Origin of the sequence: Streptomyces sp. NBC_00078 (genome assembly GCF_026343335.1) — a bacterium.
In the GTDB taxonomy this organism is placed as follows: Bacteria; Actinomycetota; Actinomycetes; order Streptomycetales; family Streptomycetaceae; genus Streptomyces.
On sequence record NZ_JAPELX010000001.1, the window covers coordinates 1,542,947 to 1,599,823 of the forward strand.

Sequence of the window (56,877 nt, forward strand, 5' to 3'; positions counted from 1 at the left end):
CTGGATGTTGCAGCCGCCGGTGTCGACACCGACCTCACGGATCACGGCGATGCCGATGTCCCGCAGGATCTGGTACTCGCGGTCGGTCAGCGTCATCGAGGGCGCGACGGTGATCGAGTCGCCGGTGTGCACGCCCATGGGGTCGAAGTTCTCGATGGAGCAGACGACCACGACGTTGTCGTGCTTGTCGCGCATCAGCTCCAGCTCGTACTCCTTCCAGCCGAGGATGGACTCCTCCAGGAGCACCTCGGTGGTCGGCGACAGCGTGAGGCCCTGGCCGGCGATGCGGCGCAGCTCCTCCTCGTCGTGCGCGAAGCCGGAGCCGGCGCCGCCCATGGTGAAGGACGGCCGGACGACGACCGGGTAGCCGCCGAGCGTCTCGACGCCCCCGAGAACGTCCTCCATGGAGTGGCAGATGACCGAGCGGGCGGACTCGCCGTGGCCGATCTTCTGGCGGACGGCCTCGACGACGCCCTTGAAGAGGTCGCGGTCCTCGCCCTTGTTGATGGCCTCGACGTTGGCGCCGATCAACTCGACGCCGTACTTGTCGAGCGTGCCCGCCTCGTGCAGCGAGATGGCCGTGTTGAGGGCCGTCTGGCCGCCCAGGGTGGGCAGCAGGGCGTCCGGGCGCTCCTTGGCGATGATCTTCTCGACGAACTCCGGGGTGATCGGCTCGACGTACGTGGCGTCGGCGATCTCCGGGTCGGTCATGATCGTCGCCGGGTTGGAGTTCACGAGGATGACCCTGAGGCCCTCGGCGCGAAGGATGCGGCACGCCTGGGTGCCGGAGTAGTCGAACTCGGCGGCCTGGCCGATGACGATCGGGCCGGAGCCGATGACCAGGACGGACTGGATATCGGTGCGCTTAGGCACGCTGGCCCTCCATCGGGACTGTGCTCATCAAAGACGTGAAGCGGTCGAACAGGTAGGCGGCGTCGTGCGGGCCCGCTGCCGCTTCGGGGTGGTACTGGACGGAGAAGGCCGGCTGGTCGAGCAGCCGGAGCCCCTCCACGACGTTGTCGTTCAGGCACACGTGCGAGACCTCGACGCGCCCGAACCTCGTCTCGCTGACCTTGTCGAGCGGCGCGTCCACGGCGAAGCCGTGGTTGTGCGCGGTGACCTCGACCTTGCCGGTCGTACGGTCCTGGACGGGCTGGTTGATGCCCCGGTGGCCGTACTTCAGCTTGTAGGTGCCGAAGCCGAGCGCCCGCCCGAGGATCTGGTTGCCGAAGCAGATGCCGAACAGCGGCGTCTTCCGCTCCAGGACCGCGGTCATCAGCGCGACCGGGCCGTCGGCGGTCGCCGGGTCGCCGGGCCCGTTGGAGAAGAAGACCCCGTCGGGGGCGACGGCGTAGACGTCCTCTTCTGTGGCCGTGGCCGGCAGCACATGCACCTCGATGCCGCGCTCGGCCATGCGGTGCGGGGTCATGCCCTTGATGCCGAGGTCGATCGCGGCGACGGTGAACTTCGCGGTGCCGATCGGAACGGCTTCGCCGTCGGGGCCGACCGCGGGGACGACGTACGTCTCCTTGGTGGCGACCTCCTCGTAGAGGCTGGCGCCCTTCATGTGCGGCTGGGCCTGCACGCGCGCGAGAAGCTCGGACTCGGGGGCGATCGCCTCGCCGGAGAAGATCCCGGAGCGCATGGAGCCGCGCTCGCGCAGGTGGCGGGTGAGCGCGCGGGTGTCGATGCCGCTGATGCCGACGATGTCCTGCGCGACCAGCTCGTCGTCCAGGGAACGCTTGGCGCGCCAGTTGGACGGCACGCGCGCGGGGTCGCGCACGACATAGCCGGAGACCCAGATGCGGCTCGACTCGTCGTCCTCGTCGTTCCAGCCGGTGTTGCCGATCTGCGGGGCGGTCGCGACGACGATCTGGCGGTCGTACGACGGGTCGGTCAGAGTCTCCTGGTAGCCGGTCATGCCGGTGGAGAACACGGCCTCGCCGAAGGTCTCCCCCACGGCCCCGTAGGCACGGCCGCGGAAGATCCGGCCGTCCTCCAGGACGAGTACCGCGGGAACCCTGGAGGCTCCCCTTGTGGAGGTCGTCATCGTGCGCCTTCCGTTTCCGTCTTGTTGATCATGGAGTTGATGGTGTCGACCCACTCGGTGTGCTCGGCCGCCCGGTCGGAGCGGAACCCGGAGTCGATCAGTCGGTCGCCGTGTGTCCAGGTCACCACCAGCAGCCCGCCCTCGGTCAGGACCTTGCCGGCGATGCCCTTGTCGAGCCGGGCCTCGCGCAGAGCCGCGAGGGGGACGAAGAAATCCGTCGCCCCGGGACGTACGACGTCCAGTCCCGCGTCGGTCAGCGTGAGCTCGGCCCGGCTGCGGGTGCCGAGGCCGTGCGCCACGATGCGGTCCAGCCACTGACCGGCGGTCGTGGAGCCGTGGTAGCGGCCGCTCATCGTCAGTCTCACCTCGCCGGCCTCGTCCGGCATTCCGGACTGCGGCGGCTTGCCGCCTCCGTCGAGGGTGGTGGAGGTCGACGGGCGTGCGGGCAGCTCGGGGATGTCGCCCTGGAGCGTGCCGCGCCACTTCCAGCCCTCGCGCATCAGCCAGTAGACGAGCGCGACGAAGAGGGCGAGGCCGACGAGCCAGCCCGCGCGGGCGGCCCAGTCGGTGACCTCGGCCGACTTCTTTTCGGCGGCGAGTCCGGCGGCGAGCAGAGTTGCAGGTGTCACGTGAGCTTCCCGTCGACGAGCGTGGCCTTGCCCCGGAGCCACGTGTGCGTGACACGGCCCGGCAGCTCACGCCCCTCGTACGGGGTGTTCCGGCTGCGCGAGGCGAAGCCCGCGGGGTCCACCGACCCACGGTATTCCGTGTCGACGAGCGTGAGGTTGGCGGGCTCACCAGCCGAGACGGGACGGCCGTGCCCCTGGGCCCGCCCGATGCCGGCGGGCTTGACGGACATGCGCTCGGCAACCCCGGCCCAGGTGAGAAGCCCGGTGTCCACCATGGTCTCCTGCACCACTGACAACGCCGTCTCCAGGCCCACCATGCCCATGGCGGCCGCGGCCCACTCGCAGTCCTTGTCCTCGTGCGGGTGCGGGGCGTGGTCGGTGGCGACGATGTCGATCGTGCCGTCGGCGAGCGCCTCGCGCAGGGCGAGCACGTCGCGCTCGGTGCGCAGCGGCGGGTTGACCTTGTAGACCGGGTCGTACGTCCGCACCAGCTCGTCCGTGAGGAGCAGGTGGTGCGGGGTGACCTCGGCGGTGACGTCGATGCCGCGGGACTTGGCCCAGCGGACGATCTCGACGGACCCGGCGGTCGACAGGTGGCAGATGTGGACGCGGGAGCCGACGTGCTCGGCGAGCAGGACATCCCGGGCGATGATCGATTCTTCGGCCACCGCGGGCCAGCCCCCGAGCCCCAGCTGGGCGGAGACGATGCCCTCGTTCATCTGGGCGCCCTCGGTCAGCCGCGGCTCCTGCGCGTGCTGGGCGACGACCCCGCCGAAGGCCTTCACGTACTCCAGGGCGCGCCGCATGATCACGGCGTCGTCCACGCACTTGCCGTCGTCGGAGAAGACGGTGACGCCCGCCGCCGACTCGTGCATGGCGCCCAGCTCGGCGAGCTTCTTGCCCTCCAGGCCGACGGTGACGGCGCCGATGGGCTGCACATCGCAGTAGCCGTGCTCACGGCCCAGCCGCCAGACCTGCTCGACGACGCCGGCGGTGTCGGCGACCGGGAAGGTGTTGGCCATGGCGAAGACGGCCGTGTAGCCGCCGCTCGCCGCCGCGCGCGTGCCGGTCAGCACGGTCTCGGAGTCCTCGCGGCCCGGCTCACGCAGGTGGGTGTGCAGATCGACGAGTCCCGGCAGGAGTACCTTGCCGCCGGCTTCGACGACCTCGGCGCCCTCGTCGGAGAGCCCCGTCCCGACGGCCTCGATGACCTCACCGTCGATCAGCACGTCCTGCGGCTCGCCGCCGAGCACCTTCGCACCACGGATCAGGATCTTGCTCATGGTTCCTACTTCTCCTCGATGGTGCGGGCGTGGGTGACGGCGGGTTCGTTGCCACCGAGCAGCAGATACAGGACGGCCATCCGGATGGACACTCCGTTTGCGACCTGCTCGACGACGGTGCAGCGGTCGGAGTCGGCGACCTCGGCGGTGATCTCCATGCCGCGGACCATCGGGCCGGGGTGCATCACGATGGCGTGCTCGGGCATCCGCGCCATGCGCTCGCCGTCGAGGCCGTAGCGCCGCGAGTACTCGCGCTCGGTCGGGAAGAAGGCGGCGTTCATGCGCTCGCGCTGGACGCGGAGCATCATCACGGCGTCGGACTTGGGGAGTACGACGTCGAGGTCGTACGACACCTCGCAGGGCCAGCGCTCGACGCCGACCGGCACCAGGGTGGGCGGGGCGACGAGGGTGACCTCGGCGCCGAGGGTGTGCAGCAGGTCGACGTTGGAGCGGGCGACCCTGCTGTGCAGGACGTCCCCGACGATCGTGATCCGCTTGCCGGACAGGTCCTGTCCGAGGCCGGCGTCCCGGCCCACCAGACGGCGGCGCATGGTGAACGCGTCGAGCAGGGCCTGCGTGGGGTGCTGGTGGGTGCCGTCACCGGCGTTGATGACGGCGGCGTCGATCCAGCCCGAGGTGGCGAGGCGGTACGGCGCTCCGGAGGCGCCGTGCCGGATGACCACGGCGTCGACGCCCATGGCCTCCAGCGTCTGGGCGGTGTCCTTCAGGGACTCGCCCTTGGAGACGCTCGAACCCTTGGCGGTGAAGTTGATGACGTCCGCGGACAGGCGCTTCTCGGCGGCCTCGAAGGAGATACGCGTGCGCGTGGAGTCCTCGAAGAAGAGGTTGACGACGGTGCGGCCGCGCAGGGTCGGCAGTTTCTTGATCGGCCGGTCGGCGACCCTGGCCATCTCCTCGGCGGTGTCGAGGATCAGGACGGCGTCGTCGCGGGTGAGGTCGGCGGCCGAGATGAGATGACGCTGCATCTGTCAGGCTCCGTAGGGCAGTTCAGGTTGGGGAGATTCCGGGCAGGCGGGCTCGTGCAGGGGCGCACTGAGCAGGCGTACGGGGGTGACGTACGCGTGCGTGCTACTGCTGCTCGCCCGGGGCGGCCGGCTTGGCACCGAGCAGCACGGTGTCGCGACCGTCCTCCTCGGCGAGCTGGACCTTGACCGTCTCCCGCAACGACGTGGGGAGGTTCTTGCCGACATAGTCGGCGCGGATGGGCAGTTCGCGGTGGCCGCGGTCGACGAGGACCGCGAGCTGCACCGCGCGCGGGCGCCCGATGTCGTTCAGGCCGTCGAGGGCGGCGCGGATGGTGCGGCCGGAGAAGAGCACGTCGTCGACGAGGACGACCAGGCGGCCGTCGATGCCGTCACCGGGAATCTCGGTGCGGGCCAGCGCACGCGGCGGATGCATGCGCAGGTCGTCGCGGTACATGGTGATGTCGAGCGAACCGACCGGGATCTTCCGGTCGGTGATCTCCTCGAGCTTGGCGGCGAGCCGCTGCGCGAGGAAGACGCCCCGGGTCGGAATGCCGAGGAGCACCACGTCGTCGGCGCCCTTGGCACGCTCGACGATCTCGTGGGCGATGCGGGTCAACACCCGCGCAATGTCGGGGCCTTCGAGAACGGGCCGGGCATCGGAGCCTTGCGTGTCCTGCTTGTCCTGCTTGTCCATAAGAAACGGACCTCCTTCTCCGCCTCACGGGACGGACCTTAAAGGACGTCGGATTTGCGCCATCCACGGTAGCAGGCCCTGAGACACCCCTGATCACCCGCCTGGCGTAACCAGCCACCGCGGCCACGGAAGAGTCGGTGTGGACCATTCGGCTTGACGCGCGAGAGTCACGCTGCGTAACCTCACAGTGAGTTACCAGACGCGCGGCTCGGACCCTCTGCAGCCGCGTCGACACAGTGTCCGGGGAGCTATATGTCCAGCGAATACGCCAAACAGCTCGGGGCCAAGCTCCGGGCCATCCGCACCCAGCAGGGCCTTTCCCTCCACGGTGTCGAGGAGAAGAGCCAGGGACGCTGGAAGGCGGTCGTGGTCGGTTCGTACGAGCGCGGTGACCGTGCCGTGACCGTACAGCGCCTCGCCGAGCTGGCGGATTTCTACGGGGTCCCGGTGCAGGAGCTCCTGCCGGGCACCACCCCGGGCGGCGCCGCCGAGCCGCCGCCGAAGCTGGTCCTGGACCTGGAGCGGCTGGCGACCGTGCCGGCCGAGAAGGCGGGCCCGCTGCAGAGGTATGCGGCGACGATCCAGTCGCAGCGCGGCGATTACAACGGCAAGGTGCTGTCGATCCGCCAGGACGACCTGCGCACACTCGCCGTCATCTACGACCAGTCCCCCTCGGTCCTCACCGAGCAGCTGATCAGCTGGGGCGTGCTGGACGCGGACGCGCGCCGAGCCGTCGCCCACGAAGAGGTCTGACAGCATCCAGCAGAAACGTGCCGCCCGGGGGTGGCCGGAACTTCACTGTTCCGGCCACCCCGGCGGCGTTCTGCGGCCCTCGACGGCCTCGCAGGCACGGGAACGCCAGGGGGCCCGCAGCAATCACACTGCGGGCCCCCTGGCGTTCCCGTGCCTTACGCCTCGTCCCGGCGCAGCGAGGGCTTCAGCTCCTTGAGCCGGCCCAGCAGGCCGTTGACGAAGGCGGGCGACTCATCCGTGGAGAACTCCTTCGCGAGCTGCACCATCTCGTCCAGCACGACGGCGTCCGGGGTCTCGTCGGCCCAGATCAGCTCGTAGGCCCCGAGGCGCAGAACGTTGCGGTCCACGACCGGCATGCGGTCGAGGGTCCAGCCGACCGAGTACTGCGCGATCAGCTCGTCGATGCGCCGCGCGTGCTTCGCGTAACCCTCGACAAGCTGCATCGTGTACTCGCTGACCGGCGGCTGCCGGGTGTCGTCCCGGGAGAGCCGGATCCAGTCCGCGAGGACCGTGTGGACGTCGACGTCACGCTGGTCGCCCTCGAAGAGGATCTGGAAGGCGCGCTTGCGGGCCGTGTTGCGGGCAGCCACGGTTAGCCGTTCACCCGGCCGAGGTAGTCGCTCGTACGGGTGTCGACCTTGATCTTCTCACCGGTGGTGATGAAGAGCGGGACGTTGATCTGGTGACCGGTCTCCAGGGTGGCGGGCTTGGTGCCGCCGGTGGAGCGGTCGCCCTGCAGGCCCGGCTCGGTCTCCTGGACGACGAGTTCGACGGCAGCCGGCAACTCGACGAAGAGCACTTCGCCCTCGTGCTGCGCGACGGTGGCCGTGAAGCCCTCGATGAGGAAGTTGGCGGCGTCGCCGACGGCCTTGCGGTCGACCATGAGCTGGTCGTACGTCTCCATGTCCATGAAGACGAAGTACTCGCCGTCCATGTACGAGAACTGCATGTCGCGCTTGTCGACAGTGGCCGTCTCGACCTTGACGCCGGCGTTGAAGGTCTTGTCGACGACCTTGCCGGAGAGCACGTTCTTGAGCTTGGTGCGCACGAAGGCCGGGCCCTTGCCGGGCTTGACGTGCTGGAACTCGACGACGGACCAGAGCTGGCCGCCTTCGAGCTTGAGCACAAGGCCGTTCTTGAGGTCGTTCGTGGAAGCCACGGTTGCGGAATCTCCTGGACTGACGTGGACGACCCCGGCGCACGCGCGTAGCCGACAAGCTAGAGCGCGAGCAGCTCCTTGGTCGTGATGGTGAGTAGCTCGGGTCCGCCGTCCGCCTCAGGGCGAACGACGAGCGTGTCATCGATCCGGACACCGCCCCGGCCCGGGAGGTGGACCCCCGGTTCGACGGTGACCGGCACGCAGGCGTCCAGTTTACCCATGGCCGCAGGGGCCAGCTGCGGGTCCTCGTCGATTTCGAGCCCCACACCGTGCCCCGTCAGCGCCGTCAGCCCTTCCGCGTAGCCCGCGGAGTCCAGCACCTGACGTGCGGCGCGGTCCACATCGCGGCAGGCCGCACCCGGCGCCAGCGACTCCCGTCCGGCACGCTGAGCGGCGAAGACCAGGTCGTACAGCTCGATCTGCCAGTCCGCGGGGGACGTGCCGATGACGAAGGTACGGCCGATCTCGCAGCGGTAGCCGCGGTATGCGGCGCCCAGACAGACGGAGAGGAAGTCGCCCTCTTCGACGCGGCGGTCGGTGGGCCGGTGCGCGCGTCTGCCGGCGTTGGGGCCGGTGCCCACGGAGGTCGGGAAGGCGGGGCCGTCGGCGCCGTGGTCGACGAGGCGGCGCTCCAGTTCGAGGGCGAGATGGCGTTCGGTGCGGCCGACCAGGATGGACTCCAGGAGTTCACCGAGAGCCTGGTCGGCGATTTCGGCGCCGATGCGGAGGCAGGAGATCTCCTCCTCGTCCTTGACCACTCTGAGCTGTTCGACCGCGCCACCGAGGTCGGCCAGGCGCAGCCGCGGGACCACCGAGCGGATCTCCCGGTGCCGGGCCACGGTGAGGTGGTGTTCCTCCACGGCGAGGGTGTCGGCGCGTTGGGCCTCGGCGAGATCGGCGGCGGCGACGGCGGGATCGCCCGCACTGCCGGGCAGGGCCTGCACGCGCAGCGAATCGTCCGGTCGTCCCTGCGGGGGTCTCTCGTCCGGTGGGCCGGCGCACAGGAGAAGGTCCTCGGTCTTGCCCAGGAGCAGGACGGCGCCCTGTGGGGCGGCGCCCGCGAGGTAGCGGACGTTGGCGGGGCGGGAGATCAGCGCGGCCTGGCTGCCGCCGGCCTTGCAGCGTTCCCTCAGCCTTGCTCGGCGGACTGCGTACACCTCTGACATGACACGAGCGTAGGAGCGGTGGGTGATTTGTGCCGGTTGGGGTGCCGATTGGGGGATGGGGGTGCCGATTCCTGTCGTGTGCGAGGTGCGGGCCGACGGGGCTGATCGCGGTGGGGGTTCGAGCGCGCCCCGGCGGCGCTGCCGCATGCCTGGGCGGCCTCGCGCCCCGCAAAGCCGGTCAGCCTCCCGGTGGCTACCAGTTCGGCGGACTGGCGATGGACCGTGCCAGTACGTCGTCCAGGACCCTCGCCGTCTGGGGGACGTCCAGCTGGGAGTTGTCGATGATCGGCAGGCCCGAGCCGTACCAGCCCGCCATACGGCCGTGTATGCGGGCCACCTCCTCGTCGGTGAGGCGGCGGTTGCCGGAGCGTTCCGCGTTGCGTTCCAGGACGATCTCCAGGCCGGGGAGGAGGACGACCGGGAGCAGGCCGGGGCCCACGTGGCGCTTCCAGCCGCCGAGGCCGACAACCGGACGGTCCGGGAACACGGCGTCGTCGAGGATGCAGGAGATGTTGTTGGCCAGGAAGTTGCGGGCGGCGAAGCCGCAGGTGCGGCGGGCCAGGCGGTACTGCGCCTCCGAGCCGTCGTTCCACCCCGACTGCGGATCGGCGAAGCCCGAGCGGACCCATTCGCGTACGTCGTCGAGGCTGATGTGGGCGGTGGGGACCCGGCGGTGGTCCGCCCAGCACTTGGCGACGCTCGTCTTGCCGGCACCCGCGGGGCCGATCAGCAGCACCGCGAGGGTCGTGCTGGTCGCGTCCGGCACCGTGGTGGCGGGCGGTGCGCTGGGCATGGCGACCGGGCCGCCGGGCGGCAGCGGGACATGGCCGGTGGTGTCCGGGGCGGGCGGGGCCGGCGCCGGAGGCACCTGGGGGTAGCCCGGCGCAGGGGGCACGGGGGCGGCGCCATGGTGCGGAGCCGCCTGCTGCTGGCCCGGCTGGTGTGCGGCCGGCGACCAGCCTGCGGCCGGTCCGTGCCCCGGCTGATGGGGCGGCGGCAGCGGAGAACCCACTGCATGCTGCATCCGGTGCCACTCCGTCTCGTACAGGCAATTGGCGCTGGCAGCGGGCGCGAGGCCCGCTCCCTACCGAACGGTACCGTCCCCGGCCGCCGTTTGGTGAACGGCCGGGGACGGCCCGAAGTGCCCATGCCTGCAAGGCAAATCGGACGGATCGCGCTCCGCCGGACTTACTCGCCCACTTCGCCGTACGCGGCCAGCAGGACGGCCGGGTCGGGGCCTTCCAGGACGGTCGGCTTGGCCAGGCCGTCGAGGACGATGAAGCGCAGCAGGTCGCCGCGGGACTTCTTGTCGACCTTCATGGTCTCCAGCAGCTTGGGCCACTGGTCGTAGCGGTAGTGCAGCGGCAGGCCGACCGCTTCGAGGACGGTGCGGTGGCGGTCGGCCGTCGCGTCGTCCAACCGGCCCGCCAGGCGGCCGAGTTCGGCGGCGAAGTGCATGCCGACGGCGACCGCGGCGCCGTGCCGCCACTTGTAGCGCTCGTTCTTCTCGATGGCGTGGCCGAGCGTGTGGCCGTAGTTGAGGATCTCCCTGAGGCCCGACTCCTTCAGGTCGGAGGAGACGACCTCGGCCTTGACCCGGATGGAGCGCTCGATGAGCTCGGCGGTGTGCGGGCCCTCCGGGGTACGGGCGGCCTGCGGATCGGCCTCGATGAGCTCCAGGATCTGCGGGTCGGCGATGAAACCGGCCTTGATGATCTCGGCGAGCCCGGAGACGTAGTCGTTGACCGGGAGGGAGTCCAGCGCGGCCAGGTCGCACAGCACGCCGGCGGGCGGGTGGAAGGCGCCGACGAGGTTCTTGCCCTCGGCGGTGTTGATGCCGGTCTTGCCACCGACGGCCGCGTCCACCATCGCGAGGACCGTGGTCGGGATCGCGATCCAGCGCACCCCGCGCAGCCAGGTGGCGGCCACGAAACCGGCGAGGTCGGTGGTGGATCCGCCACCGACGCCGACAATGACGTCGGAGCGGGTGAACCCGGACTGGCCCAGCGCCTTCCAGCAGTAGGCGGCGACCTCGGCGGTCTTGGCCTCCTCCGCGTTCGGCACCTGAATGGCGACGGCTTCGAAGCCCTGCCCTGCCAGATCGGCCCGCAGCGCCTCGCCCGTCTCGGCGAGCGCCTCGGGGTGGACCACCGCGACCCGCTTGGCCTTCTCCCCGATCAACCCGCCGAGCTCTCCCAGGAGTTGACGACCGACCAGGACCTCGTACGGCTCGGTCCCGGCCGTGCCCCCGACCTGGATCCGGGTGACTGCCTCGCTCATGCTTCCTTCAACTCCAGTGCGTCCAGGGCGACTTGGGTGACCTCTTCGGGCGTACGGCCGTCGGTCGCCACGACCGCCGTGGCGACCTCCTCGTACAGCGAGCGCCGGGCCTCCATCAGCTCGCGCCACTGCTTGCGCGGGTTGACCGCGAGCAGTGGCCGAGCCGCGTTCAGGCCGGTGCGTTTGACCGCCTCCTCCACGTCCATCGAGAGGTAGACCACGCGCTGCCCGCCCAGCAGCGCGCGCGTGTCCGCGTCCAGGATCGAGCCGCCGCCGAGGGCGAGGACACCCTCGTGCTCGGCCAGCGCCCGGTGCACGGCGGCCTTCTCGATCGCCCGGAAGGCAGCTTCGCCCTCGTCGACGAAGATCTCCGCGATGGTGCGGCCCTGCTCGGCCACGATGTCGTCGTCGGTGTCCCGGTAGCCGACACCGAGCCGCTCGGCCAGCAGCTGTCCGACGGTGGATTTGCCCACACCCATCGGACCGACCAGCACCACGACAGGCACTGCGCTCACCGGACGGCCAGGTGGTCGAGGTACGACCGCACGTTGCGCCGGGTCTCGGCCACCGAGTCACCGCCGAACTTCTCCGCCACCGCGTCCGCGAGGACGAGCGCGACCATCGCCTCGGCCACGATGCCGGCCGCCGGCACCGCGGACACGTCGGAGCGCTGGTGGTGCGCCTGAGTGGCCTCGCCGGTGCTCACGTCGACGGTCTGCAGGGCGCGCGGCACGGTCGCGATCGGCTTCATCGCCGCCCGCACCCGCAGCAGCTCGCCGGTGGTCAGCCCGCCCTCGGTGCCGCCGGAGCGGCCGGAGGTACGCCGGAGGCCCTCGTCGGTCTTCACGATCTCGTCGTGCGCCTTCGAACCGGGCACCCGCGCCAGCTCGAACCCGTCACCGATCTCGACGCCCTTGATCGCCTGGATGCCCATGAGAGCACCGGCCAGCCGGGCATCCAGCTTGCGGTCCCAGTGCACGTGCGAGCCCAGCCCGACGGGCACGCCGTACGCGAGGATCTCGACCACCCCACCCAGGGTGTCACCGTCCTTGTGGGCCTGGTCGATCTCCGCGACCATCGCCTTCGACGCGTCCGCGTCCAGGCAGCGCACCGGGTCGGCGTCCAGCTTCTCGACATCGGCCGGCGTGGGGTAGACGCCCTGCGGGGCCTTCGCGGAGGCCAGCTCGACGACGTGGCTGACGATCTCGATCCCGGCCGTCTCCTTGATGTACGACCGTGCCACGGCGCCGAGCGCGACACGCGCCGCCGTCTCCCGGGCGGACGCGCGCTCCAGGATCGGCCGGGCCTCGTCGAAGCCGTACTTCTGCATGCCCGCGAGGTCGGCGTGACCGGGACGCGGCCGGGTCAGCGGGGCGTTGCGGGCCAGGCCCGCCAGGATCTCCGGATCGATGGGATCGGCCGCCATGACCTGCTCCCACTTCGGCCACTCGGTGTTGCCCACCATGATCGCGACCGGCGAACCGAGGGTGAGGCCGTGCCTGACACCACCGAGGAAGGTGACCTCGTCACGCTCGAACTTCATCCGCGCACCGCGTCCATAGCCGAGTCGGCGCCGGGCCAGGTGGTCCGCCACCATCTCCGTGGTGATCGGCACGCCGGCGGGAAGGCCCTCCAGCGTCGCCACGAGTGCGGGACCGTGGGACTCCCCCGCGGTCAGCCAGCGCAACCTGCTCAACGGTGCTCCTCAGTGCTCGCGCCCCGGTACTGCCCTGCGTACGCACGTCCTCGCGTACGTCGACGGCTCGACCAGGTGCGCGGCCCTGGCCCGCCACCCTCGATCCTCCCACGTCCGGCAGGCGGCATCGGTCCGAGTCCGGCAGACGGACGTGGGAGGAGCGGACCGATCAGTCCCGCAGGGCGGCGGCCTCGCGCATCGCGGCCAGCGGGGAACGCGCGTCGCCTGTGAACTGGCGGAACTGGAAGACCGCCTGGTGCACCAACAGGTCGAGGCCGCCGAGGACGTGCCCTCCCTGCGCTTCCCAGGCCGCGGCGAGGGGAGTGGGCCACGGGTCGTAGAGAACGTCGAAGAGGGTGCCGATGTGCGCAGGCAGCTCCGCGGCCAGCGCGTCGGTGCCCCCGGCGGGCGTCGTGGAGATCACCAGGGGTGCCTCGAAGGCCCGGGCCGCATCGGTCCAGTCGGCCGGGCGTACCTGGACTCCGAGCCGCTCGCCCCACTGCCGCATCTCGTCGGCGCGCCGCTTGCTGCGCACGTAGACGGTGACCTCGCCCGTGCAGATCCGGGCGAGCGCCGCGAGGGCGGAGGAGGCGGTGGCGCCGGCACCCAGGATCGCCGCCGACTCGGTCTTCTCCACTCCGCGCTCGTGCAGCGCGGCGACCAGTCCGGGGATGTCGGTGTTGTCGCCGGTCTTGCTCCCGTCGGGCCGGAGGACCACCGTGTTCACGGCCTCCACGGAGGCCGCCGTGTCGGTGATCTCGTCGAGCAGCGGGATCACGGCACGCTTCAGCGGCATCGTCAGGGACAGCCCGGCCCACTCGGGACCGAGCTGTGCGAGGAACCCGGGCAGCGCGTCCTCGTCGATCTCGAACCTGTCGTACGACCAGCCCTCCAGGCCGAGTGCCCGGTATCCCGCGGTGTGCAACCGCGGGGACAGCGAGTGGGCGATGGGCGAGCCGAGCACGGCCGCCCTGCGGGTCGTCGTCATCAGCCCTTTTTCCTCGACGCGTTGAACTCGTCGACCAGCTTGTTGTGCTCGGCGAGCGTCTTCGTGAACTTGCTGGTCTTGCCGTCCAGCGAGATGAAGTAGTACCAGCCGTCGTGCGTCGGTGCGAGCGCGCCCTTGAGCGCGTCCGCACCGGGATTGTCGATGGGCCCGGGGGGCAGGCCCTTGATGTAGTACGTGTTGTAGGGGTTGTTGTACTTCCGCAGCTCGGCGATGCTCAGGTCGATCTTGCTCTGGTTCTTCACGTAGTTGTACGTGGAGTCGAACTCGAGCGAGCCGTAGGTCTCGGGGTTCCCGGGCTTGAGGCGGTTGAAGACGACCTCGGCCATCTTGCGGAAGTCGTCGTGGCTCGTGCCCTCGGCCTGCACCAGGCTCGCCACGGTGAGCAGCTGCCAGGGGCTGTCGAGTCCCAGGCTCTTCGCCTTCTTGACGAGGCCGAGCTCCTCGTATGTGTCGTTGGCCCGGGAGACCATCTCCTTCAGGACCGTCTCGGGCTTCTGCCCCTTCGTGGCCGCGTAGCTGGAGGGGTAGAGGAACCCTTCCAGCGGGTCCTTCAGGTTCGGGTGTTCCAGCGCCCAGCCGGGCAGGCCGAGTTTCTTGTAGTCCTTCTTCGCGATCTTCGCGGTGGTGCCCTCGGCGACTCCGAGCCGCGTGTCGATCAGCTTGTAGACAGCCGTGTTGCGATAGCCCTCGGCGATGATCAGGTTGCTGCGGCTCTTGTTGCTGAGCATCAGTTCGACCGCGCTCGCGGCCGACATTTGCTTCTGCAGGGTGTAGACGCCGTCCTGGATCTTCTTGCCGTCGGGATTCGACTGCTGCGCGGAGACAAACGCGTCGACGCTCTCGACGACGCCCGCTTCCTTGAGCTTCTGGCCGATCACATAACCGCCGGCACCCTTGGGGATGACGACGGTGACCTGTGCGCCGTCGCCGTCGCCCGCATAGTCGGGTGCCGCGCCGAAACGGTCCTTGTAGAACTGGTAGCCGAAATAGCCGACCCCGCCGACGCCTCCGGCGAAGACCACCACCAGTACCAGGCAGGCACATCCGCTGCGACGTTTCTTCGGTTTCTTGCCGCCGCGGTTCTTGCGGTCGGCCCGGGGGTCGTCACCCTCGTCCTCGTCTTCGTTCCCGCCCGCGAAGAAGGCATGCTCGCCCTGGTCGGGGCCGGGGTCCCAGTCGGTCCGCGGCTCGGGTTCGGCCTGCCTGCGGCTGGGCGGCTCAGGGGGCGGGTAGGCGTCGGGCGCGTTGTAGTAGTCGGGCTGGTCCGCGGCGTACGCGGCGGCCTGCTGGCCGTACGGGTCCGAGGGGTCCGTGTATGGGACATGCGTGTGCGTGCCAGTGCCCCAGCTGCCCTGGTCGTACGACTGCTGGGTCTGGTCGTAGCCCTGCTGCCCCTGGTCGTAGCCCTGCTGCCCCTGGTCGTAACCCTGCTGACCCTGACCGGCGTAGTACTGCTGGTCGTAGCCCTGATACTGCTGCGCCTGCCCGTAGGAGGACTGCCCGCCGTCGCCCCAGTCACCGTAGTGCTGCTGCTGCGGCTGCTCCGGATAGTGCTGTGGCTGGCCGCCGTAGGGGGACTGCCGGCCCACCTGGGCCTGCTGTCCGCCCCACCCGTCGTCCCCGTGCAACGGGTCCTCCGGGTGCCACGGTTCGGGGCCTTGGCCCCGGCCATACTCAGTCATCGATCCCCTAGAGCCGCGAGGCGGCAGTTACGCGGCTTCTGGCCAGGTTTCCGTCCCGCCTCTTGCTGTGCAGCCGCTGTTCGAACAGCGGCGCAGTCGCGCGGAACGTTACCGTATCGCGATCAGATGACCACTTCGACGCCCTCGCCGGGTGCTTTACCTGACACCCGTTCGGATTCGAGGGCCTGCTGGAGGATGATCACAGCGGCGGCCTGGTCGATGACGGAGCGGCCCTTCTTCGCCTTCACGCCCGAGGCGCGCAGTCCCTGACTGGCCGTCACCGTGGTCATCCGCTCGTCGACGAGCCGGACGGGGATGGGGGCGATGCCCTTGGCGAGCTCCTGGGCGAAGCCACGAACCTTCACCGCGGCGGGGCCCTCGCCCCCCTTGAGAGAGCGAGGGAGGCCGACGACCACCTCGATCGGCTCGTACTCCTCGACGATGCGCTTGAGCCGACGGTGAGCTGCGGGAACGTCCCGGCCGGGGACGGTTTCGACCGGGGTGGCGAGGATCCCGTCGGGGTCGCACGAGGCGACCCCGATCCGGGCGTCCCCGACGTCGATCGCGAGTCGACGGCCTCTGCGCATCTCTTCGGCCCTACTTCGCCGTCTCGGTCACAAGACGCTCCACCGCGTCCACCGCGTCACCGATCGCGGCCGGGTTCTGGCCGCCGCCCTGAGCGACGTCCGGCTTGCCGCCACCGCCGCCGCCGAGGGCCTTGGCTGCCGTACGGACCAGGTCGCCGGCCTTGAGACCGCGCTCACGGGCGGGGTCGTTGGTGGCGATGACGGTGAGGGGCTTGCCGTTGTTGACCGTGAACAGGGCCACCACCGCGGGCCGTCCACCTTGAATGCGGCCGCGCACGTCGAGGACCAGCCTGCGCAGGTCGTCGGGGGTCGTACCGTCCGGGACCTGGCCGGTGACGACGGCGACGCCGCGAACGTCCTTGGCGGACTCGGCCAGACCGGCGGCGGCCTGGAGCACCTTCTCGGCGCGGAACTTCTCGATCTCCTTCTCGGCGTCCTTCAGCTTGCCGAGCATCGCGGAGACCTTCTCGGGCAGCTCGGCCGGACGGCCCTTGAGCAGCTCGGTCAGCTGGTTGACCACCGTGTGCTCGCGGGCGAGGAAGTTGTAGGCGTCGACACCGACGAGCGCTTCGATACGGCGGACACCCGAGCCGATCGACGATTCGCCGAGCAGCTTCACCAGGCCCAGCTGGGCGGTGTTGTGCACGTGCGTGCCGCCGCACAGCTCCTTGGAGAAGTCGCCGATGGTCACGACGCGGACGCGCTCGCCGTACTTCTCGCCGAACTCGGCGATGGCGCCCTGCTTCTTGGCCTCGTCGATGCCCATGACGTCGGCGCGGACGTCGAGGTCGCGGGCGAGCACCTCGTTGATCTTCTGCTCGACGTCGCTCATCACGGCCGTGGGAACGGCGGACGGGGAGCCGAAGTCGAAGCGGAAGCGGCCGGGCTGGTTCTCGGAACCGGCCTGCGCGGCCGTCGGGCCGAGGGCGTCACGCAGGGCCTGGTGGGTGAGGTGCGTGGCGGAGTGGGCGCGGGCGATGGCCTTGCGGCGGCGCTGGTCGATGGAGGCCTGGGCCTTCGCGCCGACCGTGACCTCGCCGACCTGGACGACTCCCTTGTGGACGTAGACGCCGGGGACCGGCTTCTGGCAGTCGCGGATCTCGATGACGGCACCGGTGTCGACCTTGATGCGGCCTGTGTCGCCGATCTGGCCGCCGCCCTCGGCGTAGAACGGGGTGCGGTCGAGGACGATCTCGACCTCGTCGCCCTCGGTGGCGGCCGGGGAGGAGGCGCCGTGGACCAGGATGCCGACGATCGTCGACTCGGTCTCGGTGTCGGTGTAGCCGAGGAAGTCCGTCTCGCCGGCCTTGTCGGCGATCTCGCGGTAGGCGCCGGTGCCGGCGTGGCCGGTCTTCTTTGCCTGGGCGTCGGCCTTGGCGCGCTCCCGCTGCTCCTTCATCAGCCGCCGGAAGCCGTCCTCGTCCACCGAGAGGCCCTGCTCAGCGGCCATCTCCAGGGTGAGGTCGATCGGGAAGCCCCAGGTGTCGTGGAGCAGGAACGCCTTGTCGCCGGGCAGGACCTCGGAGCCGGAGGCCTTGGTCTCGGTGACGGCGGTGTCGAGGATGTTGGTGCCGGCCTTCAGCGTCTTGAGGAAGGCGTTCTCCTCGGCGACGGCGACCTTCTCGATGCGCTCGCGGTCGGTGACCAGCTCGGGGTACTGCCGGCCCATCATGCCGATCACGGTGTCGATGAGGTCCAGGACGACCGGGCCGGTGGCGCCGAGCAGGCGCATGTTGCGGATGGCACGGCGCATGATGCGGCGCAGCACGTAGCCGCGGCCCTCGTTGCCCGGTGTCACTCCGTCGCCGATGAGCATCACCGACGTGCGCATGTGGTCGGTGACCACACGCAGGGAGACGTCCGAGGCGTGCGCGTCGCCGTACTCGACACCGGTCAGCTCGGTGGCCTTCTTGATGACGGCCATCGAGGTGTCGATCTCGTACATGTTCTGCACGCCCTGCAGAATCATGGCGAGCCGCTCCAGGCCGAGGCCCGTGTCGATGTTCTTGCTCGGGAGCTCGCCGAGGATCTCGAAGTTGTCCTTGCCGATGCCCTCGCCGCGCTCGTACTGCATGAAGACGAGGTTCCAGATCTCCACGTACCGCTCGTCGTTGACGGCGGGGCCGCCCTCGACGCCGAACTCGGGGCCGCGGTCGTAGTTGATCTCGGAACAGGGGCCGCAGGGGCCGGGGACGCCCATGGACCAGTAGTTGTCCTTCATGCCGAGGCGCTGGATGCGCTCCTTCGGCACGCCGACAACGTCGTGCCAGATGCGCTCGGCCTCGTCGTCGTCCTTGTAGACGGTGATCCAGAGCTTCTCCGGCTCCAGGCCGTAACCACCCTTGTCCTGGGGGCTGGTGAGCAGCTCCCAGGCGTACTTGATGGCGCCTTCCTTGAAGTAGTCGCCGAAGGAGAAGTTGCCGCACATCTGGAAGAAGGTGCCGTGCCGGGTGGTCTTGCCGACCTCTTCGATGTCGGGCGTGCGCACGCACTTCTGCACGCTGGTGGCGCGCGGGAAGGGCGGCTTGACCTCACCCAGGAAGTAGGGCTTGAAGGGCACCATGCCGGCGGGAACCAGGAGCAGAGTCGGGTCGTCCGCGATGAGCGACGCCGAAGGGACGACGGTGTGCCCGCGCTCCTCGAAGAAGCTCAGCCAGCGGCGGCGAATCTCGGCCGACTCCATCAGTGGTCCTCATTCCGGTTGTACGAGTACGTCTGGTACGTCGAGCCCTCGACGTACTTCGGGTTGTTGCGGTTCTCGATGGCGGCGTACCGCCGGGGTGCGGGGAGTTCGGGGTCGACGGAGGCGTTCAGCCCGAGCGCGTCGCCCAGTTCCTCCTCCCGCTGAGCCATGTTGTCGCGGACGTCGAGGGCGAAACCGACCGCGCGGTCCTTGATGCGGTGACCGGCCTCTAGCGCCTTGTTGGCCGCCGCGGCGGCGAGGTTCTCGGGGGTCAGCTGCTTCAGCTTGCGGTTGACCTTGGTTGTCGCCCACACGCCGGCGGCGACGCCCGTGGTGAACCAGAACGTACGGCGGAACATCGGTTGACTCAGTCCCTCTTTCCGCGGTTCTCGCGATCCTTGCGCTTCTCCCGCCGCGCGGCCGGGACCGTCCGGCCCACGATCACGGTACGCCGGGACTCCTTGGCGGGCACGTCGTCCCGGCGGGCTCCGAGGGCGCTGCGGACGCCGTAGCCGAAGGCGGCAACCTTGACCAGGGGGCCTCCGAAGGTGGAGGCGACGGTGGTCGAGAGCGCCGACGCGTTCGACGTGACCTCCTGGACGTCGGTCGCGATCGCGTCGACCCGGTCGATCTGGGTCTGCGCGGAGCGCACCGCCGAGGAGGCGTCGGCCAGCAGCGGAACGGCCTGGTCGGTCACGTCCGCGACCAGCTTGGTGGTCGCCTTGAGCGTCTGGGCCACCCTCGCCAGTGCCACGGCGAGGAAGGAGACCAGGATCGCCCAGAAGACGGCCACCAGGATCCCGGCCACCTCTCCACCGGACACCGCGTGCACCCGCTCCCTGAAACGTGCCTGAACATCGAGAAAAGTAGTGGGCCGAGCCTATCGCGCCGGGGATGGGGCTCCGCACCGGATTACCCCTCTGCGCGGCGCCACGTCGCGGGAAGCGGCGGTACGAACCGAATACGGCTCAGCACGCTCCGTGTTCCCTGCGGGATCGTCAGCGCGGCGCCGGCCGGGCGGACGGCGATCTGCCTCTGGAGCTCGACTCGTTCGTGGGGCGTTCGGCCGAACTGGCCGCACTGGCGCGGGCACTCGGGGCGGCGCGCCAGGTGAAGGTGACGGGCGCCGTCGGCGTCGGAGTCGGCAAGTCACGGCTCGCGACGCGGACGGCCGTGCGCTGCGCACCGCGCGACGGGGTGTGGCGGATGGAGCCGGCGCCGGTGCGCGATCCGGAGTTCGTCGACCACACCGTCGTGGAGGCGCTGGGGCTGACCGACCACACGACGCGGCATTCGCGCGAGACGCTGCTCGCACATCTCGCCGAGCGTCAACTCCTGCTGGTTCTTGACGGGTTCGAGCATCCGGCTGAGGCGTGTGCCTCTCTGGTGGGCGAGTTGCTGGGCCGATTGCCCGGGCTCAGGGTGCTCGGGGTGGGGCGCAGACCACTGGCCGTGGCGGTGCAGGGCGATGCGGCGGAGGCGGCGGTGTGCAGGGCGCGGCGGCGCGGATGTCCGGTCGGTGGGTCTGCCCCTGTTCGGCTCGGCGTACTGCAACGCCCCGCACGAGCTGTGCGAGGACATGGCGCGGGAGCGGCTGAGCGACCCGCGGTACGCGAGTTGCGTGGCGGAGGGGGCGCGGCTGGTGCGGGAGGCGGCGGTGCCGAAGGCGCTGGAACGGCCGCAGGCCGCCGTCCCGTCGCCGCGGGGGCCGGTGCGGTATGCGACGGCGAGCGTGAACATGCACGAACCCGCCGCCTCCCGACCCGGAAGGGCGGGGAGACGGCGGGCTGAGTGGTGCTACCGCCTGCTGGTGATCAGCGGGCGTAGTACTCGACGACGAGCTGCTCGTCGCAGATCACCGGGATCTCCTTGCGGTTCGGCTCGCGGTCCAGGCGGAAGGCCAGGGCGCGGAGGTTCACCTGGAGGTAGCGCGGGGTCTCACCGTCGGGGGCGAAGCCGCCCTCACGGGAGATGGAGAAAAGGGTCTTCTCACGGCTGCGCTCGCGGACCATCACGACGTCGTCGGGACGGACGCGGAAGGAGGGCTTGTCGACCTTCTGGCCGTTGACCTCGATGTGGCCGTGCACGACCATCTGACGGGCCTGGTAGATGGTGCGGGCGATGCCCGAACGCAGGACCAGGGCGTCGAGACGGCGCTCGAGCTCGATGATCAGGGCCTCACCGGTCTTGCCCTGGACCTTGGAGGCACGCTCGTAGGCGCGGACGAGCTGACGCTCGGACACGTCGTACTGCGCGCGCAGACGCTGCTTCTCGAGCAGACGGACCTTGTAGTCCGAGTTCTGCTTGCGGCCACGGCCGTGCTCACCCGGCGGGTAGGGGCGGGCCTCGAAGTACTTGACGGCCTTCGGGGTCAGCGCGATGCCGAGGGCACGCGACTTCTTGACCTTGGGGCGGGACTGGTTCGCCACTGTGTCTGTCTCTTTTCTCAGGTTTCCGGCTTGCCAGGGTGATGGGAGGTCGCATCCGCAGCCGGGGAAACCCATCTCGTCCTGGCGGACGGGGTGGGCAGCCGCTCCCCTGGTCTGGGCACATACGTGCAGCACGCGAGTGGCCCACCGACCGGTCCCGGAACTCCGAGTGGTGGTGGGCTGCCCGCGACACCGATCGACGGTGCGCGACGCTCCTGGAGTCGGTCCGCGAGGGACCGGTCTCCGGCTGACTGTCCCGCTCTGACAGCACAGGACTCAGCACTTCGGCGAAGTCTACAGGGTGCTCAGGACCGCTTACGACCGAGGTGTTTCCTGGTCCACTCGACCGCGTCCGCGTATCTCGCCTCGGCTCCGTGCCGGGTCGGTGTGTAGTACTCGCGGTCCTTGATGGCGTCCGGGGCGTACTGCTGCTCGGCGATGCCCTCGGCCAGGTCGTGCGGATACACGTACCCCTGCGCGTGCCCGAGCTTGGCGGCGCCCTTGTAGTGGCCGTCGCGCAGATGCGGCGGCACGGATCCGGCCAGTCCCTTGCGTATGTCGTCCATGGCGGCGCCGATCGCCGTCGTCGCGGCGTTGGACTTCGGAGCCAGGGCGAGGGCGATGGTGGCGTGGCTGAGGGTGAGGGCGGCCTCGGGGAAGCCGATCATGGCGACGGCCTGGGCGGCGGCGACGGCGATCGGCAGGGCATTGGGGTCGGCCAGGCCGATGTCCTCGCTCGCCGAGATCATCAGGCGGCGGGCGATGAAGCGGGGGTCCTCGCCGGCCTCGATCATGCGGGCCAGATAGTGCAGGGCGGCGTCGACGTCCGAGCCCCTGATGGACTTGATCAGGGCGCTGGCGACGTCGTAGTGCTGGTCGCCGTCGCGGTCGTACTTCACCGCCGCCCGGTCGACCGTCTCCTCCAGGGTGGTCAGCGAGATCTCCGTCTCGCCCTTGTCGAGGGCGGCACCGGCCGCGGCCTCCAGCGCGGTCAGGGCGCGGCGGGCATCGCCGCCGGCGATGCGCACGAAGTGGTCCTCGGTGTCCTCGGGGAGGGTGACCGCGCCCTTGAGGCCGCGCTCGTCGCTCAGCGCCCGCTTGAGCAGCCCCCGGACGTCGTCGTCGGTGAGGGGTTCGAGGGTGAGGAGGAGGGAGCGGGACAGGAGCGGGGAGATCACCGAGAAGTACGGGTTCTCCGTCGTCGCCGCGATCAGGGTCACCCAGCGGTTCTCGACCGCCGGGAGCAGGGAGTCCTGCTGGGCCTTGCTGAAGCGGTGGATCTCGTCGAGGAAGAGGACGGTCTCCTTGCCGTACCCGCCGGTGGCGCGGCGGGCGCCGTCGATGACCGCGCGGACCTCCTTGACGCCCGCGGTGATCGCGGAGAGCTCGACGAAGCGCTTGTCGGTGGCCTTGGAGACGACGTACGCCAGTGTCGTCTTGCCGGTGCCGGGCGGGCCCCAGAGGAGCACCGAGGACGGTCCGGCCGGGCCGCCCGCGCCCTCGCCGACCAGTCGGCGCAGGGGCGAGCCCGGTTTGAGCAGGTGCTGCTGGCCCACCACCTCGTCGAGGGTGCGCGGGCGCATCCGCACCGCCAGGGGGCTTCCTGCCGGATCCTTCTCCTGGCGTTCTTCTGCGGCGGCGGTGAACAGGTCGGGCTCCACGCTGAAACCCTAGTTCAACGCACTGACAATCCCTCCGGGCCCCTGGGGGCCAGGGGTCAGCTGGTCCAGAAGTCCCACCAGCGGGTCAGGACGAGCATGCCGATGATGCCGACGTGCAGCACGGGCACGACCCAGGTGAACTCGCCGAAGAAGCTCTTCAGCCAGCGCGGGGCGGACAGCAGGTCGTTGCGGATGTTGAACGAGGTCACGTACCAGAACATCGTGATCGTCGCGACCCAGGCCAGGGAGCACCACAGGCACAGCGCGTTGATGCGGTAGAGCGACTGGAACTGCAGCCAGGTGCAGAAGGCCACGCCGAAGAGCGTGCCGAGGTTGAAGGTGAGCCAGTACCAGCGCGGGAAGCGGGCGCGGGCGAGCAGGCTCATGCCGACGCAGATCACGATGCCGTAGCAGACCAGGCCGAGCATCGGGTTGGGGAAGCCGAAGGCGGCGGCCTGCTTCGACTCCATGACGCTGCCGCAGGAGACGACCGGGTTGAGGCTGCATCCCGGGGTGAACGTCTTGCCCTCGACCTTGGCCTCAAGCAGCTTGAACTTGTCGATCGTGATGACCCAGGCGGCGAGCAGACCGGCTGCGCCGGTGATCACCAGCAGGAGCGCGAACGCACGGCTGCCGCCCACTGTGGGCGGTCCGGCGGGGTCATGGTCCGGAGCGGGCTCGGGCTCGGTGGAGACGTCCTTGACAGTGGTCTTGCTCATCACGCCGATTCCGTCTGCTTGAGAGTTGGACCTTCTTCTGGCAGGGGCCATTGTGCCGCACCGTGGCCACTGTCCACCGTTCGGTGGACATAAGGAAGTACGCACGGTCGTCCCTGAGCGTTCGGTTCCGGACAATGGTGGACGGCATGACAGCGCACGCGAACGAACTCGCGGTGGACGTACGGGGGCTGCGCGAGCGGTACGGGGACGTGACCGCCGTGGACGGCATCGATCTCAGGATCCGCAGGGGCGAGGTGTTCGGCCTGCTGGGGCCCACTGGCGCGGGCAGGAGCACCACGGTGGAGATCCTCCAGGGCGACCGCTCCAGGGACGCGGGCGAGGTGTCGGTGCTCGGGTCGGACCCGGCGACCGGCACGCGCGCGTGGAGGTCGCGTGTCGGAATCGTCTGGCAGGACGAATCGGGACTCACCGGGTTGACGGTGCGCGAGACCGTACGCCGTTTCGCCCTTGCTCATGGACCTGCGGATGCCGGGCGGCGGGGGCGTTGACTCCATCGTGCGGATGGGAGAGGGAGAGGCGGGGCTGTCGTGCTGGGTGAAGCTCCTGGCGACGCACGAGACGGACCGGGACATCCTGCGGGGGAAGGCGAGGCTGGCGCGGCCGGTTGCCGGCTCAAGGACATGCCACGGGGTAAGTCGGCGGAGGCGGTGCGGGCGGCCGCGCGTGGCGAGGCCGTGCTCGCGCCGTCGGTGGCGGTGCGACTGGTGGACCGGCTGCGTACAAGACCGGAGCGGCCGCGGCTCTCGGAGCGGGAGACGGCGGTTCTGCGGCTGGTGGCGAAGGGCTGCACGAACGCGGAGACGGGCCGGCGTCTGTTCATCGGCGAGTCGACAGTGAAGACCCACCTCGTGCGCGCCTTCGGCGAGTTGGAGGTCGACGACCGGACGGCGGCGGTGACGAGTGCGACGCGCTTCGGGCTGCTCGACCATGACGAGGGCGCCGGATACCCCTGCGGGCATCCGGCGCCCTCGACGACGCGGCGGACGGTCGTGACGGACGGACTAGCCGAGCCGGGACTCCAGTTCCGCCACGATCTCGTTCACCCCGACCGCCGTCTGCTCGCCGGACTCCATGTCCTTGAGCTGGACGACGCCCTCGGCGAGGTCGCGTTCACCGGCGACGATCGTGTAGCGGGCGCCGCTGCGGTTGGCGTTCTTCATGGCGCCCTTGAGGCCCTTGGCGCCGTAGGAGAAGTCGGTGGCGATGCCGAGCTTGCGCAGCTCCGTGACCTTCGCGAACAGCACACGCCGCGCCTCCTCCCCCAGCGGCACCGCGAACACGCTGGTCGTGGAGGGGAGTTCGAGTTCGACGCCCTCCGCCTCCAGCGCCAGGACGGTGCGGTCGACGCCGAGGGCCCAGCCGACGGACGGCAGCTCGGGGCCGCCGATCATCTCCGACAGCCCGTCGTAACGGCCGCCGCCGCCCACCGCTGACTGCGAACCCAGACCGTCGTGGACGAACTCGAAGGTCGTACGGGTGTAGTAGTCCAGACCGCGCACCAGCTTGGGGTCGTCCTCGAAGGCGACGCCCGCCGCCGTGATCAGCTCGCGGACCTCTTCGTGGTAGGCCTTGCAGGCGTCGCAGAGGTAGTCGCGCAGCAGCGGGGCGTCCCCGAGCTGCTTCTGGACCGACTCACGCTTGTCGTCCAGGACGCGGAGCGGGTTGATCTCGGCGCGGCGCAGGGTGTCCTCGTCCAGGTCCAGGCCGCGCAGGAAGTCCTGCAGGGCCGCCCGGTACACCGGACGGCACTCCTTGTCGCCCAGGCTGTTCAGCAGGATGCGGAAGTTCCTGAGGCCCAGCGAGCGGTACGCCTGGTCGGCCAGGATGATCAGCTCGGCGTCCAGCGCCGGGTCCTCCGCGCCGATCGCCTCGGCGCCGACCTGCGAGAAGTGCCGGTAGCGGCCCTTCTGGGGGCGCTCGTAGCGGTAGTAGGAGCCCGAGTACCAGAGCTTGACCGGGAGGTTGCCCAGCTTGTGCAGGTTGGCCTCCAGCGCAGCGCGCAGCACGGAGGCGGTGCCCTCGGGGCGCAGGGCGAGCCTGTCGCCGCCCTTGGTCTCGAAGGCGTACATCTCCTTGGTCACGATGTCCGTGGACTCGCCGACACCGCGCGCGAAGAGCTCCACGCTCTCGAAGCCGGGCGTCTCGATGTAGCCGTAGCCGGCGTTGCGCAGCGGTGCGGCGATCGCCTCACGGACCGCCAGGAACTTGGCGCTGTCCGGCGGGATCAGGTCGTACGTGCCCTTGGGGGCCTTGAAGGTGCTCACGGAAGGTCTCGTCACATTCCTCGTCGGGGAGCGTCGGCGCCGGCTCCCGGGCCGGCGGCCACCTGCCGCAGATACGGGTTGGCGGCGCGCTCCTTGCCGATGGTCGTCTGGGGGCCGTGGCCGGACAGCACCACGGTCGAGTCCTCGAGCGGCAGGCACACTCGGGCCAGCGAGTCGAGCATCTCGGCCATGTCGCCGCCGGGCAGGTCGGTGCGTCCGATGGAGCCGGCGAACAGCAGATCCCCGGAGAAGAACACGGAAGGAATCTCCGTGGTCTCGGGCATCCGGAACGTCACCGACCCCTTGGTATGTCCGGGCGCGTGCGCGACGGACAGCTCCAGACCTGCGAGCGCGAGCCGCGCGCCATCGGTCAGCTCCTTGACGTCGTCCGGCTCCCCCACCGTCAGCTCGCCCATCAGCGGCATACCGATGGAACGGCCGAGCGCCTTCTCCGGGTCAGCCAGCATGTAGCGGTCCTCGGGGTGGATCCATGCCGGCACGTCGTGCGCGCCGCATACCGGGACGACCGAGGCCACATGGTCGATGTGACCGTGGGTGAGGACGACGGCGACGGGCTTGAGCCGATGCTTCTTCAGCGCTTCCTCGACACCTTGGGCGGCCTGATGGCCCGGGTCGATGATCACGCACTCCTCTCCGGCGGCGGGGGCGACGAGATAACAGTTCGTCCCCCAGGCCCCGGCGGGGAACCCGGCAATGAGCACGATCGTCCTTCGTTGTGTCGATACGGGCAGCCGCTGCAGCTGTGAACGAATGGCTGCAGCCTCTGCCAGAGCCTACCGGCGCTGCCGAATCCTCAGCGAACCCATATACGGTACGGGGCACACGCAGGCGGTCGACTCACAAGACGCACGCGTCCCAGTCGACATACGAGACGCACGAGGAGAGAACCCGGTGGTCACCCAGGAACAGCGGAAGCGTCAGCTCGCCCGGGAGAAGTTCTTGCGCCAGCAGCAGCGGCGTACGGCCGCGCGCCGCAAGGCGAACATGCGCAACTCGGTGATCGCGTCGGTGCTCGGCGTGGTCGTGATCGGCAGTGTGGCGCTCTACACGACCGGTGCGCTCAAGGACGACGGCAAGGCCAAGGCGAGCGCGGAGACGACGCCCAGCGCCCCCCCAACCAGCAAGGCGCCGGACCCGTGCGCGAAGCCGGCCAAGGGCTCGGTGAAGAAGCTGAGCTGGAAGAAGGAGCCGGCGCTGACCATCGACAAGTCGGCGAAGTACACGATGGATCTCGCCACGACATGCGGTGACATAGACATCGCGCTGAAGGCGTCGGCGGCGCCGCGAACCGTCAACTCGTTCAACTTCCTTGTCGGCAAGGGCTACTTGGACCACACCAAGTGCCACCGGCTGGTCACCCAGGGCATCTACGTCCTGCAGTGCGGCGACCCCACGGGCACCGGCACCGGCGGTCCCGGCTACTTGATCCCCGACGAGAACCTGAAGGACAAGAGCCTCAAGGGGAACATGTATCCGGCGGGTACGGTCGCTATGGCCAACCACTACGATCCGCAGAAAAAGCAGGGTCGCAATACCGGCGGCAGCCAGTTCTTCCTCGTCTACCAGGACAGTCCGCTGCCGCCCGACTACACCCCGTTCGGCACGATCTCCGCGTCGGGCATGAAGGTCCTGAATAAGATCGCCGCCGCTGGCGCGCAGGCCGTCGACCCCACGAGCGGCAACTCGGCGCCCAACGCAACGGTCGTGATCAACAAGGCGACGGTCACCAAATCCTGAGCGTCAAGTGCGGAATTTCGGTCGCGCGGGATGCGGACAGGCAACCCGCCGGTCGCCTATGTTGGCCGTGACGAAACTGTGGACGATGCCCGGGGGCAGTGAGGCCCTTCGCAGGCATCATGTGGAGGAGGCGCTGTGAGCAGCGACCCGTGGGGCCGCGTCGACGAGACGGGGACCGTGTACGTGCGTACGGCCGAGGGCGAGCAGGTCGTCGGTTCCTGGCAGGCCGGCTCCCCTGAGGAGGCGTTGGCCTACTTCGAGCGCAAGTACGAGGGCCTGGTTGTCGAGATCGGCCTCCTCGAGAAGCGCGTGAAGACCACCGACCTGTCCGCGAAGGACGCGCAGACCGCCATCGACCACATCCGCGAGCAGGTCGACGCGCACCACGCGGTCGGCGATCTGGCCGCCCTGCGGACTCGTCTGGACAAGCTGGTCCAGACCGTCGATGCGCGTCGTGAGGAGCGCAAGCAGCAGCGGGCGAAGCAGTCGGACGAGGCTCGGCACGCCAAGGAGGATCTGGTCACCGAGGCGGAGCAGCTGGCGCAGTCCGACCAGTGGCGGTCGGCCGGTGAGCGGCTGCGGGCGCTGGTGGACACCTGGAAGGGTCTGCCGCGCCTGGACCGCAAGTCGGACGACGAGCTGTGGCATCGCTTCTCGCATGCCCGGTCGGCGTTCTCCAAGCGTCGCAAGGCCCACTTCGCTTCGCTGGACGCGCAGCGCGAGGAGGCCCGCAGGACGAAGGAGCGGCTGGTCGCCGAGGCCGAGGCGCTGTCCGGCTCGACGGACTGGGGTCCGACGGCGGCGCGCTACCGCGACCTGATGACGGAGTGGAAGGCCGCGGGCCGCGCCCAGCGCGAGCACGAGGACGACCTGTGGAACCGCTTCCGTGGCGCCCAGGACGTGTTCTTCGCCGCCCGCAGTTCGGTCTTCGCCGAGCGGGACGCCGAACAGTCGGAGAACCTGAAGCTCAAGGAGGAGCTGGCCGGGGAGGCCGAGAAGATCCTCCCGGTCACGGACCTGAAGGCGGCCCGCGCCGCGTTCCGCTCGGTCAACGAGCGGTGGGAGGCCATCGGCCATGTGCCGCGCGACGCCCGGCCGAAGGTCGAGGGCCGGATGCACGCCGTCGAGCGCGCCATCCAGGAGGCCGAGGAGGCCGACTGGCGCCGGACGAACCCGGAGGCACGCGCGCGTGCCGAGGGTCTGACCGGCCAGCTCCAGGCGGCCGTGGACAAGCTGCGGGGCCAGATCGAGCAGGCCCGGACCCAGGGCAACAACTCCAGGGCCGACAAGCTCGAACGGGAGCTGGAGGGCCGCCAGGCACTCCTGGACCAGGCACTCAAGGGCCTGCACGAGTTCGGCGGCTGACCGCCTGACGAGACGCAGGGAAAGGGCCCCGTACCTCGTGTACGGGGCCCTTTCCCTGCGTGTGAATCCCCTACGGTTCCTTACAACTCCTCACGGCTCTACGACCTGCTGCGCGCCGACGTCACCCGGTACACGTCGTACACGCCCTCCACGCCCCGCACAGCCTTCAAAACGTGGCCGAGGTGCTTCGGGTCGCCCATCTCGAAGGTGAAGCGTGAGGTGGCGACCCGGTCGCGGGAGGTCTGGACGGCCGCGGACAGGATGTTGACGTGCTGGTCGGACAGGACGCGGGTGACGTCCGACAGGAGCCGGGAGCGGTCCAGTGCCTCGACCTGGATGGCGACCAGGAAGACCGAGGACTGGGTGGGCGCCCACTCGACCTCGAGGATGCGCTCGGGCTCGCGGGACAGTGAGCCCACGTTCACGCAGTCGTTGCGATGAACCGATACGCCACTACCGCGCGTGACGAAACCCATGATGGGGTCACCGGGGACCGGCGTACAGCAGCGGGCCAGCTTGACCCACACGTCGTCGACACCCTTGACGACGACGCCCGGGTCGGCGTTGGAGCGGCGCTTGCGGCTGCGGCTCCTGGTCGGCGGGACCGACTCGTCGATCTCCTCGGTGGCGGCCTCCTCGCCGCCGAGTGCGGAAACGAGCTTCTGCACGACGTTCTGCGCGGAGACATGGCCCTCGCCGATCGCCGCGTACAGCGCGGAGATGTCCGGGTAACGCATCTCGTGCGCGAGCGTGACGAGTGAATCGCCGGTGAGGATGCGCTGGATCGGCAGGTTCTGTTTGCGCATCGCGCGGACGATGGCGTCCTTGCCCTGCTCGATCGCCTCGTCGCGGCGCTCCTTGGAGAACCAGGCCCGGATCTTGTTGCGGGCACGCGGCGACTTCACGAAGCCCAGCCAGTCGCGGGACGGGCCCGCGCCGGCCGCCTTGGAGGTGAAGACCTCCACCAAGTCGCCGTTGTCCAGGGTGGATTCGAGCGGTACGAGCCTGCCGTTGACCCGCGCTCCTATGGTCCGGTGGCCGACCTCGGTGTGCACCGCGTACGAGAAGTCCACCGGGGTGGCACCGGCCGGCAGCGCTATCACGTCGCCCTTCGGCGTGAAGACGAAGACCTCGTTGCGCGACAGGTCGAAGCGCAGGGACTCCAGGAACTCGCCGGGGTCCTCCGTCTCCTTCTGCCAGTCGAGGAGTTGGCGCAGCCACGCCATGTCGTTGAGGTGGTCGTCCTTGCCGGTGGTCCTCGGCTGGTCCGAGCGCACCTTGGAGGCGCCGGCGACGGCCTCCTGCTTGTACTTCCAGTGCGCCGCGATGCCGTACTCGGCGCGGCGGTGCATGTCGAAGGTGCGGATCTGCAGCTCGACCGGCTTGCCGTTGGGGCCGATGACCGTCGTGTGCAGCGACTGGTACATGTTGAACTTGGGCATCGCGATGTAGTCCTTGAACCGGCCGGGGACCGGGTTCCATCGCGCGTGCACGGTGCCGAGGGCGGCGTAGCAGTCGCGGACCGTGTCGACCAGTACACGGATGCCCACCAGGTCGTAGATCTCCGCGAAGTCGCGTCCGCGGACGATCATCTTCTGGTAGACGCTGTAGTAGTGCTTCGGGCGGCCGGTGACGGTGGCCTTGATCCGCGCGGCCCGCAGATCCTGCTGGACCTCGTCGGTCACTATGGCCAGGTACTCGTCCCGCTTGGGCGCCCGCTCGGCGACGAGCCGCACGATCTCGTCGTACATCTTCGGGTAGAGGATCGCGAAGGCGAGGTCCTCCAGCTCCCACTTGATGGTGTTCATGCCGAGGCGGTGGGCGAGCGGCGCGTAGATCTCCAGCGTCTCGCGCGCCTTCTTCTCCTGCTTCTCGCGCTTGAGGTAGCGCATGGTGCGCATGTTGTGCAGGCGGTCGGCGAGCTTGATGACCAGGACGCGCGGGTCCTTGGCCATGGCTACGACCATCTTGCGCACGGTCTCGGCCTGCGCCGCCTCGCCGAACTTGACCTTGTCCAGCTTCGTGACGCCGTCGACGAGCAGCGCGACCGAGTCGCCGAAGTCGCGGCGCAGCTGGTCGAGGCCGTACTCGGTGTCCTCGACGGTGTCGTGCAGCAGCCCGGCCATGAGGGTGGCCGGATCCATGCCCAGCTCGGCGAGGATCGTGGTCACGGCCAGCGGGTGGGTGATGTACGGGTCGCCGCTCTTGCGCTTCTGGCCGCGGTGCCAGCGCTCGGCGACCTGGTAGGCCTTCTCTATCTGCCGCAGCGTGGCGGTCTCGATCTTCGGGTCGTTGCTGCGCACTATCCGCAGCAACGGCTCCAGCACGGGGTTGTACGGGTTGGAGCGCTGGACGCCGAGGCGAGCCAGCCGGGCGCGGACGCGGTTGGAGGAGCCGGAGCGGGCGGGCTGGCCGGTGTTCGGGCGGACCGCGGGCGGCGTGGGTGCGGTTCGCTCGCCCGAGGGGGCTCCCGCCGCTTGGGCGGAGTCGAGAGCGGGGGACGGCTTGGGGCGCGACTCTTCGGCCGACTTGCCTACGGGGGCCGCCTGGGCGTGCTCGACCGGCCCGCGGGCGTCGTTCTTCGCGTGCGGTGTGTTCGGCGCGGGCTTGGCCGCGGCTGCCGAGGCGGACTCGGGCTTGGCGGCGGTCAGGTGCTGGGCCTCGTCTGGCAAGAGGACTCCTCGTGCGCGATCCGGGTCCCCCGGTCAGGCTCCGGAGACCCCATGGTAGCGATCCTGGGCCGCAGGATCGCCTTCAGGCCACTGTGAGGACCGTCTACCCACGAAACAGAAGAGGCACCTGCCGGATTCCCGAGCACGGCTTCGGGGCGAGCTGGGGGCGTCTTGGGGGTGACGGAGAGCTGGCGGGGGCGCGGGGCCGGGGGCGGACGGGGGCCGGGGTGGCGCGAGGGCCGAGGTGGCGGGGTGGCACGAGGGCCGGGGTGGCGGGGTGGCACGAGGGCCGAGGTGGCGGGGTGGCGGGGTGGCGCGAGGGCCGAGGTGGCGGGGTGGCACGAGGGCCGAGGTGGCGGGGTGGCGGGGTGGCACGAGGGCCGAGGTGGCGGGGGAGCTGCGGGACCGCACGCGGTCTGAAAGACCGCGGGGAAGCTGCGGGACCGCGCACAGGCCCAAAGGCCGCACAGAAGCCGCCGGACACACAGGCCCAAAGGCCGCATGGGGGCTGCGGGGACCGCAGGCATGCCGAGGGGCGGCGCTGAAGCGGGGGTGAGCGGCCAGGTGGGCCCGCGGGCCGCAAGGCGGTTCTGGAGCCGTGTGGGGGCGCACGACGTAGGGCCGGGCCCCGCACGGGGCACGCCCGGGGCGTGACCCGTGGGGCCGCTGACGTGCGAAACGGCCGGCCCGGTGAGGCCGGGCCGGCCGTTTCGTGGTGAGGTACTGCGGTGTCAGACCTGGAGCAGGGCCTCCAGTGGTGCGCCCGCGAGCGCCGGTTCCAGGCGGGGGCGGCCACGAAGGAAGCCCAGCTCCATCAGGACCGCGAGGCCGGCGACCTCGGCGCCCGCCCGGCGGATCAGCTGGATCGAGGCCTCGGCGGTGCCGCCCGTGGCGAGGACGTCGTCGACGATCAGGATGCGGTCGTCGGCGGACAGGTCCTCCGCGTGCACCTCGATCTCCGCCGAGCCGTACTCCAGGTCGTAGGCCTGGCTCAGCGTCGCTCCGGGGAGCTTGCCCGCCTTGCGGACCGGGATGAAGCCCAGTCCGGCCCGGACGGCGACCGGGGCGCCGAGGATGAAGCCGCGGGCCTCCAGACCGACCACCTTCGTGGCACCGGTGTTCGTGGCGATCTCGGCCAGCGCGTCCGTCAGCGCCGTGAAGGCCGCCGGGTCCGCCAGGAGCGGGGTGATGTCCTTGAACATCACACCCGGCTCCGGGTAGTCGGCCACATCCCGGATGCGGCTGAGCAGCAGCTCCTTGATGTCCGTCATCGGCGCTTCCCGGAGGGACGGCCACGGCCGCGGTTGCGGGACGCGGGCTGGTCGCGCGGACCGACGACGGCCGGGGCCGCGTCCTCCGGCTCGTCCACGCCGAGGCGCGCCCCGGCCAGTTCCTCCTCGGCGGCGGCCTGGGCCCGCTTGGCGAGGACGCGCTTCTTCAGGGCCTTCATCTGCGGCTCGGCCTCCTTGAGGTCCGCGACGAGCGGCGTGGCGATGAAGATCGAGGAGTACGCACCGGCCGCGAGGCCGACGAACAGCGACAGCGAGATGTCGTTGAGCGTTCCGGCGCCGAGGAAGCCGCCGCCGATGAACAGCAGGCCCGCGACCGGCAGCAGCGCGACGACCGTGGTGTTGATCGAGCGGACCAGGGTGCCGTTGATCGAGCGGTTGGCGATGTCGCTGTAGGTGAAGCGGGTCTGCTTGGTGATGTCCTTCGTCTGCTCCTTGAGACTGTCGAAGACGACGACCGTGTCGTAGAGCGAGTAACCGAGGATCGTCAGCAGACCGATGACCGTGCCGGGCGTGACTTCGAAGCCGACCAGGGCGTAGATACCGGTCGTGATGGTGATGTCGTGGATCAGCGCGACCAGGGCCGCGAGCGCCATTCGCCACTCGAAGGCGATCGCCAGGTAGATCACCACGAGGACCATGAAGATGCCGAGGCCCTCCCAGGCCTTGTTGGCGATCTGGTCACCCCAGCTCGGGCCGACCAGGTCGGCGGCGATGGACTCGGCGGACACGTTCATGTCCTTGGCCAGCTTGGCCTTCGTCGCGTCCGACTTCGCCGTGTCCATGCCGGCGATCTGGATGCGCAGGCCGCCGGTGCCGAGCTTCTGCACCACCGCGTCATGGCCGGCGGCCTTGGACGCGTAGGTCTCCGCCTGGGCCACCGAGACGCTGGTCTTCCCGGTCGTGAAGACGGCACCGCCCTGGAAGTCGATGCCCATGTTCAGGCCGCGCACCGCCAGGCCGACGATGGCGGTGATGGTGATCAGGATGGAGATGCCGTACCAGATCTTGCGCTTGCCGACGAAGTCGTAGCTGATCTCGCCGCGGTGGAGTCGGGCGCCGAGGTTGCCGAGTTTCGACATCGCTCACGCTTCCTTCGGGTCGACAGGGCCGGCGACGGGGCCGGAGGGACGGCGGGTGCGGCGCAGGGGGGCCTTGGCGCCCAGGCCCTTCGGATCGAGCCCCGACCACTTGTGGCCGCTCGCGAAGAACTTACGTCGGGCGAGCAGCGTCATCAGCGGCTTGGTGAAGAAGAAGACGACGACCACGTCGAGCACGGTGGTCAGACCGAGCGTGAACGCGAAGCCCTGGACCTTGCCGACGGTCACGATGAACAACACGGCGGCGGCCAGGAACGACACGAAGTCGGAGACCAGGATGGTGCGCCGGGCGCGCGGCCAGGCCCGCTCGACGGCGGGGCGCAGCGTGCGGCCCTCGCGGATCTCGTCCCTGATGCGTTCGAAGAACACGATGAACGAGTCCGCGGTGATGCCGATCGCGACGATCGCGCCGCAGATGGCCGGGAGGTTCAGCGCGAAGTGGATCGCGGGGCCGAGCAGCGACATGATCACGTAGGTGAGGATCGCGGACACCAGCAGCGAGGGGATCGCGACGACCGACAGACCGCGGTAGAACGCCAGCAGGTAGATGACGACCAGAGCGAGGCCGATCGCGCCCGCGACCAGACCGGCGTGCAACTGCTCGCCGCCGAGCGCGGCGGTCACGGTGGTCACGCTCTGCTCTTTGAAGGAGAGCGGGAGCGCGCCGTAGGACAGCATGTTGGCGAGGCCCTGGGCCTCCTGCTGGTTGAAGCTGCCGGAGATCTCTGCATTGCCGCCGGTCAGCGCCTGCTTGACGTACGGGTCGGAGACCACGTTGCCGTCGAGGACGATCGCGAACTGGTTCTGCGGGGTCTGGTTCTTGGCCAGCTGGCCGGTGATGTCGGCGAACTTCTTGGCGCCCTGGGACGTGAAGTCCATGGTGACGGTCCAGCCGGCGGCGGTCTGCGTGTTGAAGACGGCCTGCGCCTTCTTGACGTCCGTGCCGTCGACGGCGGCGGGGCCGAGAACGTACTTCTGCCACTGATGCTGCGAGTTCTGGCCGCAGGCGACGGTGGGGTCGGTGGGCTTGGCCCCCTGGCCGGCGGTGGTCCGGACCGACTGCTTGGTGCAGTCGAGGGCAGCGTACTGCGCCTTCAGCTTGGCGGCCGCGTCACTGGCGGCGGAGCTACCGCTCGGCGACGGGGAGGGGCTGGAGGACGCCTTCGCGCTGGCGCTCGGCGTCGAGTCCGCCTTCAGCGCGTCGGTCACGGCGCGACCCTGCGAGGTGGCGGTGGCCGAGGGACTCGCGGAGGAGGACGAGGTTGCCTTCGGCTTACCGGTCGCCTTGCCCGAGGGGCTGCTGGAGGCACTCGGCGTCGGGCTGGTCGTGGCGGCGGCGCCGGAGGCCTCGGTGGTGAGCACCGGCCGGAAGTACAGCTTGGCGGTGGTGCCGACCTGCTCCCGCGCCTGCTTGGAGTTCGTGCCCTTGGGGATGTTGACGATGATGTTGCTGGCGCCCTGGGTCTGGACCTCCGTTTCGGACACGCCCAGACCGTTGACACGGCGGTTCATGATGGCGACCGCGGTGTCCATGTTGGTCTTGTTGATTGCGTTGGGCTGGCCCGGCTCGTTCTCCGCCTGAAGCGTGATGCTCGTACCACCGGCAAGGTCGATGCCGAGACGCGGAGTGGTATGACCCGAGGCGAACATTCCTCCGGTGAGCGCCACGATGGCGATCAGGATGAGGGCCAGCGAGCGCCCTGGCTTGCTCTGGGCGCTCGCGCTTCGGCCCTTCTTAGGTGCTGCCACCTTCTCGTACTCCCTCTCGGGCCGCTCCGCGCCGGATCTTCGGGCGGACGGCCATGACATGGTGTCGGGATCCCGTGCGAGCTGCGCATGATCCGGGGCGCGCGGAAGCGGACCGCACGCCCTGGGGCATGGCTACTTCGCCTCGGAGTCGCCGTCGGTCTTCTTCGGCTCTGCGTCCGACGTGGCCTCGGCGGCCGTCGTGTCGTCGGCCGGCTCCTCGGTCGCGTCCTTCTTGCCGAGGTCGACGGACTTGTCGTCGGAGGCGGCGGCAGCTTCGTCGGCGGAGTCGTCGGACTCGGTGAGGGAGGAGGCGTCGTCCGGGACCACGTCGGTGTCGGACTTCAGGTCGTGCTCGATGCCGTGCACGATGCGGTTGTACTCGTCATCGCTGAGCACGGAACCGATGGCGTTCTTCCCGAAGAGGAGCTCGACTCCCGGGCCGGCGTCGAGGAGGACCGTGTCGTCGTTGACCTCCTTGACCGTCGCGTACATGCCCCCGATCGTGCGGACGCCGCTGCCGGGCTGCAGCTCGTTGCGCATCGCGGCGGCCTGCTGCTGCTTGCGCTTGGCCGAGCGGGTCATGAGGAACATGGCCCCGATGAGCACGATGAAGGGGAGGAGCATGGTGATATTCACGGGACGGTATTTCCTTCGCACGACCGCGATGGAGAGCGGCCTCATGGATGGGGGTATGTATACCGCCGACAAAGGCGGCATCGGCGGAGTCTAAGCGAGTCCACGCGCAGGGAACAACGCTCAGCATGGCACCTGGGTTCCTGACCGGGCCAATGCCCTCGCCGTCACGAACCCATCACGTCCCGAACAGGTCCTGTTGTCCGTTTCCCGCAGTTGCCGAGCGGGGCGGCGTGAGGCCGAGATGCGCCCATGCCGCGGGGGTGGCGACCCGTCCGCGCGGGGTGCGGGCGAGCAGGCCCTCCCGGACGAGGAACGGTTCGGCGACCTCCTCGACGGTCTCGCGCTCCTCCCCCACCGCGACCGCGAGCGTGGAGAGGCCGACGGGACCGCCGCCGAACAGCTTGAGCAGGGCCTCCAGAACTCCGCGGTCGAGGCGGTCGAGGCCGCGGGCGTCGACCTCGTAGACCTTCAGCGCGGCCGCGGCGATGTCGCGGGTGATGAATCCGTCGGCCTTGACCTGGGCGTAGTCGCGCACGCGGCGCAGCAGGCGGTTGGCGATACGGGGCGTGCCGCGGGAGCGGCCGGCGATCTCGGCGGCGCCGTCGGCCTGGATCTCGACGTCGAGCAGGTTCGCGGAGCGGTGGATGACGCGCTCCAGCTCGGCGGGCTCGTAGAACTCCATGTGCGCGGTGAAGCCGAAGCGGTCGCGCAGCGGGGGCGGCAGCAGGCCCGCGCGCGTGGTGGCGCCGACCAGGGTGAACGGGGGCAGTTCGAGGGGGATGGCGGTGGCGCCGGGGCCCTTGCCGACGATGACGTCGACGCGGAAGTCCTCCATCGCCATGTACAGCATCTCCTCGGCGGGCCGCGACATGCGGTGGATCTCGTCGAGGAAGAGGACCTCGCCCTCCTGTAGGGAGGAGAGGATCGCGGCGAGGTCGCCGGCGTGCTGGATGGCGGGTCCGCTGGTGATGCGGATCGGGGCGTCCATCTCGGCCGCGATGATCATCGAGAGGGTGGTCTTGCCGAGGCCCGGGGCGCCGGAGAGCAGCACGTGGTCGGCGGTGGCGCCACGCGCGCGTGCGGCGCGCAGCACGAGATCGAGCTGCTCGCGGACCTTCTCCTGTCCGATGAACTCGTCCAGGTCCTTGGGGCGCAGGGCGGCCTCGACGGCCTGGTCCTCGCCATCGGCAACAGAGTCCACCAGCCGCTCCGCGGCGGGGCCGACGAGCCGCTCGGCGGCGGGGGTGTCGGTCGGGTCGTCCCAGTTCACTGAGATCTCCTAGCTGGGCTCGTGCAGGTGGGTCAGCGGGCGCGGTTGAGGGTCTGCAGGGCCGCTTTGAGCAGCTGACCGACCTGGGGCGTACCCTCGGCCGCCTCGGCCTGCGGTGCCACGGCGGACACGGCCTCGTCGGCCTCGCGGGTGGCGTACCCGAGGCCGATCAGGGCGGCGTGCAGCTGGTCGCGCCAGCCGGAGGTGACCGCCGTACCGACGGCCGGGGCGCCGATCGGTTCGCCGAGCCGGTCCCTGAGCTCCAGCAGCAGTTTCTGGGCGCCCTTCCTGCCGATGCCCGGGACGGCGATGAGAGCCTTCTCGTCGCTGGTGGAGACGGCTCGGCGCAGGGCGTCCGGGGAGTGCACCGCCAGCATCGCCTGGGCCAGGCGAGGGCCGACTCCGCTCGCCGTCTGCAGCAGCTCGAACACCTGGCGCTCGTCGTCGTCCACAAAGCCGTACAGCGTGAGCGAGTCCTCGCGGACGACCAGGGAGGTGGCGAGCTTGGCCGGCTTGCCGATGCGAAGGGTGGAGAGCGTGTTGGGGGTGCACTGCACGGCCATGCCGACACCGCCGACCTCGACGACGGCGGCGTCCGGGGCGAGGGCGGCGACCGTGCCGCTCACGAAGGCGATCATGCCGTACGGCCTTTCGACGGGGTCGGTGCTTTGGCTGCGTGCAGGGCGACGGCCTGCTGGAGTCGGTTCTGGGCGGGGGCGCGCCAGATGTGGCAGATGGCGAGCGCGAGGGCGTCCGCGGCGTCGGCCGGCTTGGGGGGCGCGTCGAGCCGCAGCAGCCGGGTGACCATGGCGCCGACCTGTGCCTTGTCGGCGCGGCCGCTGCCGGTGACCGCGGCCTTGACCTCGCTGGGGGTGTGCAGGGCGACGGGGATGCCGCGGCGGGCGGCACACAGCATGGCGACGGCGCTGGCCTGGGCGGTGCCCATCACGGTCCGTACGTTGTGCTGGCTGAACACCCGCTCCACGGCGACGACTTCGGGCCGGTACTCGTCCAGCCACTGCTCGATGCCGTGCTCGACGGCGACGAGGCGGTGCCCCAAGTCGGCGTCCGCGGGCGTCCGTACGACTCCGACGCCCACCATGGTGAGCGGCCGGCCCGCGACCCCGTCGACGACGCCCACGCCGCACCGCGTCAGTCCCGGGTCCACCCCCAGTACGCGCACGTGCCCCTCCCCTCGGTGATCTTTGACTTCACGCCAGGCTATCCGCTGCCACCGACAACAGCGGCGGGCCGGTGGGACGTGTCCCACCGGCCCGCCGAAACCGCCGCGTTCGAGGCCGTGTTACGCGTCGACCTTCTCCATGACCTCGTCGCTGACATCGAAGTTGGCGAAGACGTTCTGCACGTCGTCGCTGTCCTCGAGCGCGTCGATCAGCTTGAAGATCTTCCTGGCGCCCTCCTCGTCCAGTTCGACCTGCATGGTCGGGACGAAGTTGGCCTCGGCGGAGTCGTAGTCGATCCCGGAGTCCTGGAGGGCGGTGCGGACGGCGACCATGTCGGTGGCCTCGCTGAGCACCTCGAAGGACTCGCCGAGGTCGTTGACCTCCTCGGCGCCGGCGTCCAGGACGGCCCCGAGGACGTCGTCCTCGCTCAGCTCGCCCTTGGGGACGATGACGACGCCCTTGCGGTTGAAGAGGTACGACACCGAGCCGGGGTCGGCCATGTTGCCGCCGTTGCGGGTCATGGCGACGCGCACGTCCGAGGCGGCGCGGTTGCGGTTGTCGGTGAGGCACTCGATGAGCACCGCGACGCCGTTCGGTCCGTAGCCCTCGTACATGATCGTCTCGTAGTCGGCGCCGCCGGCCTCAAGGCCGCCGCCGCGCTTGACCGCGGAGTCGATGTTCTTGTTCGGGACCGACGACTTCTTCGCCTTCTGGATGGCGTCGTAGAGAGTGGGGTTGCCCTCGATGTCGACGCCGCCCATCCGGGCAGCCACCTCGATATTCTTGATCAGCTTCGCGAAGAGCTTGCCGCGCTTGGCGTCGATCACGGCCTTCTTGTGCTTCGTCGTAGCCCATTTAGAGTGGCCGGACATCTGCCTGTCTCCTTCGCGTAACCCATCTCTGCAACCAACGCCTGAGATCCTACAAGGACTCCGGCGTCCGGTTCGCGCGCACGATGTCGACAAAGAGGGAGTGCACGCGGTGGTCGCCTGTCAGTTCCGGGTGGAAGGACGTGGCGAGGGCGTTGCCCTGACGGACCGCGACGATGTGGCCCTCGTGCTCGGCGAGTACCTCGGTCTCGGCGCCGACGGACTCGACCCAGGGGGCGCGGATGAAGACGCCCTCCACGGGATCGCCCGCGACGCCCCGGACGTCGACCGCCGCTTCGAAGGACTCGTTCTGGCGGCCGAAGGCGTTGCGGCGCACGATCATGTCGATGCCGCCGATGGTCTCCTGGCCCGAGCGCGGGTCGAGGATCTTGTCGGCGAGCATGATCATGCCCGCGCAGGTGCCGTAGACGGGCATGCCGTCACGCACGCGCGCGCGGAGTGGCTCCATGACGCCGAAGAGGACGGCCAGCTTGGAGATGGTGGTGGACTCACCGCCGGGGATGACGAGGCCGTCCACCTCGGCGAGTTCGTCGGGGCGCCGCACCGGCCTGGCCACGGCGTCGGCCGCGGCCAGGGCGACGAGGTGCTCCCGGACGTCGCCCTGGAGGGCCAGGACGCCTATGACAGGAGTGCTCATGGGATGGCTACCAGTGGTCCTTACCAGCCGCGGTTGGCGTAGCGCTCGGTCTCGGGGAGGGTGTCGCAGTTGATGCCGACCATGGCCTCGCCGAGGTTGCGGGACGCGTCCGCGATGATCTTGGGGTCGTCGTAGAAGGTGGTCGCCTTCACGATGGCGGCGGCACGCTTGGCCGGGTCCCCGGACTTGAAGATGCCGGAGCCGACGAAGACGCCCTCGGCGCCGAGCTGGCGCATGAGCGCGGCGTCGGCGGGAGTGGCGACGCCACCGGCGGAGAACAGGACCACCGGGAGCTTGCCGAGCTCGGAGACTTCCTTGACCAGCTCGTACGGGGCACGCAGGTCCTTGGCGGCGGCGTACAGCTCGTTGTTGTCGTAGCCGCGCAGACGGGCGATCTCGTTCTTGATCTGGCGCAGGTGACGGACGGCCTCGACGACGTTGCCGGTGCCGGCCTCGCCCTTGGAGCGGATCATGGCCGCGCCCTCGGCGATGCGGCGCAGGGCCTCGCCGAGGTTGGTGGCACCACAGACGAAGGGGGTGGTGAAAGCGAACTTGTCGGAGTGGTTGACCTCGTCGGCCGGGGTGAGGACCTCGGACTCGTCGATGTAGTCGACGCCGAGGGACTGCAGGACCTGGGCCTCGACGAAGTGGCCGATGCGGGACTTGGCCATGACCGGGATCGAGACGGCATCGATGATGCCCTCGATCATGTCCGGGTCGGACATACGGGCCACGCCGCCGTCCTTGCGGATGTCGGCCGGGACCCGCTCCAGGGCCATGACGGCGACGGCGCCCGCGTCCTCGGCGATCTTCGCCTGCTCCGGCGTGACGACGTCCATGATCACGCCACCCTTGAGCTGCTCGGCCATGCCGCGCTTCACGCGCGCGGTGCCGGTCTCGGGGGCCTGGTTTTCGGAGAGCGTGCTGGACACGGGTTGACCTCACTCGGTGAAAGAGGGTTTCTGCAGATACCGAGGAAACGCGAATGGGCCAGTCCACAGCAAGGGCCAATGGGAAGCCGGTGGATCCTTTTCCGGACCGCGGTGGAGTTACGGCTGCTGGGCGATCCTGTCGGCCAGTGCCGCAGGCGGCTCGTCGTCCATCTCGAAGGCCATCGGGAAGGGGGCGTGTCCGGCCAGCCGGAACCAGCGCACCTTGCGGTGTTCGCGCAGCCTGCGGGCCGCGCCCACGGCGTCGTTGTGGAAGCGGCGGGCCATCGGGACCCGCAGTACCGCCTCGGTCAGCTCGTGGGCGGCCTCGTCCCCACCGGGTGCCTCGCGCACCACCTCCACCTGCTGCGGCACCGCGAACACGGCCCGCAATGCCTGGCTCAGCTCGCTCTCGGCGACCTCCCGCTGCTCCTCCTCGGCCTGCCGGGCCGCGTGCGCGGCCTCGTACAGGACGATCGAGGCGGCCGGGTCGAGGACGCCGGAGGTGGCGAGTTCCTGCGCCACGGAGGCCCGGCGCAGCAGCTGCGCGTCGAGAGCGGCACGGGCTGCGTCGATCCGGGCGTGCTGCCGGTCAAGGCGGCCCGCCGTCCAGCTCAGGTAGAGGCCGATCGCGAGCAGGGCGACGAGGATCCAGATGAGGGTTGCGGTCACGGGCGGTCACGTTACCGGGGTACCGAGGGGCAGTTGTGATCAGCCGGGACGGAAGCGGCGGGATTCCGGTCGGCCTGCCGGACCCCGCCGTGGTCACCGCCGGGACCCGGCGTGCTCACCACCGGACCCGCCGTGGTCAGTCCCGCGCCAGCCCCAGCCTCGCCCGCAGCCCCGGCCCGCGGTCGTCGTCCGCCGCCGCGACCGCGGCCGCGCCCGCCGTGACCGTCTCGTAGACCGACAGGATGTCCGCCCCGACGGTCGACCAGTCGAAGCGCCGCACGTGCGCGCTTCCCCGCTCCCGCAGCTCGGCCCGGCGCTCCGGGTCCCCCAGCAGCCGCAGGGCCGCCTCGGCCAGCGCGCCGGAGTTCTCGTTGGCGAAGAGTGCGCCCGCCGCGCCCTGGTCGAGGACCTGGGCGAAGGCGTCCAGGTCGGCGGCGAGGACGGGGGCGCCGGCGGACATGGCCTCGACGAGGATGATGCCGAAGCTCTCGCCGCCGGTGTTGGGGGCGACGTAGAGATCGACACTGCGCAGGAAGCGGGCCTTGTCCCCGTCGCTGATCATGCCCAGGAACTCGACGCGGGAGCGGAGTTCGGCGGGCAGGGTCTCGACCGCCTCCTCCTCGTCGCCCCGGCCCGCGACCAGCAGGCGGGTCTGCGGGCGGGCGGCGAGGATCGCCGGGAGTGCCTTCATCAGGACCGGCAGGCCCTTGCGGGGCTCGTCGATACGGCCGATGAAGCCGATGGTGTCTCCCTGCCACTCGGCCTTGGGCCTGGCCCGGGCGAAGAAGTCGACGTCGACGCCGTTCGGGATGACGACCGCGTCGCCGCCGAGATGTTCGACGAGCGTGCGGCGGGCGTACTCGCTCACCGCGATGCGCGCGCTGATCTTCTCCAGGGCCGCCTGGAGGATCGAGTACGCGGCGATCATCGCCCGCGAGCGGGGGTTCGAGGTGTGAAAGGTGGCGACGATCGGTCCGGACGCCGCCCAGCAGGTCAGCAGACCCAGCGACGGGGAGGTCGGTTCGTGGATGTGGACGACGTCGAACTCGCCGTCGTGCAGCCAGCGGCGCACGCGAGCGGCGCTCAGGAAGCCGAAGTTCAGCCGGGCCACCGAGCCGTTGTACGGCACCGGGACCGCGCGGCCGGCCGAGACGACGTACGGCGGCAGCGGGGTGTCGTCGTCGGCGGGCGCCAGGACGGAGACCTCGTGGCCCAGCCGGATGAAGTACTCCGCGAGGTCACGGATGTGGAACTGGACCCCGCCGGGCACGTCCCAGGAGTACGGGCACACGATGCCGATCCTCACGGCCGCTCCCCGGCCGCACCGTCGGCTGGTCGCGGTTCAAGGTCCTTGAGCCACAAGCGCTGCAGCATGTGCCAGTCCTCCGGATGGTCGGCGATCCCCGTGGCGAAGGCATCGGCCAGCGCCTGTGTCATGACAGACGTCTTTTCGGCCCGGCTGCCTGTCTCGGGCACCTCGACCGGTGGGTGCACGCGCCCCCGCATGACGGGCGAGTCGTCGTACCACAGGGTGACCGGCAGGAGCAGTGCGCCGGTCTGCTGTGCGAGGAGGGCGGGACCGGCCGGCATCCGCGTGGCCTCGCCGAAGAACTGGACCTCCACACCCGAGGACGACAGGTCGCGCTCGGCGACCAGGCAGACCAGGCCGCCGTCACGCAGGCGCCGGGCCAGGGTGCCGAAGGCGGTGCCGCCGCTGTGCGGCAGTACCTCCATGCCCAGGCCCTCGCGGTAGGCGACGAAACGGTCGTACAGCGTCTCCGGCTTCAGGCGTTCGGCGACCGTGGTGAACGGCGTCTCGAGCTTCGTGGTGACCCAGGCGCCCGCGAGGTCCCAGTTGGCCATGTGCGGCAGCGCGAGGACGACGCCCCGGTCGGAGGCGATCCCGTCGGTCAGGTGCTGCAGGCCCTTGGGGTCGAAGCCGTTCCTTATGCGGTCCGCGCTCCACGCCGGGAGCCGGAAGGACTCCATCCAGTAGCGCAGGTAGGAGCGCATGCCCGCGCGCGAGAGCTCGGCCAGGCGCTCGGGGCTCGCGTCCGGCAGCACGCGCGCGTAGTTGCTCTCCAGGCGCTGCACGCCCTTGCCGCGCTGCTTCCAGGCGAGGTCGGCGACGGTACGTCCGAGGCGTACGGCGACCGGCTCGGGAAGCTTCTTGACCGTGCCCCAGCCGAGGCCGTAAAGGGCGTCGGTGAGCTGATCCCGGGCGCTCACTTCGCCGCCTCACTCCCCTGCGAGGCGTTCTCCGGCGGGGCCGCCTCGGCCTCCGCCGACTCGCGACGGACCGTGACGACCCGCTGGATCAGCGTGACGAGGCTGCCCACGGCGACGATCCACAGAGCGACCGGCAGCAGGTACTGGATGCCGGGCACGCCGAACTTGTGCAGACCCGCCAGACCGGCCGCGACCAGGGAGATCACCAGGCGCTCGGCGCGCTCGACGAGACCGTTGACGGCGACCGGCAGGCCGATCGACTCGCCCCGGGCCTTGGTGTACGACACCACCTGGCCGCTGGCCAGGCAGAAGATCGAGACGGCACACAGGGCGATGTCGTCGCCGCCTCCCGCGTACCAGAGGGCGAATCCCCCGAAGACAGCGCCGTCGGCGACCCGGTCGAGCGTGGAGTCCAGGAAGGCTCCCCAGCGGCTGGTGCGGCCCAGCTGGCGCGCCATGTTGCCGTCGACGAGGTCGGAGAACACGAACAGCGTGATCACGACGGTGCCCCAGAAGAACTCGCCCATGGGGTAGAAGACCAGCGCGCCCGCGACCACGCCGGCGGTACCGAGGAGCGTGACCGTGTCGGGGCTGACGCCCCGCCGGATGAGAAACGCGGCGAACGGTGTGAGGACACGCGTGAAGAATGCACGCGCGTACTTGTTCAGCATGGCCTTCCCGACGGTCGGTGTGGCCGCGGCCCCTGCTGGCCACCGGCTGGCCCATCGTAGTCACGCGCGCGCTTGTGCGACGGCCGGGCACCCGGACGCCTGTGCGGAGATCCGGCGGATGGCCCGCAGCCGGCGGCGGGCGGCGCGATCGCGTCCTCTGTATGGACGCACCGTGACGGGAGTGGAAAGCTCGAAGAACCGCGGGCGTCATCGGAGCCGCCACCGCACGCGGCCCGGGATGCCCGCGCCCACAGTGACCTCACCGTGCACGGGAGGCAAGGCCATGGGCGACAAGGCGAACGCACACCCCGGAGCCGCCGGCAGGGCAACAGCGGCCGACCACCCCGCGTCCGTACGGAATGTGGTGCTGGTCGGCCACTCCGGATCGGGAAAGACGACATTGGTGGAAGCTCTCGCGCTGACCGCGGGGGCAGTGAACAGGGCGGGCCGTGTGGAGGACGGCGGCACCGTCTCCGACTACGACGAGATCGAGCACCGGCAGCAACGCTCGGTACAGCTCTCCCTGGTGCCGGTCGAATGGGACGGCATCAAGGTCAATCTCCTCGACACCCCCGGATACGCCGACTTCGTCGGGGAACTCAGGGCCGGTCTGCGAGCCGCGGACGCGGCCCTTTTCGTCGTCTCGGCCTCCGACGGCGTGGACGGCTCGACCCGCATGGTGTGGGAGGAGTGCGCGGCAGTCGGCATGCCGCGGGCGATCGTGATCACACACCTGGAGTCCGCCCGGGCGGACTTCGAGGGGATGACGCGGACCTGCGCGGAGGCCTTCGGCGGGGACGACCCGGACGCGGTGATCCCGCTGTACCTGCCGCTGCACGGCCCGCAGGGGCCCGACGGGCACGCGCCGGTGACCGGGCTGGTCGGGCTGCTGTCACAGAAGCTCTTCGACTACGCGTCCGGGGAGCGCAAGGAGTCCGAACCGGGCGAGGACCAGCTGCCCGAGATGGAGGAGGCCCGCAACCGGCTGATCGAGGGGATCATCTCGGAGAGCGAGGACGAGACCCTCATGGACCGCTATCTGGGCGGCGAGCAGATCGACTTCAAGACGCTCGTGGAGGACCTGGAGCGGGCCGTGGCGCGCGGGGTCTTCTTCCCGGTGCTGGCCGCCGCCCCCGCGGCGGAGGGCGCCCGGCAGGGGCTCGGTACGGTCGAGCTGCTGGAGCTGGTCACCGGCGGCTTCCCGACGCCGTTCGAGCACCCCACGCCGGGGGTCACGACCATCAACGGCAAGCCGCGCGAGATCAAGCCCTGTGACACGGAGGGTCCGTTGGTCGCCGAGGTCGTGAAGACGGCTTCCGACCCCTATGTCGGCCGCGTCTCCATGGTCCGTGTCTTCTCCGGCACGCTGCGCCCCGACGAGACGGTGCACGTCTCCGGACACGGCCTCGCGGACCGCGGGCACGAGGACCACGACGTCGACGAGCGCGTCGGTGCGCTGTCCGTCCCCTTCGGCAAGCAGCAGCGCGTGGTGACGCACGCCATCGCGGGCGATCTGGTGTGCGTGGCGAAGCTCGGCCGCGCGGAGACCGGCGACACCCTTTCGGCCAAGGACGATCCGCTGCTCATGGAGCCGTGGGAGATGCCCGACCCGCTGCTGCCGCTCGCCATCGAGGCGCACAGCAAGGCGGACGAGGACAAGCTCTCGCAGGGCCTGTCCCGGCTGGTCGCAGAGGATCCGACCATGCGGCTCGAACAGAACCCGAACACCCACCAGGTGGTGCTGTGGTGCCTGGGCGAGGCGCACGCGGACGTCGCGCTGGAACGGCTGCGCAACCGCTACGGCGTCCAGGTCGACGTCGTACCGCACAAGGTCTCCCTGCGGGAGACGTTCGCGGCCAAGTCCGGCGGGCGCGGGCGCCATGTGAAGCAGTCCGGCGGGCATGGGCAGTACGCGATCTGCGAGATCGAGGTGGAGCCGCTGCCGGGCGGTTCCGGCATCGAGTTCGTGGACAAGGTCGTCGGCGGCGCGGTGCCGCGGCAGTTCATCCCGTCCGTCGAGAAGGGCGTAAGGGCCCAGGCTGCCAGGGGAGTTGCCGCCGGCTATCCGCTCATCGACGTCCGCGTGACGCTGCTGGACGGCAAGGCGCACTCCGTGGACTCCTCCGACGCGGCGTTCCAGACGGCCGGCGCGCTGGCACTGCGGGAGGCCGCGAACGGCGTGAAGATCCATCTCCTGGAGCCGGTGGCGGAGGTGACCATTCTGGTCGGCGACGAGTACGTGGGCGCCGTCATGAGCGACCTGTCCGGACGGCGCGGCCGGGTGCTCGGCACGGAACAGACCACCGGCAGCCGGACGCTCGTACGGGCCGAGGTGCCCGAGATCGAGATCGGGCGGTACGCGGTCGATCTGCGTTCCCTCTCGCACGGCACCGCGCGCTTCGACCGTGCGTACGCGCGGCACGAGCCGATGCCACCGCAGATCGCGGAAAGGATTCGTGAAGAGGTGCGCGCCGCCTCGTAGTTGGGCGCCGGGCGCTCTCAAGTCGCTTTTGAGGAACGCTCCCCTCCGCGTCGGCGGGCGGCTTCGGCCGTCCGCCGACGAATGTCGGTGCCTGCGGATACGCTGATGACCTGATCAACAGGTGTGCGAAGCAAGGAAGTCGGGAAAGCCGCAGAGGCGACATCCGGCAGCGATCGGGGGCGGGAATGACCGTTGACAGCGGCTACGGGGACATCTTCGGTCCACAGGTGCCGCGCACGGGCGACCAGGCGCAGACAGCCACGTTCGCGCTGGCCTCTGCGGCATATCGGGACAACCCGGTCGTGGACATCAAGAAGGCCGACAACGAGTGGCACCAGACCACCGTGAAGCCCGGCCTGAAGTGGGGGACGATATTCCGGCCCAACCTGGGTGAGGCCTTCTCCCGGGCGGTGGTGGACCGCATGGTGGGCCCCAACCGCAAGCCGCTCATCCAGTCCTTCGGCGCCGAGCCGCAGGTCACCGTCGAGCACTGCCTCGCGGCGAACAACATCCGCAAGGCCCGCGACCAGATGCTGAGCATCGTCATGGTGCTGTGCGGCGTGCTGTTCCTGCCGGGACTGCTGGTGTGGCTGCTGGTCTTCTCGATCCGCACCACGATCGGCAGGCGGGAGGACAAGCGGGCCGGCGCGATGGCGACGACGCTGCTGGTGGCGGTGGGCGCGCTGGCCGTGCTCTTCCTGATCCGGATGCCGTTCACCGGGTTCTGGGCCTGGTATGCGCGGGCCTGTGTCGTCATGCCCGTCATCGGCTGGTTCTGGGCCAAGCAGATCTGCGAGCGTACGGCGAAGGACCTGCGTGGGCGCTGGGACAGCCTGCTGGCCGGCAGCAGCATCGGCGCCAAGGTGCCCGAGGCGGTGCCGACCAGCCCGGGCGAAACCAAGGCGGACCAGCTGCGCCAGGCGCTCGCCAAGCTGAGCGCCGAGCAGCAGTCCAACTCGGTCTTCTACGCCGGTCCCAAGGGCATCCTCGGCATGGGCACGCGCTGGGGCAGCTGGCAGCTCGCCGAGGACCTGGTGTCGGCGGATCCCACGCGGGAGATCCATCCCTTCCGCAGCTGGGACGTCATCCGGGCGATCCACGACCAGCTGCGCATGCTGGAGCGGAACACGCTGAACACCGGCGGATTCCCCACTCCGTCCGTGCGGCACTGGATCGTCACGCCGATCGCGGAGGGCACGAAGGAGGTGTCCCGGCCCGGGGGCACCGACGTGGACGCGTACCAGGTCAAGTCGCACGCCATACAGGACATCTGCAACAAGCAGCAGTTCGGCGCGGGTGACCGGCACTATCTGGGCGTGCAGTGGACGCTGTGGGAAGGGCAGCTGGTCATCACCATGATGATCACGGTGACCGTGCTGCACGAGACGCTGCGGATCGAGGTCACCGGACACGCCCTGGGTCCCGTGAACGGTCTGTTCACCGGCAAGCCCGAGGCCCCGACGAAGGAAGTCCAGAAGTCCTTCAAGCCCTGGGAGACCCGCAAGGTGGCGCTGCCGCTGGTCAACACCGACGAGGTCGTGCGGCTGGCCGTCCGTGCCCCGATCTCCTGGTACCCGCCCCTGCTGAACTGGCTGGGCGGCACGATAACCCTGCCCGAGCCCTTCGGTCTCCGGCACGCCTGGGCCGACCAGCCCTGGCGCCACCGCTTCATGGCCGACGACGCGCTGCGTGCCGCGACGCCGGTGCTCCGGGTGGTGCATGCCGCGGCGATTCGGGTGCTGGCGGAGAACGGCGTGGAGACGGAGAAGTTCGGCACGAGGTCCGCGTTCTTGAGTACGGCCGTGCAGGACCCGACTCCGAAGAAGGCCGACGTCTACGACGCGTAGGTCCGTTGGTTCGTGGGTTCTGGGGGCCGCCTCCCCCGGAACCCGCTTCGGCTGACGGCGCTCAGGCCGTCGGCCAGGCCTCCGCGAGCATCTTCCGGGTGTCCGCCAGCAGCTGCGGCAGCACCCGGGTGTGGCCGACGACCGGCATGAAGTTCGTGTCGCCTCCCCAGCGCGGGACGATGTGCTGGTGGAGGTGGGCGGCGATACCCGCGCCGGCCACCGACCCCTGGTTCATGCCGATGTTGAAGCCCTGGGCGCCGGACGCGGTGCGCAGGGCCGTCATCGCCTGCTTGGTCAGGGCGGCGAGCTCGGCCGTCTCGGCGTCCGTGAGGTCCGTGTAGTCGGCGACGTGACGGTAGGGCACGACCATGAGGTGGCCGCCGTTGTACGGGTAGAGGTTGAGCACGGCGTACACCTGCTCGCCGCGCCGCACGACCAGCCCGTCCTCGTCGGACTTGGCCGGAATGGAGCAGAAGGGGCAGCCGTCGTCGGCACCCGGGCCGGTCGGCTTGTTCTCGCCCTGGATGTAGGCCATCCGGTGGGGCGTCCACAGACGCTGGAACGCGTCCTGGGTCCCCACTCCCCACTGCTGCTCCGGCTCACTCGTCATGCAGTGCAGCATATTGCGTCGCCCGTTCGCGGCGTGTCGGCGGGGTTGCGGGAAAAGCCCGCCGGGCGAAGCTGGGGCAGTGGACGATGACCGTCGAGTGGCCCGCTGGCAGCGGCGCACGGAACTCCCGCTGGCGTTGGCGTCCCTGGCCTTCCTCGCCTCGTACGCGGTCTGGGTCCTGACCCCCGGCCTGCACGACGTGTGGGAGGACCTGTGTATCGCGGTGCTGCTGGCCTCCTGGGCGCTGTTCGCCGTCGACTACGCGGTGTCCTGGAGGCTGAGCGGGCGGCGGCTGGGTTTCGTGCGGACGCACTGGCTGGACACAGTGGTGCTCATGCTGCCGTTGCTGCGGCCCCTGCGGGTCGTCAAGGTGTACGAAGCCGTGCAGCGGCGGCACGGCAAGCCACGGCTCGCGCTGCACGCACGGGTGATCGTGTACTCCGGGCTGGCGACGGTACTGCTCGGCTTCGCCGGCGCCCTCGCCGTCTACCAGCAGGAACGCGGGGCGCAGGGGGCGTCGATGCGGACGTTCGGGGACGCGATCTGGTGGACCTGCGAAACCCTCACCACGGTCGGCTACGGCGACATCACCCCGGTGACGCCGACAGGACGGCTGATCGCGGTCGGGATCATGGCCATCGGCCTGGCGCTGCTCGGCGCGGTGACCGGAACCTTCGCCTCCTGGCTGCTGCAGGTGTTCTCCCGGGAGGACGACGAAAGGCCCCCGGGAAGCTGATCTCCCGAGGGCCTTCGTACAGGACGCCTCCGTACAGGACGCGTTCGTTCAGGACGCCTCCGTACAGCGCGACGGATCAGACCTGCGTCCGGTCCTCCACGACCTTCGCGATCTTGGCGATGGCCTCGTCGAACGGGATGCCGTTCTCCTGTGAGCCGTCGCGGTAGCGGAAGGAGACCGAACCGCCCGCCATGTCCTCGTCGCCCGCGATGACCATGAAGGGCACCTTCTGCTTCTGGGCGTTGCGGATCTTCTTCTGCATACGGTCGGAGGAGGAGTCGACCTCGACCCGCAGTCCCTGCTTCTTCGCGGCCGCGCCGAACTTCTCCAGGTACTCGACGTGCCCGTCGCCGATCGGGATGCCGACCGCCTGGACCGGGGCCAGCCACGCCGGGAAGGCGCCCGCGTAGTGCTCCAGGAGCACCGCGAAGAACCGCTCGATGGAGCCGAACAGCGCGCGGTGGATCATGACCGGGCGCTGCTTGGAGCCGTCCGGGCCCGTGTACTCCAGGTCGAAGCGCTCCGGCAGGTTGAAGTCGAGCTGGATCGTCGACATCTGCCAGGTGCGGCCGATGGCGTCCTTCGTCTGGACGGAGATCTTCGGGCCGTAGAAGGCGGCGCCGCCCGGGTCGGGAACGAGGGGCAGGCCCTGCTTCTCGGCGACCTGGCGGAGGGTCTCGGTGGCTTCTTCCCAGACCTCGTCCGAGCCGACGAACTTCTCCGGGTCCTTGGTGGAGAGCTCCAGGTAGAAGTCGGTCAGACCGTAGTCGCGCAGCAGGCCGAGGACGAAGGTGAGCGTCTTGTCGAGCTCGTCCGACATCTGCTCACGGGTGCAGTAGATGTGTGCGTCGTCCTGGGTGAAGCCACGGGCGCGGGTCAGACCGTGCACGACGCCCGACTTCTCGTACCGGTACACGGTCCCGAACTCGAAGAGGCGCAGCGGCAGTTCACGGTAGGAGCGGCCGCGGGCGTCGAAGATCAGGTTGTGCATCGGGCAGTTCATGGGCTTGAGGTAGTAGTCCACGCCCTCGTCGAGCTGCATGGGCGGGTACATGCCGTCGGCGTACCAGTCCAGGTGCCCGGACGTCTCGAAGAGCTTCCCCTTCGTCGCGTGCGGGGTGTAGACGAACTCGTAGCCCTCCTGCTCGTGGCGGCGGCGCGAGTAGTCCTCCATCACGCGGCGGACGATGCCGCCCTTGGGGTGGAAGACGGCGAGGCCGGAGCCGATCTGCTCGGGGATCGAGAACAGGTCCAGCTCGGAGCCCAGCTTGCGGTGGTCGCGCTTCTCGGCCTCGGCGAGGAAGTCGAGGTGCGCCTTCAGCTCGTCCTTGGAGGGCCAGGCGGTTCCGTAGATGCGCTGGAGCATCGGGTTCTTCTCGCTGCCGCGCCAGTAGGCGGCCGCGTTGCGCATCAGCTTGAACGCCGGGATGTTCCGGGTGGAGGGCAGGTGGGGACCGCGGCAGAGGTCCTTCCAGCACAGGTCACCGGTCTTGGCGTCCAGGTTGTCGTAGATCGTCAGCTCACCGGCGCCGACCTCGACGTCCGCGCCGTCGTCGGAGGAGGCCGAGCCCTTGATGCCGATCAGCTCCAGCTTGTACGGCTCCGACGCCAGCTCCTCGCGGGCGGCCTCGTCGGTGACCACACGGCGGGAGAACTTCTGCCCCCGCTTCTGGATCTCCTGCATCTTCTTCTCGATGGCCTTGAGATCCTCGGGCGTGAACGGCTTCTCGACGTCGAAGTCGTAGTAGAAACCGTCCTTGACCGGCGGGCCGATGCCCAGCTTGGCCTCGGGGAACAGCTCCTGCACGGCCTGCGCCATCACGTGCGCGGTGGAGTGGCGCAGGATGTTCAGGCCGTCCTCGGAGGTGATCTCCACCGGCTCCACGACCTCGCCCTCGGCCGGCACGTAGGCCAGGTCCTTGAGGTCGCCGCTCACGCGCGCGGCGACGATCGAGCGCTCGCCGGCGAAGAGCTCGGCGGCCGTAGTCCCCGTCGTCACCACGCGCTCTTCCCGCTCGGAATCGCGTTGGATGATCACACGGACGTCTGACACCGGTCTCTCCTGACTGAAGGTGGCTGCGGCGCCATACCAGGAGCGCGCGCAATAGGGGATCGTACCGACCCCGACCCTCCGACCGCGAAACGGTTGCCCTTCGAGAAGACCAGTCCGGGATCAGTCGCAGTCGTCCCCGCTGCACGCCTCCTCGAAGAAGTCGAGATTCTCCTGCAGCGACTTCATCAGCCGGTCCCGCTCCGCCTCCTCCACCTGTACCGGCGCGACCCCCGAGGCCCCCGTCAGCCGCCGGAAGCCGCCCCGGCTCTCCAGCCGCCCGTGCAGCCGTACCGGCAGTCCCACGAGGTGGGCGTGGCCCGCGATGCGGTAGTCCTCCTCGTCCAGCGTGATCCGGACGTGCGGGACCTCGGCTCCCGCGATCACGCGCAGTCGTACGCTGCCCTCGCCGCGCGTTCCCGACCTGCGCATCCGCACCACGGTGCCGGTGATCCGGACGGGCACGGACGGCTCCTCGCGCAGATAGCGGGCCCCGGCCTCGCGCAGCGCCGGCAGGTCGCCGGGCGAGAACTCGACGGGCTCGGCGGTGGCCGCGCAGCCCTCGGGAACGCCGGCGGCCGGCGCCCACTCCACCCCGATCCTGGCCCCCTCGGTGCCGCGCACCAGGGAGATCAACGCTTCGGTCAGCTCCCGGCTCACACCCGCCTCGACGGCGCCTTCGAAGGCGTCCATGCCACCGGTGGCCCGCTGGTAGTCGATGGCCTCGCGGGCTGCGTACAGGGCCTGGTGGAGGCGTACGGCGAGCGGCCGTCCGGTACCCACGGGAACGAACGCGGTGAGCCGGCCGTCACCGGCCGCGGGTCCGACGAGGACACTCTCCAGCAGCGCAGCGGCGGCCCGGCGGTGCCGTACGCCGTAATAGCCCGCACGTGCGCGCGTGGCGAGCGCCGCGGCGAGCAGCATCTGGCGGGCGGCGCCGCGCAGTTGTTCCTCGACGGTCCAGGGCGCGGAGTCGGCCGGTCCGGTCGGTGCGTCCCGCCACCAGCGGATCTCGTCACTGGGCACGGCGAGTCCGACCAGTACCTCGCGCGCGGAGGGCGTGCCGCTGCGGGTCAGAGCGAGCAGCGCCTCGCCGAGCAGGTCGTCGCTGTCGGGGAAGGCGCGGCTCTCGGGCACGAGCAGGCTCGTCCCGCCGCCTCCGGGGCCGGGCGGGGTCCAGCGGCCGTACCGTCCGGCGGCTCCGCCGCGGCGCTGCCAGCCGTGCCGGTGCAGCAGGGCGCTGAGGACGGCGGGGTCGACCTGGCCGGGCTCGGGAGAACGGTGCCAGGCGGCCGCGGCGATGTCGTCCGGGTGCGGCCTCACCGGCCGGGCCGGCTCCTCGAGGGGGCGGTGCGTCATGGTCTGCCTCCCGACCCGACCCGCGTCATGATCTCGCACAGCGCGCGGTCGTCGAAGATGCGTGAGGTCGGTATCCGCACGGTGGTCCGGGTCCGGCCGGTGACCGCCTGCCCGGCGAGGTTGACCCAGTAGCAGCAGTGCCGCAGGTCGAGGCGGTCGTGGCTGGCCCGAAGCCACTCGTCCTGCGATCTCGGGACGAGCATCACGACCAGGATCTTGTGCACCGAGACGGGCGTGCGCGCGAGTTTGCGCAGGTGGTCGTTGTCGAGCGTGAAGGAGAAGGAGCGGCCCGGTGGGTTCGGCGGGACCTGGTAGGTGCACTTCAGCTGCACCTTGATGGTCACCTCGTCGTCGACGGTGTGCCCGGGTGAACCGTGACTGACGTGCCAGTCGATGCCGTTGTCCGGAAAGGGCTGTGACAGCGAGCAGCCGGCCGCCGCGGCGACGGCGTGCAGATAGCCCACCTGCAGTGTCTCCATGCACGCGGTGGTGGCGAGTGTGCCGCGAAGGGGCCCCGTGCGTTCGGGCAGCAGCCCGCCCCGCTCGGGCTGCGCTATCGCCATGACCAAACAGCCTTCCAAGCCAAGTGAATCCCCGTATCGGGCCGCTGAACTGCAAAGACCCGTACTCCTGTTGTGTCCTTCCGGCGTACGGCGCAAACAGCCCGGGTATCACCAAACAGGCAGAAGACGGGACGTCAGCTGCCGTGGGTGAACGAGGAGTTGTGTTGGCATGACGTGCTGGTACGAGGGGCCCTTGGCCGCTTTCGACACCGAGACCACGGGCGTTGACGTCGAGACCGACCGGATCGTGTCGGCCGCCGTCGTCGTCCAGGACGCCCCGGGCGCACGGCCCCGGGTGTCCCGTTGGCTGGTCAACCCGGGTGTGCCCGTCCCCGAAGGGGCGACGGCGGTGCACGGGCTGACGGACGAACACCTGCAGCGCAACGGCCGCTGGCCGGCGCCGGTGGTGTACGAGATAGCGGAGGCGCTGGCCGAGCAGGCGGCGATGGCCCGCCCGCTGGTCGTGATGAACGCGCCCTTCGATCTGACGCTCCTGGACCGCGAGTTGCGCCGCCATCGCGCCTCGCCGCTCGACCGCTGGTTCGAGGCGTCGACGCTGCGCGTGCTCGACCCGCGCGTCCTCGACAAGCACCTTGACCGCTACCGCAAGGGCCGCCGCACCCTGACCGACCTGTGCGCGCACTACGGCGTCACCCTGGAGGGCGCGCACGACGCGGCCGCGGACGCTCTGGCCGCGCTGGACGTCGTACGGGCCCTCGGGCGCCGTTTCGCCACCCGGCTGGAACGTCTCTCTCCCGCCGAACTGCACACCCTGCAGACGACGTGGCACGCCGCCCAGGCCCGCGGACTGCAGGCGTGGTTCGCCAAGAGCGGCACGCCGGAGGTGGTGAACACCGCGTGGCCCCTGCGACCGGACCTGCCCGCGGCAGCGTGACGAAAGCCGGCGCAGAACACAAAAAGAGCGACGTGGTCCGCGTATTCTGCGGACCTACGTCGCTCTCCCGGGTGTGGGCGATACTGGGTTCGAACCAGTGACCTCTTCGGTGTGAACGAAGCGCTCTCCCACTGAGCTAATCGCCCGGGAACGGACTGAACAATACAGGTCCCCGCGGGCTTCGTTCAAACCGCTCGAAGGTGGGCGGCCAGCCCTCGCCGTCCGGCCCGCATCATCAGCCGGTGATTGACGCGGAACACCGGCCTCCCCGGTACGGCCAGCCGCCGCAGCAGCGGCTTGTGCACGTCGACGACCTGCTCGTAGCGGGCGAGGGTGCCGGTGCCGGCCGCGGTGATCGTCCAGCGCGCCCAGCCCTCGATGTCGCCGGACATGGCGATCTCCAGGACCCCCGCGGCGGGATCGCGGCGCGTCTCACGGGCGGTGAAGCGCAGGTCGTACGGGAGGAGGGACCGGATCCGGATGACGCCGGTGGTGTCGTCGAGCCGGATCACCTCCCGCACCTGGGGCCACCACCGGGGGTACTCCTCGGCCCGCTCCAGTGCCTCGTACACGGTGGCGGGCGGCGCCGGCAGGGCCCATCGGCTGCGGAAGCGGTAGTGCGTCCAGTCCATGGGGGGAGTGTGCCCGTGCGCAGGGCGTTTGCGCGGGATCTGAGTACCGTCTGAGTACCCGCGCTCATGTCGTACGACGTGACGCCGACCACACTCCGTGGCATGACGCATGTTCCGCCCCCGGCCGAGGAGTTGCGGCTCCTGGATGCCGAGCTCTGGCAACTCGACGCCCGCAGGGCGCAGTTGCTGCATCGCCGTGCCTGGTTGGTCGCCGCGCTCCAGCCGGAGCGCCCGGCCGGCCCGGTGCCGCCGTCACCTGTCGGGCCGTCCCGCCCGGAGGCCACGGCGCCCGGCGTGCAGAACGTGCTCCTCCTGCTCGGCGGCGTCCTGCTCACCGTCGCGGCGATGGTGTTCACGCTGGTCAGCTGGGGGCACATGGGGATCGCGGGGCGGGCGCTCGTCCTCGGCGCGATCACGTTGGCGGCGCTCGGCGCGCCGGTGCTCCTGCTGAAGCGCGGACTGCGTTCGACGGCCGAGTCGGTGGCCGGTCTGGCGCTGGCTCTGACGGTGCTTGACGCGTACGCCGTACACCAGGTCGCCTTCGCGGGGACCGGGGGCGCGGGGTACACGGCGGTCGCCGCGGTGCTGCTGGCAGGGCTCTGGGCGGCCTACGGCCTGCTGCCGCGGGCGACCGAGCTGCGTCTGCCCCTGCCCGCCACGCTGGCCGCGGCCCAACTCCCGCTGCTCTGCTGGGCGGTCTCGGCCACGTCGGGTCCGTACTGGATCACGGCCGCGCTGCTGGTGACGGCCGGGCTCGACACAGGCGTGACGCTCCGCGTGACCACCACGACGGTACGCGTCCTTGCCGCCCTCGGTGCCTACGGCGCCGGTGCCTGGGGCGCGTTGGCGGCCGGCTGGCTCTCCTGCGACGCGGCCGGCCCGAGCGCCGCCGCCCGTGCGG

53 protein-coding genes, 1 tRNA gene and 2 pseudogenes (2 of these 56 only partly in view) are annotated in these 56,877 nt (G+C 70.1%); 10 read left to right on the forward strand and 46 right to left on the reverse strand.

From position 1 onward, the window contains the following. The 6 genes from carB to pyrR form a co-directional block, all read right to left on the reverse strand. Positions 1–873 carry the start of a carbamoyl-phosphate synthase large subunit gene (gene carB, locus OOK07_RS07120; protein ID WP_266795570.1) on the reverse strand. Its footprint begins 2,436 nt before the window's first position, so the window shows 873 of its 3,309 coding nt (coding positions 1–873); the start codon lies at positions 871–873; its stop codon lies off the left edge, out of view. Continuing rightward, positions 866–2,050: a glutamine-hydrolyzing carbamoyl-phosphate synthase small subunit gene (gene carA / locus OOK07_RS07125; protein WP_266795571.1), complete on the reverse strand. Its 1,185-nt coding sequence runs from the start codon at positions 2,048–2,050 to the stop codon at positions 866–868. The genes carB and carA overlap by 8 nt, the downstream gene beginning before the upstream one ends. Continuing rightward, positions 2,047–2,679: a PH-like domain-containing protein gene (locus tag OOK07_RS07130; RefSeq protein ID WP_266795573.1), complete on the reverse strand. Its 633-nt coding sequence runs from the start codon at positions 2,677–2,679 to the stop codon at positions 2,047–2,049. The genes carA and OOK07_RS07130 overlap by 4 nt, the downstream gene beginning before the upstream one ends. Next, the gene (locus tag OOK07_RS07135) at positions 2,676–3,962 is read right to left on the reverse strand and encodes a dihydroorotase (RefSeq protein ID WP_266795575.1); all 1,287 of its coding nucleotides are present in this window, start codon (positions 3,960–3,962) and stop codon (positions 2,676–2,678) included. The genes OOK07_RS07130 and OOK07_RS07135 overlap by 4 nt, the downstream gene beginning before the upstream one ends. Before the next feature lie 5 nt (positions 3,963–3,967). Then, a complete protein-coding gene (locus OOK07_RS07140; RefSeq protein WP_266677981.1) occupies positions 3,968–4,948 on the reverse strand; it encodes an aspartate carbamoyltransferase catalytic subunit in 981 nt (326 codons plus the stop codon). A 103-nt stretch (positions 4,949–5,051) separates the two neighbouring features. Beyond that, the gene (gene pyrR, locus OOK07_RS07145; protein ID WP_266677983.1) at positions 5,052–5,642 is read right to left on the reverse strand and encodes a bifunctional pyr operon transcriptional regulator/uracil phosphoribosyltransferase PyrR; all 591 of its coding nucleotides are present in this window, start codon (positions 5,640–5,642) and stop codon (positions 5,052–5,054) included. 252 nt (positions 5,643–5,894) lie between these two features. On the opposite strand from pyrR, the gene bldD reads away from it, so the two are divergent. After that, a complete protein-coding gene (gene bldD / locus OOK07_RS07150; RefSeq protein WP_030946861.1) occupies positions 5,895–6,395 on the forward strand; it encodes a transcriptional regulator BldD in 501 nt (166 codons plus the stop codon). Positions 6,396–6,550: 155 nt separating this feature from the next. On the opposite strand, the gene nusB is transcribed toward bldD, so the two are convergent. The 17 genes from nusB to OOK07_RS07235 form a co-directional block, all read right to left on the reverse strand. After that, entirely contained in the window at positions 6,551–6,985 is a 435-nt protein-coding gene (gene nusB / locus OOK07_RS07155; protein ID WP_266677987.1) for a transcription antitermination factor NusB, read from the reverse strand. Positions 6,986–6,987: 2 nt separating this feature from the next. Then, the gene (gene efp, locus OOK07_RS07160) at positions 6,988–7,554 is read right to left on the reverse strand and encodes an elongation factor P (protein ID WP_266677989.1); all 567 of its coding nucleotides are present in this window, start codon (positions 7,552–7,554) and stop codon (positions 6,988–6,990) included. A gap of 59 nt (positions 7,555–7,613) precedes the next feature. Next, the gene (locus OOK07_RS07165) at positions 7,614–8,720 is read right to left on the reverse strand and encodes an aminopeptidase P family protein (RefSeq protein WP_266795578.1); all 1,107 of its coding nucleotides are present in this window, start codon (positions 8,718–8,720) and stop codon (positions 7,614–7,616) included. A gap of 193 nt (positions 8,721–8,913) precedes the next feature. After that, positions 8,914–9,744, reverse strand: coding sequence for a Pro-rich N-terminal domain-containing protein (locus OOK07_RS07170; protein WP_266795580.1), 831 nt, complete (start codon positions 9,742–9,744; stop codon positions 8,914–8,916). A 164-nt stretch (positions 9,745–9,908) separates the two neighbouring features. Then, positions 9,909–11,000: a 3-dehydroquinate synthase gene (gene aroB / locus OOK07_RS07175; protein WP_266677995.1), complete on the reverse strand. Its 1,092-nt coding sequence runs from the start codon at positions 10,998–11,000 to the stop codon at positions 9,909–9,911. After that, the gene (locus OOK07_RS07180; protein WP_266801911.1) at positions 10,997–11,479 is read right to left on the reverse strand and encodes a shikimate kinase; all 483 of its coding nucleotides are present in this window, start codon (positions 11,477–11,479) and stop codon (positions 10,997–10,999) included. Before OOK07_RS07180 ends, aroB begins: the two co-directional genes overlap by 4 nt. A gap of 32 nt (positions 11,480–11,511) precedes the next feature. Further along, positions 11,512–12,696, reverse strand: a complete 1,185-nt coding sequence (gene aroC / locus OOK07_RS07185; protein WP_266795581.1) for a chorismate synthase — start codon at positions 12,694–12,696, stop codon at positions 11,512–11,514. 169 nt (positions 12,697–12,865) lie between these two features. Beyond that, entirely contained in the window at positions 12,866–13,684 is an 819-nt protein-coding gene (locus OOK07_RS07190) for a shikimate dehydrogenase (protein ID WP_266677999.1), read from the reverse strand. Then, positions 13,684–15,387, reverse strand: a complete 1,704-nt coding sequence (mltG, locus tag OOK07_RS07195) for an endolytic transglycosylase MltG (RefSeq protein WP_266795583.1) — start codon at positions 15,385–15,387, stop codon at positions 13,684–13,686. The genes OOK07_RS07190 and mltG overlap by 1 nt, the downstream gene beginning before the upstream one ends. Positions 15,388–15,509: 122 nt before the next feature. Continuing rightward, positions 15,510–15,974, reverse strand: a complete 465-nt coding sequence (ruvX, locus tag OOK07_RS07200; RefSeq protein ID WP_266795585.1) for a Holliday junction resolvase RuvX — start codon at positions 15,972–15,974, stop codon at positions 15,510–15,512. A gap of 10 nt (positions 15,975–15,984) precedes the next feature. Continuing rightward, positions 15,985–18,657, reverse strand: a complete 2,673-nt coding sequence (alaS, locus tag OOK07_RS07205; RefSeq protein ID WP_266678005.1) for an alanine--tRNA ligase — start codon at positions 18,655–18,657, stop codon at positions 15,985–15,987. Continuing rightward, positions 18,657–19,016: a hypothetical protein gene (locus OOK07_RS07210; protein WP_266510670.1), complete on the reverse strand. Its 360-nt coding sequence runs from the start codon at positions 19,014–19,016 to the stop codon at positions 18,657–18,659. Before OOK07_RS07210 ends, alaS begins: the two co-directional genes overlap by 1 nt. An 8-nt stretch (positions 19,017–19,024) precedes the next feature. Beyond that, positions 19,025–19,480, reverse strand: coding sequence for a DUF948 domain-containing protein (locus OOK07_RS07215; protein ID WP_266795587.1), 456 nt, complete (start codon positions 19,478–19,480; stop codon positions 19,025–19,027). Positions 19,481–19,806: 326 nt separating this feature from the next. Continuing rightward, positions 19,807–20,397, reverse strand: a complete 591-nt coding sequence (locus OOK07_RS43630) for a hypothetical protein (RefSeq protein WP_524540311.1) — start codon at positions 20,395–20,397, stop codon at positions 19,807–19,809. A gap of 74 nt (positions 20,398–20,471) precedes the next feature. Beyond that, on the reverse strand, positions 20,472–21,086 hold the full coding sequence (rpsD, locus tag OOK07_RS07225) for a 30S ribosomal protein S4 (protein ID WP_037742246.1): 615 nt from the start codon (positions 21,084–21,086) through the stop codon (positions 20,472–20,474). A gap of 305 nt (positions 21,087–21,391) precedes the next feature. Then, complete coding sequence (locus OOK07_RS07230; protein ID WP_266795588.1) at positions 21,392–22,747, reverse strand: replication-associated recombination protein A; 1,356 nt, start codon at positions 22,745–22,747, stop codon at positions 21,392–21,394. A 56-nt stretch (positions 22,748–22,803) separates the two neighbouring features. Next, positions 22,804–23,466, reverse strand: coding sequence for a vitamin K epoxide reductase family protein (locus OOK07_RS07235; protein WP_266795589.1), 663 nt, complete (start codon positions 23,464–23,466; stop codon positions 22,804–22,806). 146 nt (positions 23,467–23,612) lie between these two features. Between OOK07_RS07235 and OOK07_RS07240 the strand changes: the two are divergent. Together OOK07_RS07240 and OOK07_RS07245 are read left to right on the forward strand one after the other, a co-directional pair. Beyond that, positions 23,613–23,933, forward strand: a pseudogene (locus OOK07_RS07240) (ATP-binding cassette domain-containing protein); the annotation flags it as partial. Between the two features lies 1 nt (position 23,934). Next, positions 23,935–24,413: pseudogene (locus OOK07_RS07245) on the forward strand (LuxR C-terminal-related transcriptional regulator); the annotation flags it as partial. Positions 24,414–24,488: 75 nt separating this feature from the next. Here OOK07_RS07245 and hisS read toward each other — a convergent pair. Further along, entirely contained in the window at positions 24,489–25,751 is a 1,263-nt protein-coding gene (gene hisS / locus OOK07_RS07250) for a histidine--tRNA ligase (protein WP_266795591.1), read from the reverse strand. 11 nt (positions 25,752–25,762) lie between these two features. After that, complete coding sequence (locus tag OOK07_RS07255) at positions 25,763–26,473, reverse strand: MBL fold metallo-hydrolase (RefSeq protein WP_266795592.1); 711 nt, start codon at positions 26,471–26,473, stop codon at positions 25,763–25,765. 190 nt (positions 26,474–26,663) lie between these two features. Between OOK07_RS07255 and OOK07_RS07260 the strand changes: the two genes are divergently transcribed. Further along, a complete protein-coding gene (locus OOK07_RS07260; RefSeq protein ID WP_266795594.1) occupies positions 26,664–27,509 on the forward strand; it encodes a peptidylprolyl isomerase in 846 nt (281 codons plus the stop codon). A gap of 135 nt (positions 27,510–27,644) precedes the next feature. Beyond that, entirely contained in the window at positions 27,645–28,874 is a 1,230-nt protein-coding gene (locus OOK07_RS07265) for a DUF349 domain-containing protein (protein ID WP_266678020.1), read from the forward strand. 98 nt (positions 28,875–28,972) lie between these two features. Here the strand turns inward: OOK07_RS07265 and OOK07_RS07270 are convergent, their stop codons facing one another. The 15 genes from OOK07_RS07270 to pgsA all read right to left on the reverse strand — a co-directional run bounded on the left by OOK07_RS07270 (position 28,973) and on the right by pgsA (position 44,802). Beyond that, positions 28,973–31,546, reverse strand: a complete 2,574-nt coding sequence (locus tag OOK07_RS07270; protein WP_266678021.1) for a RelA/SpoT family protein — start codon at positions 31,544–31,546, stop codon at positions 28,973–28,975. Between the two features lie 731 nt (positions 31,547–32,277). Then, entirely contained in the window at positions 32,278–32,817 is a 540-nt protein-coding gene (locus OOK07_RS07275) for an adenine phosphoribosyltransferase (protein ID WP_266678023.1), read from the reverse strand. Continuing rightward, positions 32,814–33,917 (reverse strand): protein translocase subunit SecF, encoded by a 1,104-nt coding sequence (gene secF, locus OOK07_RS07280; RefSeq protein WP_266795596.1) that lies wholly within the window; start codon positions 33,915–33,917, stop codon positions 32,814–32,816. The genes OOK07_RS07275 and secF overlap by 4 nt, the downstream gene beginning before the upstream one ends. A gap of 3 nt (positions 33,918–33,920) precedes the next feature. Continuing rightward, positions 33,921–35,684: a protein translocase subunit SecD gene (gene secD / locus OOK07_RS07285; RefSeq protein ID WP_266795597.1), complete on the reverse strand. Its 1,764-nt coding sequence runs from the start codon at positions 35,682–35,684 to the stop codon at positions 33,921–33,923. A 132-nt stretch (positions 35,685–35,816) separates the two neighbouring features. Next, positions 35,817–36,308: a preprotein translocase subunit YajC gene (gene yajC, locus OOK07_RS07290; protein WP_405626728.1), complete on the reverse strand. Its 492-nt coding sequence runs from the start codon at positions 36,306–36,308 to the stop codon at positions 35,817–35,819. Positions 36,309–36,495: 187 nt separating this feature from the next. Continuing rightward, positions 36,496–37,590, reverse strand: coding sequence for a Holliday junction branch migration DNA helicase RuvB (gene ruvB, locus OOK07_RS07295; protein WP_266795599.1), 1,095 nt, complete (start codon positions 37,588–37,590; stop codon positions 36,496–36,498). Between the two features lie 32 nt (positions 37,591–37,622). Beyond that, positions 37,623–38,228: a Holliday junction branch migration protein RuvA gene (ruvA, locus tag OOK07_RS07300; RefSeq protein ID WP_266678034.1), complete on the reverse strand. Its 606-nt coding sequence runs from the start codon at positions 38,226–38,228 to the stop codon at positions 37,623–37,625. Next, the gene (gene ruvC, locus OOK07_RS07305; protein ID WP_266678036.1) at positions 38,225–38,773 is read right to left on the reverse strand and encodes a crossover junction endodeoxyribonuclease RuvC; all 549 of its coding nucleotides are present in this window, start codon (positions 38,771–38,773) and stop codon (positions 38,225–38,227) included. The genes ruvA and ruvC overlap by 4 nt, the downstream gene beginning before the upstream one ends. Before the next feature lie 120 nt (positions 38,774–38,893). Then, positions 38,894–39,646, reverse strand: coding sequence for a YebC/PmpR family DNA-binding transcriptional regulator (locus tag OOK07_RS07310; RefSeq protein ID WP_266510731.1), 753 nt, complete (start codon positions 39,644–39,646; stop codon positions 38,894–38,896). 49 nt (positions 39,647–39,695) lie between these two features. Next, positions 39,696–40,301 (reverse strand): pyridoxal 5'-phosphate synthase glutaminase subunit PdxT, encoded by a 606-nt coding sequence (gene pdxT / locus OOK07_RS07315; RefSeq protein ID WP_266795601.1) that lies wholly within the window; start codon positions 40,299–40,301, stop codon positions 39,696–39,698. Positions 40,302–40,321: 20 nt separating this feature from the next. After that, complete coding sequence (gene pdxS / locus OOK07_RS07320) at positions 40,322–41,233, reverse strand: pyridoxal 5'-phosphate synthase lyase subunit PdxS (protein ID WP_266678040.1); 912 nt, start codon at positions 41,231–41,233, stop codon at positions 40,322–40,324. A gap of 117 nt (positions 41,234–41,350) precedes the next feature. After that, positions 41,351–41,902, reverse strand: a complete 552-nt coding sequence (locus OOK07_RS07325) for a LemA family protein (RefSeq protein ID WP_266795602.1) — start codon at positions 41,900–41,902, stop codon at positions 41,351–41,353. A 136-nt stretch (positions 41,903–42,038) separates the two neighbouring features. After that, entirely contained in the window at positions 42,039–43,208 is a 1,170-nt protein-coding gene (locus OOK07_RS07330) for a glycosyltransferase family 4 protein (RefSeq protein ID WP_266795604.1), read from the reverse strand. Beyond that, a complete protein-coding gene (locus tag OOK07_RS07335; RefSeq protein WP_266795605.1) occupies positions 43,205–44,131 on the reverse strand; it encodes a phosphatidylinositol mannoside acyltransferase in 927 nt (308 codons plus the stop codon). The genes OOK07_RS07330 and OOK07_RS07335 overlap by 4 nt, the downstream gene beginning before the upstream one ends. Further along, positions 44,128–44,802, reverse strand: a complete 675-nt coding sequence (pgsA, locus tag OOK07_RS07340) for a phosphatidylinositol phosphate synthase (RefSeq protein WP_266678048.1) — start codon at positions 44,800–44,802, stop codon at positions 44,128–44,130. Before pgsA ends, OOK07_RS07335 begins: the two co-directional genes overlap by 4 nt. A 283-nt stretch (positions 44,803–45,085) precedes the next feature. Here pgsA and OOK07_RS07345 point away from each other — a divergent pair, with 283 nt between their 5' ends. Continuing rightward, entirely contained in the window at positions 45,086–47,284 is a 2,199-nt protein-coding gene (locus OOK07_RS07345; protein WP_266795606.1) for an elongation factor G-like protein EF-G2, read from the forward strand. A 185-nt stretch (positions 47,285–47,469) separates the two neighbouring features. Beyond that, positions 47,470–49,131, forward strand: coding sequence for an AbeC-like domain-containing protein (locus OOK07_RS07350; RefSeq protein ID WP_266795607.1), 1,662 nt, complete (start codon positions 47,470–47,472; stop codon positions 49,129–49,131). Positions 49,132–49,192: 61 nt separating this feature from the next. Here the strand turns inward: OOK07_RS07350 and OOK07_RS07355 are convergent, their stop codons facing one another. Beyond that, the gene (locus OOK07_RS07355) at positions 49,193–49,741 is read right to left on the reverse strand and encodes an HIT family protein (RefSeq protein WP_266678054.1); all 549 of its coding nucleotides are present in this window, start codon (positions 49,739–49,741) and stop codon (positions 49,193–49,195) included. 79 nt (positions 49,742–49,820) lie between these two features. On the opposite strand from OOK07_RS07355, the gene OOK07_RS07360 reads away from it, so the two are divergent. Next, on the forward strand, positions 49,821–50,477 hold the full coding sequence (locus OOK07_RS07360; RefSeq protein ID WP_266678056.1) for a potassium channel family protein: 657 nt from the start codon (positions 49,821–49,823) through the stop codon (positions 50,475–50,477). 76 nt (positions 50,478–50,553) lie between these two features. Here the strand turns inward: OOK07_RS07360 and thrS are convergent, their stop codons facing one another. The 3 genes from thrS to OOK07_RS07375 all read right to left on the reverse strand — a co-directional run bounded on the left by thrS (position 50,554) and on the right by OOK07_RS07375 (position 54,449). Further along, positions 50,554–52,530 (reverse strand): threonine--tRNA ligase, encoded by a 1,977-nt coding sequence (thrS, locus tag OOK07_RS07365; RefSeq protein WP_266795609.1) that lies wholly within the window; start codon positions 52,528–52,530, stop codon positions 50,554–50,556. A 120-nt stretch (positions 52,531–52,650) separates the two neighbouring features. Continuing rightward, complete coding sequence (locus OOK07_RS07370) at positions 52,651–53,886, reverse strand: hypothetical protein (protein ID WP_266795611.1); 1,236 nt, start codon at positions 53,884–53,886, stop codon at positions 52,651–52,653. Beyond that, positions 53,883–54,449, reverse strand: coding sequence for a DUF4365 domain-containing protein (locus tag OOK07_RS07375; protein ID WP_266795613.1), 567 nt, complete (start codon positions 54,447–54,449; stop codon positions 53,883–53,885). The genes OOK07_RS07370 and OOK07_RS07375 overlap by 4 nt, the downstream gene beginning before the upstream one ends. A gap of 169 nt (positions 54,450–54,618) precedes the next feature. Here OOK07_RS07375 and OOK07_RS07380 point away from each other — a divergent pair, with 169 nt between their 5' ends. After that, positions 54,619–55,344 carry a 3'-5' exonuclease gene (locus OOK07_RS07380; RefSeq protein WP_266795614.1) on the forward strand — a complete coding sequence of 242 codons (726 nt, stop codon included), beginning with the start codon at positions 54,619–54,621 and terminating at the stop codon, positions 55,342–55,344. Between the two features lie 74 nt (positions 55,345–55,418). Here OOK07_RS07380 and OOK07_RS07385 read toward each other — a convergent pair. Together OOK07_RS07385 and OOK07_RS07390 are read right to left on the reverse strand one after the other, a co-directional pair. Then, positions 55,419–55,490, reverse strand: a tRNA-Val gene (locus OOK07_RS07385). 39 nt (positions 55,491–55,529) lie between these two features. After that, positions 55,530–55,976 (reverse strand): SRPBCC family protein, encoded by a 447-nt coding sequence (locus OOK07_RS07390; protein ID WP_266795616.1) that lies wholly within the window; start codon positions 55,974–55,976, stop codon positions 55,530–55,532. A 66-nt stretch (positions 55,977–56,042) separates the two neighbouring features. Between OOK07_RS07390 and OOK07_RS07395 the strand changes: the two genes are divergently transcribed. After that, positions 56,043–56,877, forward strand: the beginning of a protein-coding gene (locus OOK07_RS07395; protein ID WP_406311304.1) for an SCO7613 C-terminal domain-containing membrane protein. 1,562 nt of this gene lie beyond the right edge of the window; 835 of the gene's 2,397 nt are visible here — the first part of the coding sequence; the start codon lies at positions 56,043–56,045; its stop codon lies off the right edge, out of view.

Excerpts from the sequence above, each read along its gene's own strand:
- carA (WP_266795571.1), bottom strand. The coding sequence starts at position 2,050 with ATGACGACCTCCACAAGGGGAGCCTCCAGGGTTCCCGCGGTACTCGTC.
- OOK07_RS07135 (WP_266795575.1), bottom strand. The coding sequence starts at position 3,962 with ATGAGCAAGATCCTGATCCGTGGTGCGAAGGTGCTCGGCGGCGAGCCG.
- OOK07_RS07140 (WP_266677981.1), bottom strand. The coding sequence starts at position 4,948 with ATGCAGCGTCATCTCATCTCGGCCGCCGACCTCACCCGCGACGACGCC.
- pyrR (WP_266677983.1), bottom strand. The coding sequence starts at position 5,642 with ATGGACAAGCAGGACAAGCAGGACACGCAAGGCTCCGATGCCCGGCCC.
- bldD (WP_030946861.1), top strand. The coding sequence starts at position 5,895 with ATGTCCAGCGAATACGCCAAACAGCTCGGGGCCAAGCTCCGGGCCATC.
- OOK07_RS07165 (WP_266795578.1), bottom strand. The coding sequence starts at position 8,720 with ATGTCAGAGGTGTACGCAGTCCGCCGAGCAAGGCTGAGGGAACGCTGC.
- OOK07_RS07170 (WP_266795580.1), bottom strand. The coding sequence starts at position 9,744 with ATGCAGCATGCAGTGGGTTCTCCGCTGCCGCCGCCCCATCAGCCGGGG.
- aroB (WP_266677995.1), bottom strand. The coding sequence starts at position 11,000 with ATGAGCGAGGCAGTCACCCGGATCCAGGTCGGGGGCACGGCCGGGACC.
- OOK07_RS07180 (WP_266801911.1), bottom strand. The coding sequence starts at position 11,479 with ATGGGTGTGGGCAAATCCACCGTCGGACAGCTGCTGGCCGAGCGGCTC.
- OOK07_RS07190 (WP_266677999.1), bottom strand. The coding sequence starts at position 13,684 with ATGACGACGACCCGCAGGGCGGCCGTGCTCGGCTCGCCCATCGCCCAC.
- mltG (WP_266795583.1), bottom strand. The coding sequence starts at position 15,387 with ATGACTGAGTATGGCCGGGGCCAAGGCCCCGAACCGTGGCACCCGGAG.
- ruvX (WP_266795585.1), bottom strand. The coding sequence starts at position 15,974 with ATGCGCAGAGGCCGTCGACTCGCGATCGACGTCGGGGACGCCCGGATC.
- alaS (WP_266678005.1), bottom strand. The coding sequence starts at position 18,657 with ATGGAGTCGGCCGAGATTCGCCGCCGCTGGCTGAGCTTCTTCGAGGAG.
- OOK07_RS07210 (WP_266510670.1), bottom strand. The coding sequence starts at position 19,016 with ATGTTCCGCCGTACGTTCTGGTTCACCACGGGCGTCGCCGCCGGCGTG.
- OOK07_RS43630 (WP_524540311.1), bottom strand. The coding sequence starts at position 20,397 with ATGTTCACGCTCGCCGTCGCATACCGCACCGGCCCCCGCGGCGACGGG.
- OOK07_RS07235 (WP_266795589.1), bottom strand. The coding sequence starts at position 23,466 with ATGAGCAAGACCACTGTCAAGGACGTCTCCACCGAGCCCGAGCCCGCT.
- OOK07_RS07275 (WP_266678023.1), bottom strand. The coding sequence starts at position 32,817 with ATGACGGACATCAAGGAGCTGCTGCTCAGCCGCATCCGGGATGTGGCC.
- secF (WP_266795596.1), bottom strand. The coding sequence starts at position 33,917 with ATGTCGAAACTCGGCAACCTCGGCGCCCGACTCCACCGCGGCGAGATC.
- yajC (WP_405626728.1), bottom strand. The coding sequence starts at position 36,308 with ATGCTCCTCCCCTTCATCGTGCTCATCGGGGCCATGTTCCTCATGACC.
- ruvA (WP_266678034.1), bottom strand. The coding sequence starts at position 38,228 with ATGATCGCCTTCGTGAGCGGCACGGTCGCCGCCCTCGCCCCGGACGCC.
- OOK07_RS07310 (WP_266510731.1), bottom strand. The coding sequence starts at position 39,646 with ATGTCCGGCCACTCTAAATGGGCTACGACGAAGCACAAGAAGGCCGTG.
- pdxT (WP_266795601.1), bottom strand. The coding sequence starts at position 40,301 with ATGAGCACTCCTGTCATAGGCGTCCTGGCCCTCCAGGGCGACGTCCGG.
- pgsA (WP_266678048.1), bottom strand. The coding sequence starts at position 44,802 with ATGCTGAACAAGTACGCGCGTGCATTCTTCACGCGTGTCCTCACACCG.
- OOK07_RS07345 (WP_266795606.1), top strand. The coding sequence starts at position 45,086 with ATGGGCGACAAGGCGAACGCACACCCCGGAGCCGCCGGCAGGGCAACA.
- OOK07_RS07350 (WP_266795607.1), top strand. The coding sequence starts at position 47,470 with ATGACCGTTGACAGCGGCTACGGGGACATCTTCGGTCCACAGGTGCCG.
- OOK07_RS07355 (WP_266678054.1), bottom strand. The coding sequence starts at position 49,741 with ATGACGAGTGAGCCGGAGCAGCAGTGGGGAGTGGGGACCCAGGACGCG.
- OOK07_RS07370 (WP_266795611.1), bottom strand. The coding sequence starts at position 53,886 with ATGACGCACCGCCCCCTCGAGGAGCCGGCCCGGCCGGTGAGGCCGCAC.
- OOK07_RS07375 (WP_266795613.1), bottom strand. The coding sequence starts at position 54,449 with ATGGCGATAGCGCAGCCCGAGCGGGGCGGGCTGCTGCCCGAACGCACG.
- OOK07_RS07380 (WP_266795614.1), top strand. The coding sequence starts at position 54,619 with ATGACGTGCTGGTACGAGGGGCCCTTGGCCGCTTTCGACACCGAGACC.
- OOK07_RS07390 (WP_266795616.1), bottom strand. The coding sequence starts at position 55,976 with ATGGACTGGACGCACTACCGCTTCCGCAGCCGATGGGCCCTGCCGGCG.